The sequence below is a fragment of the Streptomyces sp. NPDC004126 genome (genome assembly GCF_050275515.1).
Lineage (GTDB): Bacteria > Actinomycetota > Actinomycetes > Streptomycetales > Streptomycetaceae > Streptomyces.
Genome location: NZ_JBNNPF010000030.1, coordinates 56,848 through 104,162, shown reverse-complemented (window position 1 = coordinate 104,162; position 47,315 = coordinate 56,848). Strand labels below are relative to the sequence as shown.

Here is a 47,315-nt window from a genome sequence, read left to right as displayed (position 1 = left end):
GCAGGGTGTGGTCGCCGAAGAAGGCCAGGTGGCCGTCGCAGCGCACCGCGTGCCAGCCGAGGGCGTCCAGGTGGCGGCGCACGGCCCGGTCGGTGCCCGCAGGGAGTCGCCGCCCAGGTCGAAGAAGTTGTCGTGGACGCCGACCCGCTCCAGGCCCAGCACCTCGGACCACACCCGCGCCACGGCCCGTTCGTCCTCGTCGCGCGGGGCGACGTGCTCGCCGACCGCCGTCGCGGCGCGCTCGGGCGCGGGCAGGGCGGTACGGTCCAGCTTGCCGTTGGCGGTCAGCGGCAGGGCGTCCAGCGTGACGAACGCCGACGGCACCATGTACTCGGGCAGGCGCGCGCCCAGCAGCCCGCGCAGCCGGGCCGGAGCGAGCGCGGCGGCGTCCGCGCCGGGCGCGGGCACCAGGTAGGCCACCAGGCGCCGGTCGCCCGGCGCGTCCTCCCTGACGAGGGCGACGGCCTCGGCCACGGCGGCGTCCGAGGTCAGCGCGGTCTCGATCTCACCCGGCTCTATCCGGTAGCCGCGCAGCTTGACCTGGTGGTCGACGCGCGAGACGAAGTCCAGGTCGCCGTCCGGCATGACCCGCGCCAGGTCGCCGGTCCGGTACAGCCGGGACCCGGGCGGACCGTACGGGTCGGGCAGGAAGCGCTCGGCGGTCAGGCCCGCCCGGTTCGCGTACCCGCGGGCCAGTCCGACGCCGCCGACGCACACCTCGCCGACGCTGCCGATCGGCACCGGCCGCAGGTCCCCGTCCAGGACCCGCATCGTGGTGTTGGGGATGGCCCGGCCGATGGACACCAGCTCGGAGTCCACCCGGCCGTCGACGAAGTACGCGGAGTTGCCGACCGTGATCTCGGTGGGACCGTACTCGGCGGCCAGCCGCCGGCCCCCGGCGCCGTCCGGCCCCAGCCAGCGGTTGGCCAGCCGCCCGGTGAAGGAGTCGCCCGCGGCGATCACCAGCCCGGCCAGGTCCCGGCGCTCCTGTGCCGACAGCTGACGGGAGAGCAGGTCCAGGTGGCCCGGGGTGAGCTTGACGAACGCGTAGGGGGCCCCCTCCAGCAGCAGCCGGCCCAGCTCGGTGATGTCGAGGTCCTGGTCGAGCAGATGGACCGGCTGGCCCGTCATCAGCGGGGTGAACAGGTCGGGCATGCCGAGGTCGAAGGCCACGGAGGAGAACAGCGCGGCTCCGCCCGTCCCGGCGCTCGCGTACGCGTCGACGGTCCAGCCCAGGTAGTTGGCGAGCCCCCGGTGGGTGATCTGCACGCCCTTGGGGCGGCCGGTGGAACCGGAGGTGTAGATCACGTAGGCGAGGTGGTCCACGTCGTAGCCGCCGGCCGGCGGTTCGAGCGGGGCCGCGGGCAGGGCCTCGACGGCCGCGCGCTCGGCGGCCCCGTCGATCACCACGCACCGGGCGGCGGTACCCGCCAGCCGCTCCGCGTACCGCAGTTCGGTGACGGCGAGCCGGGTGCCGGTGTCGGCGAGCATGAACCGCAGCCGCTCGTCCGGGTACCCGGGGTCGAGCGGGACGTACGCCGCGCCGGCGCGCCAGACGGCCAGCAGGGTGGCCACCAGCTCGGGGCCCCGGTCGAGGAGCACGGCGACGGTGCTCTCGGGCCCGGCCCCCAGGTCCCGCAGCCGGCGGCCCATGCGGTGGGCCAGCGCGTCGAGTTCCCCGTACGTCGTGCGCCGCCCGCCGTGGACCACGGCGGTCGCCCCGGGGGTGGCCGCCGCGCGGCGGGAGATCTCCTCGTGCACGGGCCGCAGCGCCCCGGGGTCCAGCGGCGTACGGGTGCCCAGGGGCTCGGACGGGCCGTCCAGCAGCAGGGCCCGCTCGTCCGCGCCGAAGAAGTCCAGCTCCGACACCCGGGCACCGGGGGTGGCGGCGACGGCGCCCAGCAGGCTGCCGTAGTGGCCGGTGATCCGCCGGGCCGTCGACGCGTCGAAGAGCGCGGTGGCGTACTCCAGGGCGCCCCGGAGGGACCCGTCGGCCTGTTCCTCCAGATGGACGGTGAGGTCGAAGCGGGAGATCCGGCCGGGCACCCCGACCGCCTCGGCCGTCACCCCGGGCAGCCCGAGGGGCTCGGCGGCGTCGGCCCGGACCAGGTCGAACATCACCTGGAAGACGGGGGTGGCGGACAGGTCGCGCTCCGGTTCCAGGGCGTCGGCCAGCCGGTCGAAGGGCACCGAACGGTGGTCGAAGGCGGCCAGCACCGTGTCCCGGTTGCGCTCCAGCAGCCGGGTGAAGGACTCGTCGCCGTCCCAGCGGGCGCGCATCACGAGGCTGTCGGAGGCGTACCCGGCCATCGTGGCGAGCTCGGGGCGGATCCGCGCCGACACCGAGGTGCCGACGGCCACGTCACGCGTCCCGACGTACCGGGACAGCAGCACCTGGAAGGCGGTGAGCAGCACCATGAACGGGGTGGCGCCGCCCTCGGCGGCCAGGGCGGACAGCCGCCCGGCGACCGGCGCGGGCACCGTGAAGTGCTCCGTCGCGCCCGCCCAGGACCGTACGGCCGGCCGCGGACGGTCGGTCGGCAGGCCGAGGGAGCCCAGCCCGGCCAGGTGCGAACGCCACCAGTCGAGCGCGCGGGCGGCCTCCGGGCCGTCCTGCTCCGCGTTGAGCCGGCCCGCGTAGTCGGCGTACTGCACCGGCTCCGCGGGCAGGACGGGCGCGCGCCCCTCGGCGCCCGCCCGGTACAGCTCGGACAGCTCGGTCAGCAGCAGGGGCCGGGTGGCGGCGTCGCAGGCGATGTGGTGGAGGACGACGACCAGCAGGTGGTCGTCCTCGGCGAAGCGGACCAGCCGCGCGCGCAGCGGGGCCCGGGCGGCGAGGTCGAAGGGCCGCAGCGACTCCTCCCCGACCGTCTCGCGGACCACCGCCCCGCGTTCGGCGTCCGTACGTCCCGTGCGGTCGACCACGGCGAAGTCGGCCGGCCCCGGCTCCCGGACCACCTGCCGGGGCTCCGACCCGACCGGCACGTAGTGGGTGCGCAGGATCTCGTGGCGCTCGCACAGCAGGTCGAAGGCCCGGCGCAACCCCTCCGCGTCGAGCGGTCCGCGCAGCCGGTACGCCATCGGCAGCAGGTACTCCGGACCGGACGGGTCGAGCTGGTGCAGGAACCACATCTGGCGCTGTCCGGCGGACAGCGCGAGCGGCTCCTCGCGGGACAGGCGCGGGACGTCCCGGCGGACGCGCCGGGCGGAACCGGACAGCCGCCGGCGCAGCAGCTCCTCGCGCAGGGCCGCGGCGGACGGGGTGGCTTCGGTCATGAGTGGTACTCCCTGTGTGCGGCGTCCAGCTCGGCATCGCTCAGTTCCGCGATCTCGCGCCGTACGGCTTCCTCGACGGCCTCGGCGAGCCCGGCGACGGTGGGCCGGTCGAAGAGGGTGCGCAGCGGCAGCACCACGGCGTACTCCTCCTGGATCCGGCCGACGACCCGGGCGGCGCGCACGGAGTCCCCGCCGAGCGCGAAGAAGCCGTGCGCGGTGCCGATCCGCGGCGCGCGCCCGTCGGGTCCGGCGAGCACCGCGCGCCAGATCGCGGCGATGCCCTCCTCCAGCGGCCCCCGCGGTGCGGTGTACGGCACGTCGTCGGCCGCCGTGCTCAGGTCGGGCGCGGGCAGCGCCGCGAGGTCGGTCTTGTGGTGCCGGGTCAGGGGCAGCGCCGCGAGCGGCACCACCAGCGTCGGCAGCATGTAGTCGGGCAGGTGCCGCGCGCAGTGCTCCAGCAGTTCGCCGCGCGCGGGCAGCGGCCCGTCCGCGGGCACGCAGTAGGCCACCAGCCGGGCCGCGTCCCCGGTCCCGTGGGCGACGACCACCGCCTGGGCCACGGCGGGGTGTTCGGCCAGCACCGACGCCACCTCGCCGGGCTCCACCCGGCGGCCGCGGATCCTGGTCTGCCCGTCGGCGCGGCCCGTGAAGACGATCGTGCCGTCCGGCAGCGTCCGGGCCAGGTCCCCGGTCCGGTACAGCCGCGATCCGGGCGGGCCGTACGGGTCGGGGACGAAGCGCTCCGCGGTCAGGGCGGGCCGGCCCGCGTAGCCCCGGGCCACTCCGGCGCCGCCCACGTACAGCTCGCCGGTCGTGCCCGGGGGCACGGGGCGCAGCAGGCCGTCCAGGACGCGGGCGCTGGCGTGGGGGTACGGCCGCCCGACGGCGACGGCCGTCACGTCCCGGGGGACCTCCCAGCGGGTCGCCGCGACGGTCGTCTCGGTCGGGCCGTACTCGTTCACGAACCGCTTGAGGCGGCGCGAGAGTTCCCGGGCGAGGTCCGGCGGGCACGGCTCGCCGCCGGTCTGCCCGACGAGCCGGGCGTGGCCGACCCCGGCGTCCAGGAACATCCGCCACTGCGGGGCCACGGCCTGGAGGTGGGTGACGCCGGTGCGGTCGATCAGCCCGGGCAGTCCCGCGTGGTCGTCGGCCTCGTCCTCCCGGGCCAGTACCACCCGCCCGCCCGACACCAGCGGCATCACCAGTTCGGTGAAGGAGATGTCGAAGGTGGCCGGGGCGAGCGCCAGCCAGGCGTCGTCCGCCCCGCGGCCGAATTCCAGGTGGGCGGCGGACGCGCGCAGCAGCCGCAGCAGCGAACGCTGCTCGACGGCCACGCCCTTGGGGCGGCCGGTGGAACCGGAGGTGTAGACGAGGTAGGCGAGGCGGGTCGGGTCCCCGGCGTTCCCGGCGTCCCCGGGGACCTCCGCGGCCGGCGCGCCGTCGGCACCGTCCACGCCGTCCACGCCGTCGACGGCGTCCACGGTGAGCACGGCGCCCCGGTGGCGGGGGGCCAGCCGTGCGCGGCCGGCCCCGTCCGTCACCAGCACCGCGGCGCCGGAGTCGCCGAGTACGTACGCCAGCCGCTCGTCGGGCCCGGCCGGGTCCAGCGGCACGTACGCCGCCCCGGCCTGCCAGACGCCCAGCAGCGCGGCGATCAGGTCGGGGGTGCGCGGCAGCATCACGGCGACCGCGGTCTCGGGGCCGGCCCCCAGGGCGCGCAGCCGCCGGGCGAACCGGTCGGCGCGGTCCCGCAGCCGGGCGTAGGACCACTGCTCGTTGCCGCACACGACGGCGACGGCGTCCGGGGTGCGGCGGGCCCGCTCGGCGAACGCGGCGTGGACGCAGCCGTCGGGTTCGCCCGCGGCGGCCGGATCGGCCGCGCCGAGGGCGAGCAGGCGGGCGCGCTCGGCGTCGGGCAGCAGCTCGGCCGTCTCCAGGGGGGCCGACGGGGAGTCGGCGAAGGACTCCAGCAGCCGGACCCAGCAGGCCGCCAGCCGGTCCACGGTGGCCGCGTCGAAGAGGGAGGTCGCGTACTCCACCATGCCCAGCAGGCTGCCGTCCGCCTGCCGCTGCACCACGAAGGTGAGGTCGGTGCGGGCGGAGCACCAGGCGCCCGCGAAGGCCGCCAGGTCGTCCGCGGCCAGGGCGGTACCGGTGCGACCCTCCTCGTGGAAGTCGAACATGACCTGGTACAGCGGGGTGCGGGACGGGTCGCGCTCCGGCCGCAGCTCCCGTACGAGCCGCTCGAAGGGCAGGTCCTGGTGTGCGAGGGCGTCCAGTACGGTCTCGCGCACCGAGGCCAGCGCGTCGCGGACCGGCAGGCCGCCGTCCAGGCGGCAGGCGAGCACGAGGGTGTTGAGGAAGTAGCCGACGGTCTCGGCGACCTCGGCCCGGTCGCGGCCGGCGACGGGCATGCCGAGGGTGACGTCCGGGCGGCCGCAGAGCCGCGACAGCAGGGCGGCGAAGCCGGTCAGCAGGGTCTGGTGGAGGGTGGCGCCCGATTCCCGGCCGAGGGCGGCCAGCCGCTCCGTCAGCCCGGCCGGCACGGTGAAGGTCCGCAGGGCCCCCCGCCCGTCGCGCTCGGCGGGGCGCGGGCGGTCCGCCGGCAGCTCCACGGGGGAGGTGCCGTCCAGGACGGCCCTCCAGTGGGCGAGTTCGCGGTCGCCCGGGGCGCCGGCCTCGTCGAGGCGGCGCTGCCGGGCGGCGTGGTCCGCGTACTGCACCGGGACCTCGGGGAGCACGGCCCGGCCGCCGGTGTGCACGGCCTCGCCCAGGGCGCGCAGGTCCCGGTCCAGGAGCACCGAGGACCAGCCGTCGCAGGCGATGTGGTGGATGCCCAGCAGCAGCACCTGGCCGCCGCCGGCGGTCCGCACCAGCAGCGCCCGCCACACGGGTCCGTGCTCCAGGTCGAAGCCGTGTCCCAGTTCCGCCGCCGCGAGCCGCCGCAGGGCCCCGGCGTCGGCCGCCTCGGCGACGCGCAGCTCCACGGCCCGGCCGGGGGCGTCCACGAGCTGGACGGGCCGCTCGCCCCGCAGCGCGTAGCGGGTGCGCAGGATCTCGTGACGGTCCGCCAGCATCCCGAGGGCGGACGACACGGTCCGCTCCGTCCACGCGCCGGGCAGCCGGATCCACACCAGGTCGGCCCACTCGGGGCTGCCGGGCCGCATCCGCTCCAGCAGCCACAGGCCCTGCTGACCGCTCGACAGCGGCAGCGCGTCCCCGCGGGGTACGGGCACCACGGCGTCCTGCCCGTACTCCGCCGCACCGTCCGCGACGGGGGAGTCTGCGGCGCGGCCCAGGAGGGCGGCCTGGTCCGCCACGGTGACGGCGGAGAAGAGGGCGCGCAGCTCGATCCGCCGCCCCGAGGCGGCGGTCAGCAGGCCCGCGAGCCGTCCCAGGAGCAGGGAGGAGCCGCCGGCCGCGAAGAAGTCGTCGTGGGCGCCGACCGTGCCGGCGGGCAGGTCCAGCGTCCGTTCCCAGGCCCGGGCGACGGCCTGCTCGGCGGGCGTGCGCGGCGCCACGCGGGGCAGGGCGCCGGCGTCGGAGCCGGGCGCCGGGAGGGCGGCGCGGTCGGTCTTGCCGCTCGCGGTCCGGGGGAAGGCGGCCACGGTGGTGAACACGTGCGGAACCAACTGTTCCGGCAGGGCCCGGCGGGCGAACTCCCGCAGCTCGCCCGGCTCGGGCGCGGTCCCGTGCGGCTGGATCCAGGCCACCAGCCGCCGCCCGCCGTCGCGGTCCGCGACCGCGTCGACCACGACCGCGTCCACCCGCGGGTGGGCCAGCAGCGCCGCCTCGATCTCCCCGGGCTCGATCCGCACGCCGTTGACCTTGACCTGCCGGTCCAGCCGGCCGAGGTACTCCAGCTCGCCCGAGGCCCGGCGGCGCACGAGGTCGCCGGTGCGGTACAGCCGCGATCCGGGCGGGCCGTACGGGTCGGGTACGAAGCGCTCCGCGGTCAGCGCGGGGCGCCCGAGGTAGCCGGTCGCGACGCCGACGCCGCCGGCGTACAGCTCCCCGGTGCCCTCCGGTCCGACGGGACGTCCGTCCGGGTCCAGCAACAGCGCGCTCAGCCCCCCGATGGGGCGGCCGACGGGTACCGGGCCCGAGTCGCGGTCGGGGTCGAAGCGGTGCTCGGTGATGTCCACCGAGCACTCGGTGGGCCCGTAGGTGTTCCAGATCCCGGCCCCCGGCACGCGCTCCAGCAGCCGGTGGCACAGCTCCGCGTGGAGCGGCTCGCCGGCGCTGAACAGCAGCCTGAGGGCGTGGCAGCCTTCCCAGCCGGGGGAGTTGGCCAGGGCGTTCCACACCGAGGGCACGGCCTGGAGGACGGTGACGCGGCCGGCGGCCACCGCGCCGAGCATCGCGGCCGGGTCGCGCTCGACGCCGTTCGGCGCGAGGACGACGGTGCCGCCGCCGACGAGCGGGGCGAACAGTTCGAGCCCGGCGGCGTCGAAGCCGATCGTGGTCTTCAGCAGCATCCGGTCCGAGGGGCCCAGAGCGTGCCGCGAGACCAGGTGGCGCACCCGGTTGGCGATCCCGCCGTGCGGCACCACGACGCCCTTGGGACGGCCGGTGGAGCCCGAGGTGTGCAGCACGTAGGCCGGGTCACCGGCACCCGGGGAGGCGTAGCGGGCGAACTCCCCTCCCGGCAGGCCGCCGTCCGCCGCGCCGGGCTCGTCGAGCACCAGCAGCCGGGTTCCCTCGCGGCGCGGGAACGCCGCCACGACGGCTCGCTCGGTGAGCACGAGCGGGGTACCCGTGTCGTCCAGGGTCCAGGAGAGGCGCTCGGCCGGGTGGTCCGGGTCCATCGGCACGTAGCCGGCACCCGCCCGCCACACCGCCAGCAGCGCCACGACCAGGCCGGGGCCGCGCCGCAGGGACACCCCCACCAGGCTGCCCGGCCCGATGCCGAGGGAGACCAGGCGCCCCGCCAGCCGGGCGGACCGCCGTGCCAGCTCCCCGTAGGAGAGGGAGCCCGTGCCGGCGGCCGCGCCGTCGACCGCGAGCGCGTCGGGCCTGGCCGCGGCCCGGGCCACCACCAGGTCGCAGAGGAGCGGGAGCGCGTCCGGCGCCCCCGCCGTGTCGGGTCGCACGGGCGACCGGTGCGCGGGGGCCGACAGCGTCCCGTCGTTCACTGATGCTCCTCGGAGAGTCGCCCCGGACCGGGGCGGGCAGGTGGAAGGCCGTCGGCCGGAGGGCCCGCGGTCCGGACCGTCGGCCCGCTCAGCCGGCGGCGGCCCGCTCCATCCGGCGGCGCAGGCTCAGCGGGCGCATGTCGGTCCACACCGTCTCGACGCGGGCGAGGCACGCCTCCCGGCTGCCCTCCGTGCCCTCGGCGTACCAGCCCTGCGGCAGCGGCCGGTCGGCCCACCAGATCGAGAACTGCTGCTCGTCGTTGTGGACCACGAGGTACGTGCGGTCGTCGTCCTGCTCGCCCATCAGTCGGAGTCCGAGTTGACGATGCGCCGCACGTTGGCCTCGAACTCGGGGTAGGTGCCCGCGCGGTGGGCGATCTCGGCGATGTGCTCCGCGATCTCCTGGAAGGTGCGTCCGTTGAACCCCTCCAGCCCCTCCAGCACCTTCAGGCCGAGCTCGTTCTCCAGGTCGAGGAGGACCTGGACCATGGAGAAGGAGTCGAGGTCGCGCAGCTCCTCCGGCTCCGGGACGTCGGGCTGCTCGGCACAGATGACGGCGGCCGTCCGGCGGATCAGTTCCGTGAATTCCTCGATGAAGGTCGGGGCCTCTTCCGCGACGGTCTCATTGTCCAGGATCATGTTCGCTTTCGCTCCTCAATGGTTTACGCGGATGAACTGTCCGAGGGGTCGGTCGGGTATCTGCCGGACGAATTCGAGTCCTGCCGCTGACCGGGTCCGACCGTAGATCGGTGCCTGCCGCAGGGTCAATGCTCCGATACCCGCTTTTCGTTCCGGGCGTCCCGCCGGCGAGACACCGCAGACCGCACCGGGGGCCGGCCCGCCGTGCGCCGGGCCGCCGGGTCCGATATTCGGCAGGGTCTCTCCGGGAAGTCTTGACCCCCATCGGCGCGCGTGCGTACGGTCCGGTGATTCCCTCGCCCCGGCCGATGAGGCGCCAGGGGCCTCTGCATTGCCGACCGTAATCCCGTCGGCACGCAATTTCGAGGGACGCGCGGCCGGACACCGGTCGACGGTGGTGACCACGGCAGAAGAGGCGAGTGCCCCATGTTCTTTCCGCACACCGAGACCCGGCGGGTCGTGCTGCGCCCGGCCGGCGCCGACGACGCCGCGGCGGCGTACGAGGTCCTCCTCCGGCTGGGCGCCGCGGGGCTGCCCGTGCTGGACGTGTTCGCCAAGACCTTCGGGGAGGGATTGTCGGCCTGCTTCCTCGTCCGCGACAAGGACACGGACGAGGTCGTCGGGCTCAGCACCGTCTCCGCCGTCAACCCGGCGGGCCACCTCCGGATCGAGGTCCACCTCACCGCGGAGACGGCCGGCGAAATCAGCGGCGAGGTCCACGCGCTGACCGCGAACTTCGCGTTCTCCATGTGGCGCACCCGCAAGGTGTACATTCACCGGACGTCGCCCGACATCAGTGCCATCGGATTCGGCGGCGAACACGATCCAATGGTGCGGACCGAGGCGGTCCTGCCCGATCACACGTATTTCCACGGAAAGCTGTGGGACGTTCACGTCCTCGCAATTCACCGTGAAGACTGGAATACGCACGGCGTGGCCCTCCTGGAGAAGATCGTCTGAAACTCCAGAGGCCGGGATTTCTCCCACGGCCGACCTTTGCAATCCTGACGACAACCCTGTTGGAGGTGACGTGCCGCGATGACCCAGCATGTATGGGGTTACCTGCCCGAGTACGACGAAGAACGCGCTGACATTCTTGACGCGGTGGACACGGTGTTCAGCTCGGGGCAACTCGTGCTGGGGAAGAGCGTCAGCGCCTTCGAGCGTGAGTTCGCCGACTACCACGGCCTCGGCCACTGCGTCGGCGTCGACAACGGGACCAACGCGATCGTGCTCGGCCTGCGCGCCCTGGGCATCGGCCCCGGCGACGAGGTGATCACGGTCTCGAACACCGCCGCCCCGACCGTCATCGCGATCGACCTCGTGGGCGCCGTACCGGTGTTCGTCGACATCGACCCCGACACGTACCTGATGGACGTGGACCAGGTCGCCGGCGCCATCACCGAGCGTACCCGCTGCCTGCTCCCGGTCCACCTGTACGGACAGTGCGTCGACATGGCCCCCCTGCGGGCGCTGGCCGAGGAGCACGGCCTGCTCGTCCTGGAGGACTGCGCACAGGCGCACGGCGCCCGCCACCACGGGGCGCTCGCCGGCACGATGGGCCACGCCGCGGCGTTCTCCTTCTACCCGACCAAGGTCCTCGGGGCCTACGGGGACGGCGGCGCCACGGTGACCGACGACCCCGAGGTGGACGCCCGGCTGCGCCGGCTGCGCTTCTACGGCATGGAGAACCGCTACTACGTCGTCGAGACCCCCGGCTACAACAGCCGCCTCGACGAGGTCCAGGCCGAGATCCTGCGCCGCAAGCTCACCCGCCTCGACGCCTACACGGCCCGCCGCAAGGCCCTCGCCGACCGGTACGAGGACGCCTTCAAGGGCACCGACCTGATCACCCCGAAGACCGCGCCGGGCAACGAGCACGTCTACTACGTCTACGTGGTGCGCCACCCGCTCCGGGACAAGATCATCGAAGAGCTGAAGGCCCGCCACGACATCGCTCTGAACATCAGCTACCCGTGGCCGGTGCACACCCAGTCCGGCTTCGCCCACCTCGGGTACGGCCCGGACGCGCTGCCGGTCACCACCCGCGTGGCCGACGAGATCTTCTCCCTGCCCATGTACCCCTCCCTCTCCGACGAGGAGCAGGAGCGGGTCATCGACGCGCTGTTCGACGTCATGGGAAGGCTCTGAGCCAGGTGATCCTCAAGTCCACCGCCGAGTTCCACGCCTGGTGGGCCGAACGCCACCAGGCCGGGGAGTTCTCGGTCCGCCGCGTCCCCTTCGACGCCCTCGGATCCTGGGGCTTCGACCCGCTGACCGGCAACCTCGGACACGCCAGCGGCCGCTTCTTCACGGTCGAGGGCCTCCAGGTCCGCGACGGCGGCACGGAGGTCTGGGCGCAGCCGGTCATCCACCAGCCCGAGATCGGCATCCTCGGCATCCTCGTCAAGGAGTTCGACGGCGTCCTGCACTGCCTGATGCAGGCCAAGATGGAGCCGGGGAACTCCAACACCCTCCAGCTCTCCCCGACGGTCCAGGCGACCCGCAGCAACTACATGAAGGTGCACCGCGGGACGTCCACCCGGTACCTGGAGCACTTCACCGGGCCGGACCGCGGCCGGGTGCTCGTGGACGTCCTCCAGTCCGAGCAGGGCGCCTGGTTCTGGCGCAAGCGCAACCGAAACATGGTGGTGCTCGCCACCGGTGACGTGCCGGAGCACGAGGACTTCCGCTGGCTCCCCCTGGACCTGGTCCGGGAACTGATGGCGGTGGACCACCTCGTCAACATGGACGCCCGCACCGTCCTGTCCTGCATGCCCTTCCTGGTCCCCGAGGACTCGGCCGCGCCCACCGCGGACCCCTTCCGCGACGCGCTCGTGCGCTCCTACCGGGACCGGCCCGCGACGGACGGCCGGTTCGGCCCCGACGGCGCGGTGGGCGTCCTCGGCTGGTTCAACGAGGCGAAGACCGGCATCGACTGGACCGCGCGGCTGATGCCGCTGGCCGACGTCGCCGGCTGGAAGCGCGACGACTGGGAGATCACCGACGAGTCGGCCGAGAGCTTCCGCGTCATCGCGGTCGAGGTCACGGCCGGCAACCGCGAGGTCGCGCGGTGGACGCAGCCCCTGCTCGACCCGCGCGGCGAGGGCCGGGCGGTGTTCGTCGCCCGTACCGTCGACGGGACGCTCCGGCTCCTGGTGCGGGCCCGGCCCGAGTACGGGCTGATGGACCAGGTGGAGATGGCGCCGACCGTGCACCTGCACGCGGGCCAGGACGTGGACGCGGTCCGGGAGCCCTTCCTCCGGGACGCCCTGCTGCCGGGCGGCGGCACGACGCGGTACGACCAGGTCCTGTCGGAGGAGGGCGGCCGCTTCCACCACGCCGGCACGCGCTACCAGATCATCGAGGTGGGTGACGACTTCCCGGCCGACGTCCCCCCGCACCTGTGCTGGATGACGGTCCGTCAGCTGACCGATCTGCTCCGTCACGGGCACTACCTCAACATCGAGGCCCGGTCCCTGCTCACCTGCCTGGCCAGCCTGTGCTGAGCCGGCGGACGGCCGGACCGGACGGGCCGGGGGACGTGAACGCGCGCGAGATTCCGAGACGGGTGGGCCATGTTTGATGCGGCACGAGTAACCGAAACGAAGATCAAGGGGGCCTACCGGATCGTCCCCAACAAGTACCCGGACCGACGCGGATCCTTCTACGAGGCGTTCCGCGCCGAGATCCTGACGGAGATCATCGGCTATCCCTTCACCGTCGGGCAGGCGAACTACTCCCTCAGCTGCCGCAACACCATGCGCGGCATCCACAGCACCGCGCTCGCGCCCGGTCAGGCCAAGCTGGTCACCTGCGTGCGCGGCGCCGTCCTGGACGTGGCCGTGGACCTGCGGGTGGGCTCCCCCACCTTCGGGATGTACGAGATCACCCCGCAGGACGAGGAGTCCGGCACCGCCGTCTACCTCGCCGACGGCATCGGCCACGCGTTCCTCACCCTGACCGACGACGCGTGCATGAACTACCTGTGCTCGGAGGCCTACATCCCCGGCACGATGATCGAGGTCAACCCGCTGGACCCGGACATCGGGATTCCGTGGGGTCTTGAGGAACCGCCCGTCATGTCGGAGAAGGACGCCGCCGCGCCCACCCTGGCGGAGGCGGTGTCACTCGGCATGCTCCCCACCTACGAGGAGTGCCTCGCCCACTACGAGGCGCTGAGGCAGCGCTCGACCAGGGGCTGACGCCCCACGGGGCGTCCCGGCCCACCGGGCGCCCGTCTTCTCACCCCATGCTGAGCGGAGTTCTTCCACATGTTCAAAAGCACGAGCGACAGACTGCGCATCGGGATCATGGGGTGCGCGGACATCGCCTGGCGGCGCACGCTCCCGGCCATCGAGTCCCACCCCGCCGTGGAGGTCGCGGCCGTCGCCAGCCGCCGGGCGGAGACCGCCGCCCGGTTCACCGGCCGGTTCGGCGGGACCCCGGTCGTGGGCTACGACGCGCTGCTGGAGCGCGAGGACGTCGACGCCGTCTACATCCCGCTGCCCGGACGGCTGCACGCCGAGTGGGTCTCCCGGTCCCTGGCGGCGGGCAAGCACGTCCTGGTCGAGAAGCCGCTGACGGCGGACGCCCGGGACACCGCCCGGCTGGTCGCCGACGCGCGGGCGCGGGGGCTGGTGCTGCTGGAGAACTACATGTTCCTCTACCACTCCCAGCACACGGCGGTGCGCAAGGCGCTGGCCGAGGGCGCCATCGGCGAGTTGCGCGGGTTCACCAGCGCGTTCACCATCCCGCCGAAGCCCGCCGGCGACATCCGCTACCAGCGCGAGGTCGGGGGCGGGGCCTTCCTCGACTTCGGCGGCTACCCGGTCCGGGCCGCGCAGTACTTCCTCGGCAGCGACCTGAAGGTCGTCGGCGCGGTGTTCCGGCACGACCGCGACCTGGGCGTGGTGCTGTCCGGCAGCGTCCTGCTGTGCACCCCGCAGGGCGTGCCCGCCCGGCTGACCTTCGGGATGGAGCACTCGTACCGCAACACCTACGGCCTCTCCGGCAGCACCGGGCGCATCGTGCTCGACCGGGCCTTCACGCCGCCGGAGACGTACCAGCCCGTGATGCGGATCGAGCGGCAGGACCACCAGGAGCAGTTCGTGCTGCCCGCCGACCACCAGTTCGCGAACGTCGTCGACACCTTCGCGGCCGCCGTCCTCAAGGGCCTCGACGTACGGGACCACCAGGAGGGCTCGCTGCGCCAGGCCGAGCTGGTCCAGCAGATCCGCGCGAACGCGCTGGTCGTCGAGGTCTGAGCCGGAAAGCGGCCGGTGCCCCGCCAGGAAGGGCGGGGCACCGGCCGTTCGCGTGCGCGGGGGAACGGCGCCGGCGCGGGCCCCTACGGCAGGAAGCCGTCCACCCGGGTGCCCGCCCCGCGCCCGCGCGCCTCGTCGCGCACCCAGCGCGCCAGGGCCAGGTCCAGCACGCCCAGTCCGAACGGGGAGAAGACCGCGGTCCGCTCCGGGTCCCGGCGGAAGCCGGACCCTCCGCGCAGCAGCGAACCGATCGTCGTGTCGATGAACTCCCGGCCTCCTGAGGCCAGTTCGGCCAGGTGCAGCGAGGTCCGCTCCCGGCACACGTGGTCGGCGTCGTCGACGACGTTCTGCGCCCCCAGGATCGACTCCACGGTCAGGTCGCGCAGCGAGACGTGCAGCACGGTCGCCCCCGGCCGGCACCCGGAAAGGTCCATGTGGGGTTCGCCCGCGGAGGTCGCGAGGGAGACCAGCCGGTGCGAGCCCAGCGCCTCCTCCACCCGCTCGACCACCTTGAACACGAGGTCCGGCGCGGCCCCGGCCGCCTCGGCGGCGAAGGCCTCGGCGCGGGCGGGGTCCGTGTCGTACAGCACGGCCTCGCGCAGCCCGGGCAGCCGGACCTTCACGAAGCGCAGCACCTCGCGGTTGATGGGGCCGCAGCCGACCAGCGCGATCCCGTGCGGCTCGGGGCCGGTCACCAGATGGCCGGCGGCCAGCGCCGCGGACGCCGCGGTGCGCCGGGCCGAGATGAGGGAGGCCTCGATCAGGGCCTCGGGACGGCCGTCGTCCGTGGAGTTGAGGATCATGGCCGCGCTGGCCCGCTCCTTGCCGGCGGCGATGTTGCCGGGGAAGCTCGCTATCCACTTCATCCCGGCCGCGGGGTCCTCACCCCCCAGATAGGCGGGCAGGCCGATGATGCGGTCGCGCGGGCTGTCGGGGAAGCGCAGGAACACCGACCGGGGCAGGGCCGTGCGGCCCTCGTCGTGCAGCCGGTAGGTGTCGGCGACCAGCGACAGGATCCGTTCCTCCTGTCCCCGCATGGTGTCGCGCACTTCACGATGACCGATGACCAGCAAGGGAGTCTCCTTCGTGCCGAGGGGATCTGAGAACGAGGCCCAGGCCCCTGTCGGGACCCGGGCCTCGTCGGTGACCGGGGGCGGGGGCCGCGGCGTCCGCGCGGCCCCCGCTCAGCCGGAAGCCGTGGCCGCGGGCAGCGCCCCGTACGCGTCGCCGGCGCCGTGGGCGCCCGGCGCGGGGAGCGGGACCTCGCCGAAGTGCCGGCGCACCCAGTGGTCCGAGTAGATGGTGTCCAGGTAGCGGTCCCCGCCGTCCGGCAGGATCAGCACGCAGGTCGACCCGGCCGGGATCTCCGGCGCGAGCCGCTCCAGCGCGGCGACGAGGGCCCCGGAGGACCCCCCGGCGAGGATGGCCTCGCGCCGCACCAGCCGGCGGCAGCCGGCCACCGCGTCCAGGTCGCTGACGTGCACCACGCGGTCGGCGGCGGTGGGGTCGAACAGGGCGGGCACCACGGCGGCGCCGTGCCCCGGTATCAGCCGGGAGCAGGACACCGGAGAGTCGAACAGCCTGCTGCCCACCGCGTCGACCGCGACGACCGTCGTGGACAGGCCGTGCCGGCGGACGTACGCCGCGCAGCCGCCCAGCGTCCCCGTGGTGCCGGTCGCGCAGAACACGTAGTCCACCGGGCCCGGCAGGGCCTGGTGGATCTCCCGCATCGTCTCCAGGTGCGCCCGCGGGTTGAGCGGGTTGGAGTACTGGCCCGGCACGTAGGCGTGCGGCACGCCCGCCGCCAGCTCGGCGACCCGGCGCAGCCGCTGGGGCAGGAACTCCCCGGTGACCGGGTCGGGCACGGCGACGAGCTCCACCTCCGCCCCGTAGGCGCGCAGGATCGCCAGGTTCTGCTCCGTCGTGCGCGGGTCCACCACGCAGATGAACCGCAGCCCGTGGTAGCAGCAGATCTGTGCGAGGCCGATCGCGAGGTTCCCCGAACTGGACTCGATCACCGTGGTCCTGCCCGGCACCGCCTCCCCGGTGCGCAGGCCCTCCAGCAGCATGGCCAGCGCGGACCGGTCCTTGATGCTGCCGCCGGGGTTGAAGCGCTCCATCTTGGCGTGGATCCGCAGGCCGTGGTCGGCCGACAGCCGCTCCAGCTCGACCAGGGGCGTGTTCCCCACCGTGGCCAGGATCCCCCCGAGCGTCCGCGCGGTCACCGGCTCCCCATCAGGTCCTCGGGTCCGAAGAGGTCGGGGCGCGTCCACCCGTCGAGGTCGTACTCCGACATGCACTGGTCCGCGAAGCCCTTCAGGGCGTCGGCCTGCCCGCGCGCCTGGTAGCTCAGCAGGGTCTGCACCCGGACCCCCTCGTGGTCGCCGCCGTAGTTGCGCTCGTACAGCTCGTGCCGGCCGGCGAACTCCGTGCCGACCGCGTCCCACAGCAGCTTGAGCAGCTTCACCCGGTCGACGGCCTCGATCCCGCGCGAGCCCCGCAGGTAGCGGTCCAGGTAGGGCCGGATCTCCGGGTTCTTCCAGTCGCTGGAGTGGGAGTTCAGGTAGATCAGCCCACTGCCGACGACCTGCTGGATGATCTCGCGGATCCGCGGGTAGCCGATGCCCATGAAGGTCCGGTAGGCCAGGCCGTAGTTCAGGTTCGGCTGCACGGCGCCGTTCACCCACTCGGTGGGGGACTTCGCCATCGCGTCCGACATGCCCCAGAACATGTCCCGCCAGTTGAGGACCTCGCCGATCTGCGCCTGCACACCGCGGAACCCGGAGGTCCCGGTCGCCTCGACGGCCTTCAGCAGACAGCCGGCGATGAAGTCGATCTTGACGGCGAGCCGGGTGACCCCGTGGAAGGTGAACCGCTCCAGGAACCCGGACCGGGTCGCGAACGAGTTCGCCGCGGCCGCGTCGTACATGAGCACGTTCTCCCACGGCACCAGCACCCGGTCGAGCACCATGATCGAGTCGTTCTCGTCCAGCCGGCTCGACAGCGGGTAGTCGAAAGGACTGCCGAGCAGCGACGCGTGCATCTCGTAGGAGGTCCGGCAGAACAGCTTCAGACCCGGGGAGTCCATCGGCATGGTGAAGGTGACGGCGAAGCGCTTGTCGCGCAGCGGCAGGCCCATGTGCGCGATCAGGTTCGCGTTGGTGATCGCCGAAGCGGTCGCCACCACCTTGGCACCCGACACGACCAGGCCGGCGTCGGTCTCCTCCTCGACGTGGACGCACACGTCCGCGGTCCGGTCGGCCGGCTGGTCCCGGTCCACCGGCGGGTGGACGATCGCGTGGTTGAAGTACAGCACCCGCTCCTGCGCCTGCCGGTACCAGCGCCGGGCGTTGCCGGCGAACGGCCCGTAGAACTCCGCGTTCGCGTCGAGGGTCCCGAAGAAGGCCGCCTTGTAGTCGGGGGAGCGGCCCATCCACCCGTACACCCGCCGCTGCCACGCCACGATCGCCTCCCGCGCGGCGACCAGGTCCTCGGCGCTCCTCGCGGTCTTGAAGAACGGGTGGGTGAACCCGCCGTTCCCGGTGTCCGTCGGCACCGCCAGGACGCCCTTGGCATCGGGCTCGTGCAGCGCGTCGTACAGCTGCGCCACCGACCGGGCGCTGTTGCGGAACGCCGGGTGCGCCGTGACGTCCCGGACCCGCTCCCCGTGGATGTACACCTCGCGCCCGTCCCGCAGGGAATCCAGGTACTCCGCACCGTTCATCGGGCGGACATCGTTGGGCGCGTCGCTCGTCGGACCTGGTGTGTTCGTCAACTGGGCCTTCTCTCGGGGAAAAAGTGGCCGCCCTGGAGGCGGCGCCGCCGGTGCGGCGCGGGAACCCTCCGGACGGCGGGAGTTCCGCGGCGACCGCGTGGCCGGACCTGCCCGTCCGGGCCCCGCCGGGAACTCCCGGGGCGGCGCGGCGACGGCACCGGCGGGCGGGGGAACGGCCCGGCGCGACGATCGCGCGGACGCGTGCGGCGTCCCGCCGGCGAGACGGGGGAGGGTGCGTGCGAAGCCGTCCTGCGACCTCGTCCGAGACGAACGTCTCCAACAGTCCGACCAAGGTATCGTCCAACGTCCGGACCTCCGGCGGGAAGAGATCACGACGGTAAAGTCCGAACCGTGCCTCACTCCACGAATGCTTCCCAGCCCGTTCGGCGGAGTCCACGGGACTGGATCGTGGACACCACCCTGTTCCTGCTCGCCGTGGCCTACGGCGTGGCCACGGCGAAGAGCCGCACACCGGTGCCCCCGGACCTCGGCTTCAACTGGATGCACGTGGAGCAGCTGGCCGGTGCGTTCGGCTGCGTCCTGCTCTGGTTACGCCGCCGCAGGCCCGTCGAGGTGGCCTGCGTCCTGATGGCCCTCTCGGTACCGTTCGAGATGGTCGCGGGCGCCATGGTCGCGGCACTGTTCTCCGTGGCCGTGCACCGCAAGCCCCGCACCACCGTGATCGTCTACGCGGCCAGCCTGCTGCCGGTCGCCTCCGACGCCCTCCTGCGGCCGGACCCGGCCATGTCGGCGTTCCACTACTTCGTCTTCGGGACCATCGTCCAGGGCGGCGCCGTCGGGTGGGGGCTGTTCGTCCACCACCGGCGCCAGCTGCTCCTCAGAGTGGCCTCCGAGGCGGAACTGCGGGCGGAACAGGCGCAGATGCGCGCCCGCGAGGAAGTCGCCCGGGAGATGCACGACGTGCTCGGGCACCGGCTGTCGCTGCTGACCCTGCACGCCGGAGCGCTGGAGTACCGGCCCGACGCACCGAGCGAGGACATCGCCCGGGCGGCCGGGGTCATCCGGGAGAGCGCGCACCAGGCCCTCCAGGAACTGCGCGAGGTCCTGACCGTGCTGCGCGCGACGGAGACCGGGAAACGTCCCCAGCCGACCCTCGCGGACGTGCACGGACTCGTCGCGGAGTCGTGCACGGCCGGAATGCGGGTAAGACTGCTCAAGGAGATCCCGCAGGCGGTCCCCGACCTCGTCGGCCGCACTGCCTACCGGGTCGTGCAGGAAGCCCTCACCAACGTGCGCAAGCACGCCCCCGGGGCCCCCGCGAACGTCCACGTGACCGGGGGGGAGGGCGACGGACTCACCGTCGAGGTGACCAACCCGGCCCCCGCCCCCGCACCCCGGGGCGCGGCCTCCGAGCACGCCCCCGCAGGAATGGGCCTGGCCGGGCTCGCCGAACGGGTGTCGCTGGCCGGCGGGCGGCTGGAGTACGGCCCCACCGGGGACGGCGGCTGGGGGATCACGGCACGGCTGCCCTGGCCGTAGGACCGGCCTCCCCCGCCCGGACGGGCTCCGCGCGTCGAACGCGCACCGGAACACAACGCCGCGACGCGGCACCACCGATCAATGACAGGAGATCCAGCAGTGGCGAAAGAGTTGAATCCGAAGTCGGGCGAATCCACTGAGGTCTCGGAGCCGCTCTGGGGCCAAGCGCTCGTCTGCCTCGTGTTCGCACTGTTGGGAGCCGGGCTCCTCTGGCTCGTCAAGGTGCTCGCGAAGTGGGTGGTGACCCTGCCCTGGGCGCCCATGCAGGGCCCGGCCAAACTCGTCTCCTCGATCCCCGAACCCGGTCTCACCATCGGGGCGATCGCCCTCGGCGGCCTCATCGGCCTGATCGCGGGGATCCTCGTCAAGTTCAGCGAACTGTCCGTCACCGTCTCCGGCACCGCGGTGCTGCTCACCCGCAAGGGAGAGTCGAAGGAGTACCCGCGCGGCGACGTCGCCATGGCCTTCCGCGACGGCAAGCAGCTCGTCCTCCTCGGCCACGGCACCGAGGAACTCGCCCGCGAGGACTGCGACCAGGATCGCCAGCGCCTCGCCGACGCCTTCACCGGACACGGCTACGCCTGGGCCGAGGAGGACCCCCACAAGGCGGAGTTCCAGCTCTGGGTGGCGGACAGCTCCCAGCTGCCCGCCCAGGCCCACGCCCTGTTCAAGGCCCGCCAGGCCTTCCTGAAGAAGCCCGGCTCGCAGGACGAGCTCCAGGAACTGCGCCGCGACCTCCAGCGCCTCGGCCTCGTCGTGCGCGACCGCAACAAGAGCCAGTACTGGCGCCGGCTGAACGGCTGACCGGCGGGCGGCCGCCCGCGCGGCGGCCGCCCCGGGCCCACCGGGCTCACCCGCCGCCCGCGGCCGCCCGTTCCACCAGCTCCCGCGCCACGTCGTTCGCGTGCGGCACCGAGCGCACCTCCTCGCGGAGCGCGCCCGCCCGCTCCCCGAAGGAGGGGTCCTCCAGGAGCCGCAGCAGGCTCTCCCGGACGACCCGCCCCGTGGCCCGGGTCGCGTGCGTGGTGAGGCCCGCGCCGTGCGCGGCCAGCCGGGACGACAGCAGCGGCTGGTCCACGTCCCACGGCAGGGCGAGCTGGGGCACCCCGTAGAACGCCGCCGTGGTGAGGGTCCCCACCCCGGCGTGGTGGATCACCGCCGAACAGGTCGGCAGCAGCGCCTGCATCGGCACGTAGGACACCAGCCGGGCGTTGCCGGGCACCCGCCGCAGCTCCTTGGCGGCCTTCTCGCTCACCGTCGCCACCAGTTCGACGTCCAGGTCCGCGACGTGGTCGAGGATGTCCTGGACGTCCACCGGATAGGCGAGGCCGTGGTCGCTGACCGTCAGGCCCAGCGTCAGCGCCACCCGGGGGCGGCTCGGCGGCTCCCACAGCCAGCGCGGAACGACCGCGGGCCCGCCGTACGGGGTGAACCGCAGCGAGCGGTACTCAAGACCGGGCGCGTGCACCTGGAGCGACGGCGGCAGCAGGTCGACCGAGAACCGGCCGGTGGCCATGGACTCCGTGAAGCGGCCCCCGTACCTGCGGGCGTACCCGTCCAGCCACTCACCGAGCGGGTCGGACCCCCGCTCGCCCTCCGGCAGGGCGTCGCGCAGCCGCCGGAAGTGCTGCCGGGCGATCCCGTACACGTCCGCCCCGATCAGCATGCGGGCGTGCGCGGCACCGACGGCCTCGGCCGCGATCGCACCCGCGAAGGTCAGCGGCTCCCAGACCACCAGGTCGGGCTTCCACTGCCGGGCGAACTCGACGAGCCCCGGCGCCAGCGGCGCGTTCGTCATCTTGTGCGCGGCCTCGATCCGCACCCGGTACGCCTCGCGCAGCCACGGCAGGGTGATGTCCCCGGCGGCGCGCTCCGCCGCGTCGTACGGCTCGGCCAGGCCCGGGGCCAGCCGCGCCCCGCTCCCCTTGAGCCGGCCCGCGACCTGCCACAGGTCGCGGTCGCTGCCGACGGGCACCGCCGTCAGCCCGGCCCGGGTGACGGCGTCGACCAGCTTCGGCTGGCAGGCCACCCGCACCTCGTGGCCGGCGGTCCGCAGCGCCCACGCGAGCGGCGCCATGAGCAGGAAGTGGGTGCGCTCGGGATAGCACGTGAACAGGATGCGCATGCTTCGTCTCTCGTTCGGCGGCCGCCCGGCGTCAGCGGGCGGGCGTGCGGTGGCGGTCGGTGAGCTCCTCCAGCCGGGGGACGAGCTCGTTGGGGGCGGGCAGGGCCGCCATCTCCTCGCGCAGGTCGGCGGCGCGCGCCGCGAACCGCGGCTCCTCCAGCAGGCGCAGCACGCTCTCGCGGACCGCCGCGCCCGTCGCCCCGTCGTGCGCCAGCGCCAGTCCCGACCCCTGCTCGACGATCTTCCGGGCGAGCAGGGGCTCGTCGAAGTGGTACGGCACCGACAGGTGCGGGACGGCGTGCCCGGCCATGGTGGCGACCGTGCCGGTCCCGGCGTGGTGGATCACGGCCGAGCAGGTCGGCGCCAGCGCGTGCAGCGGGACGAACGACACCAGCCGGGCGTTCGCGGGGACGTGCCGCAGGCCCGCCCGGCCGGCCTCGGACAGCGTGGCCACCAGCTCGATGTCGAGGTCCGCGAGGGAGTCGAGCACGTCCTGCGTGCTGATCGTGTAGCCGTCGTAGTGGTCGGTCGCCGTCAGCCCCATCGTCAGGGCGACCCGGGGCCGGTCCGGCGCGGTCCACAGCCACTTCGGCACCGTCGCCTTGCCGTTGTACGGGACGAAGCGCATGCGCAGGTAGTCGAGGTTCTCGGCCTCCACCTGGAGGCTGCGCGGGAACTGGTCGATGGTGAAGTGCCCGGTCGCCATGGACTCCGTGAACCCGCCGCCGAACCTGCGGGCGTACCCGCCCAGCCAGTCGGCGAGGTGGTCGGTGCGCTCCCCCTCGGGCCGCTCCGCCTTCAGCCGCAGGAACCGCTCGCGGGCCACGCCGAAGACGTCGAGCCCGAACATCAGCCGGGCGTGGGCCGCGCCGACGGCCTCCGCGGCGATCGCGCCGGCCTGGGTCAGCGGGTCCCAGACGACCAGATCGGGCTTCCAGTGCCGGGCGAACTCCACCAGGCCGGAGATCAGGGGGAAGTTGTCGGGCTTGAAGCCCTTGGCGACGGCGTCGTAGTAGCCGTTCAGCATCGGCTCCCACGCGGCCTTCGCCGGGTCCTCGGCCGCGTCCCACGGGGCGTGCAGCCCGGCCCGCGCCGCTTCGAGCTCCTCCGGGTCCATCCGCGCCACCCGGAACAGGTCGCTGTCACGGCCGACGGGCACGGCCGTCAGCCCGGCCTGGGTGACCGCGTCGGCGAACTTGGGCTGGCAGGCCACCCGCACCTCGTGGCCGGCGGTGCGCAGCGCCCAGGCCAGCGGCACCATGCTCAGGAAGATCGTTTTCTCGGGGAGGACGGTGAACAGGACGCGCATCAGGGCTGCCTTCCGGAAGGAGGAGGTGAGGGGGGCGCCGCTCAGGGCCGGTTCGAAACGGCCCGGCGGCGGGCGGGCGAGCGGAACGCGGCCGTGAGTTCCTCCAGCCGGGGCACCAGCTCGTTGGGCGCCGGCTGCGTGAGGCACTCCTCCCGCAACGCCGCCGCCCGCTCGCGGAAACCGGGCTCGCCCAGCAGCCGCACCACTGCCTCGCGCACCACCGCCGGGGTCGCCCGCTCGGCCCCGACGGACAGCGAACCGCCCTGCGCGGCGGCCAGCCGGCCCAGGGTCGGGCCGTCGAAGTCCCACGGCAGCAGCAACTGCGGCACACCGTGCTGCGCCATCGTCAGGAACGTTCCGTACCCGGCGTGGTGCACGGCCAGGTCGCAGCTCGGAGCCAGGGCGTGCAGGGGGACGTAGGACACCAGCCGGGCGTTGTCCGGCACCCGCGACAGCCCCTCGCGCTGCTCACCGCCGACCGTCGCGACGACCTCCACGTCGAGGTCGGCCAGCGAGTCCAGGACGTCCTGCACCTCGAACCCGTGGCCGCCGCCGTGCGCCGTCGAGCTGATCCCCATGGTCAGCGCCACCCGCGGCCGCTCCGGGGCCCGCCACAGCCAGCGCGGCACCACCGCCGGACCGCCGTACGGCACGAACCGCATGGGCAGGCTCGGCAGCCCGCTCTCCAGCCGCAGCGACGCGGGCAGCTGGTCGATCGTGAACTGCCCCGTCGCGAGGTCCTCGGAGTACGCGCCGCCGTACAGCCGGGCATGGCCGCCCAGCCACTCCGCGAGGGGATCGGACCGCTCGGCCTCGGGCCGGGCGTCCCGCAGCCGCAGGAACTCCTCCCGCGTCCTGCCGAACGCGTCGACGCTCCACAGCAGCCGTCCGTGGGCGGCACCGCACGCCTGCGCGGCGATCGGGCCCGCCATGGCCAGCGGCTCCCACAGGACCAGGTCCGGCCGCCAGGCACGGGCGAAACGCACCAGCGCCGCGGTCATCGGGAAGGTCGCCGGCCGGTGCCACTGGTGGATGATCCCGGCGTACCCCTCCGTCAGGTGCCGCCAGTCGGCCCGCTCCGCGTCCTGCGCCACGTCGTACGGCGCGGGCAGCCCGAAGTCCGGCCGGTACGACCAGTCCTCGACGGTGTGCATGCTGCGGCGCAGCAGCTCCCACAGGTCGTAGTCGCGGCCGACGGGCACGGCGGTGAGCCCCGCCTGGGTGATCACGTCCGAGAACCACGGGGAGCTGGCGAAGCGGACCTCGTGCCCCGCGGTGCGCAGCGCCCACGCCAGCGGCATCATGGCCAGCGCGTGCGCGCGTTCGGGATTGGCGACGAACAGGACGCGCACGGCTCACACCCCGGCCGGGACCGGGGCCGCCGGCACACGCCCGCGCCGCTCGGCCGCGAACCGTTCCAACGTCCCGACCAGGTCGTTCGGCGAGGGCATGGCCAGCATCCGCTCCCGCAGCCCGGCGGCGCCCGCACGGAACTCCGGCTCGGACAGCAGCCGCCGCAGCGCGTCGCGCACGTCCGCGCCCGAGGCCCGGCGCGGGTTGAGCACCAGGCCCGCACCGGTCCGGGCGACACCGCCGGCCAGCGCGGGCCCGTCGTTGTCCCACGGCAGGATCAGCTGCGGCAGACCGCGCAGCGCCGTCGTCGCGAGGGTGCCGAAACCGGCGTGGTGGATGACCGCGTCGCAGGTGGCGGTGAGCGCGTCCAGCGGCAGGAAGGAAGCCACCCGCGTGTTGCCGGGTATCCGCGTCAGCTTGCGCTGCTCCGACTCCGCGATCGTGGCGACGAGCTCGATGTCCAGCTCCCCGACCGCGTCCAGGACGTCCTGCACGCCGACGGCGTACTCGCCGCCGTGCCCCGTCGTGCTCAGCCCGAGCGTGAGGGCGACCCGGGGCTTCTCCGGGGCGCGGTGCAGCCAGGAGGGGACCACGGCCGGCCCGCCGTAGGGCACGTACCGCAGGGGCAGGTACTCCAGCCCGGCACGGGTCTGCAGGCACTCCGGGACCAGGTCGACGGTCGCCTGACCGGTGATCAGCTCCTCGCCGAACCCGCCCCCGTACCGGCGGGCGTAGCCGCCCAGCCAGTCGGCGAAGCGGTCGGTGCGCTCGTGCTCCGGCCGCTGCGCCTTCAGCCGCAGGAAGTGCTCGCGGGCCACCCCGTACATGTCGGTGCCGAAGAGCAGGCGGACGTGGGCCGCCCCGACGGCCTGTGCCGCGATCGCGCCGGCGTAGGTCAGCGGCTCCCACACCACCAGGTCGGGCTTCCAGTGCCGGGCGAACTCGACGAGCTCGGACACCATCGGCACGTTGCTGCTCTTGTGCCAGCGCTCGACCTGGGTCTCGTACCCCTGGCTGAGGTACTCCCAGGTGATGTCGTCCGGCTCCCGCGCGGCGACGTCGTAGGGCATGGGCATCCCGCCCCCGTCCGACCGGCCGAGCCAGTCGGGGTCCCGGGACAGGATCTGCCACAGGTCCCGGTCGCGGCCCACCGGCACGGCGGTGAGCCCGGCCCGGGTGATCACGTCGGCGAACTTGGGCTGGCTGGCGAAGCGGACCTCGTGTCCCGCGGTGCGCAGCGCCCACGCCAGCGGGGCCATGCTCAGGAAGTGCGTTCGCTCCGGATACGTGGTGAACAGGACGCGCATGGTGCTGCCCTTCTGGTGTGCGTCAGCCGCGGGACTCGTCGCGGTGGCGGGCGGTGAGCTCCTCGACGCGGGCGACGAGCTGGTTGGGGGTGGGCAGGGCGAGGGTCTCGTCGCGCAGGGCCGCGGCGCGCTCGGTGAACCGGGGCTCGTCCAGCAGGCGCCGGACCGCGGCGCGGACGTTCTCGCCGGTGGCCTCGCTGGTGTGCATGTCGAGCCCGGCACCCTGCCCGGTGATCAGGCGCCCCAGCATCGGCTGGTCCCAGTGGTAGGTGAGCGACAGGTGGGGCACCGCGTGCCGGGCGACGGTGGCCAGCGTGGCCGCACCCCCGTGGTGGATGAACGCGCTGCACGTCGGCGCGAGGTGGTGGATGGGGGCGTACGGCACCAGCCGGACGTTGCCCGGCACGGGGCCCAGGGCCGCCTTCTCGCTGTCGGCGATGGTGGCGACCAGCTCGATGTCCAGGTCGGCCAGCGAGTCGAGGACGTCGCGGGTGTCGATGGTGTAGCCGTCGTACACCTCGGTGGCGCTCAGGCCCATCGTCAGCGCCACCCGCGGCTTCTCCGGCTGCTTCCACAGCCAGCGCGGCACCGTGGCCGGGCCGCCGTACGGGATGAACTGCACCGGCTCGTACCGCAGGCCCGGGGCACGCGTCTGGAGGCTCTCGGGGAACTGGTCGATGGTGAAGTGCCCCACCGCCATGGACTCGGTGTACTCGCCGCCGAACTTGCGCGCGTACCCGCCCAGCCACTCGGCGAGGGGATCGCTCCGCTCGCCCTCCGGCCGCTCCGCCCCCACCCGCAGGAAGTGCTCGCGGGCCACGCCGAAGACGTCGATGCCGAACAGCAGACGGGCGTGGGCCGCGCCGACGGCCTCGGCCGCGATCGCGCCCGCGTACGTGAACGGCTCCCACACGACCAGGTCCGGCTTCCAGTGCCGGGCGAACTCCACCAGCTCGCCGATCATCGGGAAGTTGTCCTCGCGCAGCGACCCCGTCGCCAGGCCGTACCCGTTCGACAGGTACTCCCAGGTCGCCTTGGACGGGTCCTCCGCCACGTCCCAGGGCGTCGGCAGACCCGCCCGGGACTTCGCCAGCAGCGCCGGATCGGCCAGCTCCAGCAGCCGCGCCGGGTTCTGCCGGCGGCCCACGGGCACGGCCGTCAGACCGGCCTGGGTGATCACGTCGGCGAACCTCGGCAGGCTGGCGAACCGCACCTCGTGGCCGGCGGTGCGCAGCGCCCAGGCCATGGGCGCCATGTACTGGAAGATGCTCTTGTGCGGGTTCGCCGCGAACAGGACACGCATGACTTCGCCTTACTCGGAACGACGGACGGGGGATCGGAACTCGGCCGTGAGCTCCTCCAGGACGGGCACCAGCTCGTTGGGCGTCGGCAGGCCGAGGAACTGGTCGCGCAGGTCCTGCGCCGCCCGCTTGAAGGACGGCTCGCCCAGCACCCGCAGCACGCTCTCCCGCACCACCGCCCCCGTGGCCCGGTCGGCCCGGACGGACAGGACGGCCCCCTGCCCGGCGGCCCGGCGGGCCAGCTCCGGCTCGTCGAAGTCCCAGGGCACCGCGATCTGCGGCACCGGGTTCAGCACCGTGGTCAGGAAGGTCCCCGGACCCGCGTGGTTGATCACCGCGCTGCACGTGGGCAGCAGGGCGTGCAACGGCACGTACGACACGACCCGGACGTTGTCCGGGATCCGCTTCAGCTTGCGCTGCTCGGACTCGGCGAGCGTCGTGACGACCTCGACGTCGAGGTCGGACAGCGATTCGAGGATGTCGCCCACGTCCGCGACGTGCCCCGCGAAGCGGCTGGTGGCGGCGATGCCCAGGGTCAGCGCGACCCGGGGCCTCTTCGGCTCCTCCCACAGCCACTTGGGCACGACCGCCGGACCGCCGTACGGCACGTACCGCATCGGCACGTAGCGCACGCCGTCCGCGGTCATCCGCATCGACTCGGGGAACTGGTCGATGCTGAAGTGGCCCGTGGCCAGGTCCTCGGTGTACCCGCCGTCCTCCCCGCCGTACTTCCGGGCGTACCCGCCCAGCCACTCGGCCAGCGGGTCGCTCTGCTCGGAGGCCGGCCGCGACGCCTTCAGGTCCAGGAAGCGGCTGCGCGTCAGGCCGAGGACGTCGATGCTCCACAGCAGACGGGCATGGGCGGCGCCCACCGCCCTGGCGGCGATCGCACCGGCGTAGGCGAGGGGCTCCCACAGCACCAGGTCGGGCTGCCAGTGCCGGGCGAACTCCACCAGGTCGGCGGTCATCGGGAAGTTGTCGGTCTTGTGCCACTGGCCGACGACGTGCGCGTAACCCGCCCTGACCGTCTCCCAGTCGAGGTCCCGCGGATCCTGCTCGGCCGCCCGGTACGGATCCGGCAGACCCTTGCGGTCCGCCTCCATCCGGTCCGGGTCCAGCTGCGGCAGCCGCCAGACCGGCCGGCTGCTGCCGACCGGCACGGCGGTGAGCCCCGCCTGGGTGACCACCTCGGCGAACTTCGGGGGGACCGCCACCCGCACTTCGTGGCCGGCCGTACGCAGCGCCCAGGCCAGCGGCACCATCTGCTGGAAGAGGCTCTTGTCCGGGGTGGAGGTGAACAGTACGCGCATGGGGTCCCCCTAGGAGTCGAGGCCGGCCACGGCGGCGGCCGGCTGTCCCGCCACGGCGGCGGCGAGACGGTCCAGGCCCTCGCGCAGCGGCACGCGGGGCGTCCAGCCGGTCAGTTCCCGGAACCGCGCCGACCGCAGTACGAAGTCCAGCTGGTCCGTCGGCAGCGCGAAATCGGCGGGCACCGTGTCCACCACCGGCACCGGCGGCAGCCCCGTGTGCCGGGCCACCGCCCGCGCGATCGCCTGGAACAGCTCCGCGACACTGGTCTGCTCGCCCGAGCCGACCTCCCACGCCCCGCCGGTGACCGCGTCCAGCGCGTCGAGGGCGGCCGTGAAGGCCCGGGCGGCGTCGTCGATGCCCAGCAGGTCGCGCTTGGCCGTCCCGCCGTGCCACACCGTCAGCGGCTGGCCGGCGACGGCCCGCCGGGTCATGGCGGCCACCACGCCCCGGTCGAGGTCCGGCGCGTCCGTGCCCAGGCTGTACAGGGTCGACAGGCGCAGCGTCGCACCGCGCACCACGCCCTGCGCGGTGGCGTCCGCGATGGCCCGCTCGGCGGCCAGCTTGTGGCGGTCGTACGTGGTCAGCAGCGACTCCGGGTGGACACCGCCGGCCGCGGGCGCGGCCGGCACGCTCGCCGACTGGGAGAGCGAGCCGGAGAACAGCAGGGCCGCCGGCCGCTCCCGGCGCTCGGCACCCAGCGCCTCGATGACGTCGTGGACCAGCCCGACGTTCACCCGCTCGGCGAGGGCGTCGCCGTCGGCGACCCGCCAGGTGCCGGCGCCCGAGATGTGCGCCACGAGGTGGACCACCGCGTCGGAGCCCGCCACGGCCTCCGCCACGGCGCCGGGCCTGGTCAGGTCGACCCGCCGTTCCTCGACCAGCGCGACCGGCCGGGGCGGGACCGCCACGGCGCGGCGGCCGACCAGCCGCAGCCGGACGTTCCTGCGCGCGAGTTCTCTGCTGACGGCCGTACCCAGCAGGCCTGAGGCACCGAGCACGGTGATCAGCGGTGCCGTTGCGTGACCTGGCACTGGTTCTCCTTAAATCCTGTTCCGGTGTGCGGCGGGCGCGGGCGCGCCGGGCGGGGTCAGGCCGCCGGGCGGGGCCGGGAGGGTGCGGGGCCGAGCGGTCCGGGGGCCCGGCGCCAGCTGAGCCCCGGGCCGAGGACGCCGCCGAGCTCGCCGTCGACGTGGCGCTCCCACTCGTCCCGCCCGAGTTCGAAGGTGTGCAGGTCCCAGTGGCGCCCGCGGAAGTAGAGGTGGTCGCGGAGCACCGCGGTGGCCTCGCTGCTGCCGGGGGTCAGGCCCACTGAGCCGAAGGTGGCCTCCGTGGTCTGCGCGACGACCTTGCCGACGTCGAACATCGCGAAGGCGTAGTTGATCGTCAGGTAGATCGCCTCGGACCCGACGCCGAGCCGGGCGCGCAGGGGGTCCAGGTAGACCCCGGACTTGACGTGCCCGGCGGCATCGAGGCCGTGCAGCGTGCTGAACCCCAGGACGTCCCCGCTGCTGCGCGAGGTGACGAGGAAGGCGGCGTCGCACCTGGACAGGTCCCGCTCGCCACCGCGCGCCGAGGGGCTGACGCTCTCGATGCCGGTGCGCAGCATCGTGCGGACGAGGTCCGAGTGGTGGGCGGTGGACGCGGGACGGAACACGAGGCGGCGGGAGGCGGTGTGCGGGAAGAGCACCTGTCGGTCCAATCGGTCGGGGAGGAGGGGCGGTGCGGGGCGGCCGTCAGGAACCGTTCGCCCCGGTGCCGCCGTCCGCGGCGCCGCCCGCCCCCGGGGCCGCCGGCCGGGCGGTGCCGCCGGCCCGGAGGCTGTCCCAGCTCATGTCGCCCACCGCCGTCGGCAGGCGGTCGAGCAGTTCCAGTTCCGCCGCGGTGAGCCGCAGCCCGGCGGCGGCCACGTTCTCCTCCAGCCAGTGCAGGTGCCGGGTGCCGGGGATCGGGACGACGTCCGGGCCCTGCGCCAGGGCCCAGGCGATGGCCACCTGGGAGGCGGTGGCGCCCTCGTGGCGGGCGGCGATCCCCCGCAGGCCGTCGAGGATCGCCCGGTTGGCGCGCATGGCGTCCTCGCCGAACCGGGGGTCCCGGACCCGGGAGTCGTCCGGGTGCAGTTCCTCGTGCGCGACCCGGCCGGAGAGGTATCCCCGGCCGATGGGCGCGAAGGCGAGGAAGCCGACGCCGTTGCGCCGGCACCAGGGCAGGATGTCCCGCTTGTTCTGCGGGGCCCACACGGACAGCTCGTACTGCACCGCCGTGATCGGGAACACCGCGTGTATCCGGTCGAGTTCCTCGCTCGTGGCGTGCGAAATACCGAGACCGCGGACCTTTCCCTCGGTGACGAGTTCGCCGAGCGCCCCCCAGGTCTCTTCGATCGGAACGTCCGGATCCACCCGGTGCAGCTGGTAAAGGCCGATCGTTTCCGTCCGGAGCCGCCGCAGCGACGCCTCACAGGCGCGGCGCAGGTGCTCTGGCCGGCCGTCCCGGACGAACTTGCCGTCGGGCTGCGCGATCATCCCGCACTTCGTCGCCATGACCACGTCGTCCCCGCGGTTCTCCAGCGCGCGGCCGAGGAGTTCCTCATTGGTGAACGGACCGTACACATCGGCCGTGTCGAAGACGTTGATGCCGAGTTCCAGGGCCCGGTGGATGACGCGAGTGGATTCCTCGTCATCCCGCGGACCGGCTCCGTAGCCGTGGGACATCGAACTGCAGCCAAGGCCGAGCGCACTCACGGAAAACCCGTCGGTCAGCTTGGTGCGCCACATTTCTATGTACTCCATAAAATCGGGTGCTGACAACTCTCGTGCTGCTGCGGAAATGCCGGTGCGGTGACCCGCAGGCCCATGGATTCACTTCGGGAGGCGGATCGCCGACCCAGATCATTCCGTATCGGCCAGAGGGCCGGGAGCAGTCACCCGGAATTACTTGCCGGGCTGGGTGAAATTCTCCGCCGCATCGTCCCGGAGAAACTCGGCGAGCAGCTCGGGAACGGCTTCGTCCGCCAGCGCCAGGAACTGCTCGACACTCATGTCGGGGGCTTGGTAGATGCGCAGCCCGGCGGCGGTCGGCGTGGCCACGCTGACCAGCCCCAGCCACCGCTGGAGCAGCGACTGGCGGATCCGCAGGCCGAGCACCGCCTCCCGGGCCAGCGCCGAAGTCTGCCGCCGGGACAGCCCGTGCCGCATGACCACGTACGGCTCCGCGTACGCGTGCCCCAGCGTGCGGAACGCCGCCAGCGCCCCGGCGGCGGCGAGGGGCAGCGCCCACAGCGGCACCGTCCAGATCCAGCCGGGGACCGCGCCCGTGGCACCCAGCCAGGCCGTCATGCCCGAGAGCCCGCCGCACAGGGCCACCGCCCACAGCAGGCGGCGCAGGAGCGCACCGCGGGGATGCCGGCGCAGCTCCGCCTCCAGGGGGCGCGCCGGCCCCGGCAGCACCATGGCCGCGACCCGCCTGGCCTCGCGGACGGGCCCGCGCGGCAGGATGCTGCTGGCGGGCTCGCCCGTGAGCGACCAGCTCGCGAGGCCGGTGGAGATGACCGCCGTCTCCGTGAGGCCGATCCAGCGCCAGAACAGCGGCTCGCTGAGCTGCACCCCGCGCAGCCGGCGGTCGTCGCGGTGCACCTCGCGGGTGGACATCAGCCCCTGCCGGGTGATGAGTTCGCTGCCCTCCTCGTCCTTGAACCTGCGCACGAGCCGGAAGTGCCAGTTGTCCTGGACGAAGCCGGCGGCGAGGGCGAGGAAGCCGAGCAGGAACACCACCGCGCCCCACAGCGCGTACGAACCCCAGCGCCCGGGGGCGAGGCGGTCGACGACCGCGCCGATCGCACCGGTGAGGTCCAGGTTCACGAGCTCCGCCATGCCGTCCAGGCTCCACAGCATCAGCGCGCCGACCAGCATCCCCCAGATGTTGATGACGTTGTAGAAGATCCAGTACCAGCGGACCTCGGCGATGGGGGTCTCCCGGAAGGCCGCGGCCCGCTCCGCCTCCGGGTCGGGGACGCCGCGCATCAGCTCCTGGCGCAGGGCCTCCGCGGTCTCCTTCGAGACCGCGTCGAGCCGCAGCGCCGGCCGGGTCCCGCCGGAGCTGATGACCACCACGCGCAGGCCCGCGAGCCGGTGGCGCAGCCGGGCCTTGTGGTCGACGGCGCGGATGCGGTCGCGCGGCACCTGGCGGTAGACCCGCATGATGCGGCCCGTCCGGATCTCGACGAGTTCCCCGGTGACCCGGTACCGGGTGCGCACCCACCGCACGACGTCGCCGACGCTGACCAGGACGCCGATCCCGGTGGCGACCATCGCGGGCCACAGGTCGGACAGGCGCCGTCCGGTGCCGAAGAAGACGATCGACAGGACGGTCGGGGCCAGCGACAGCAGCAGCCGCACCAGGTTGACCCAGATCAGCCGCCCGTCCAGGCGCTGCCAGGGGGTCGTGTCGGTGTCGGTGTCGGTGTCGGTGTCGGTGTCGGTGTCGGCGCCGGTGTCGGTGTCGGCGTCGGGCTCCGGTGCCGCGTCCTCGGCCCGCGCGGTGTCCACGGCCGTCACGTGGCGTCCCCCGGTGTGGCCTGGGTGATGGCGGTGAGCTCCTCGGCGGTCCTCGCGACCACGTCGGCGTCGAGTCCGACGATCTTGACGTGGCCCTCGTGGGAGGCGGTGACCACCCGCAGGGTGGCCAGACCGAGCCACTGCTGCACGGGCCCGCGGACCACGTCCACGCTCTGGATGCGGGAGATGGGGACGATCCGCCACTCCCGCACGAGCCAGCCCTTCAGGTCGTACACCGCCCGGTCGGTGCTCTCCCAGCGGTGGACGCGGTACCGCCAGCCCGGCATGACCACCGCGGTGACCGCGTGGCAGACCGCCAGCACGACGAACCCCGGCCCCGTCCAGGGCCGGGATCCCTCCCAGAGCCAGTACGTCAGCCCCAGCGCCCCGAGGACGACGACCATGGATATGACGACCCGGATCGTCCACCACCAGACGGCCCGTTTCTCCACGCGGTGGCGTGGGGGGCGGATACTGCCGTGCGGTGTTCCCGTCGGCGGCGCCGTGGCGCGCGCCTCTGCTCCAGTCATGCCGTCATGGTCACTGCCGATATGCCGTCGTACGAAGAGCGGAACACGAATTACGAGAACTCAGCCGCCGGCGGTCGGAATGGTATCCACCGCGTCGTCGAGAGATGTCGTTATCCAGGTCAGAAGATCCTGGCTCGTGTGCTGGGCGGCGGCCTGCCAGCGTTCCCGCTGATCGTCGTTCGGCTTGATCTTCAGCGGAACGGGACGCTCTTCCTCGACCGTCGCCCGGCGGGACCGTACCTGCCTTCTCAGTTCGTTGCGGGACCAGCCGTGTTCCGCCGCCTGCTTCAGCAGCCGGCCTCGCTCTTCCGGTTCCATCCCGGCCACCTCGGCATGGTGCTGGAAACTCAGCTCGGCCAGCCGCTGGTTCGGCTTGAAACTACGGGCGACCCAGGCGTAGTTCCGCAGGGTCTGGTAGTCGAGCGAGGTCTGCGCAATGGCGTGCTTATAGCGGTTGGGGAATTCGCTCTGACCGTATATGAGCCAGTCCCCGAGCCACCAGGACGAAGAGTTGGAGATCGCTTCGATCTGCTGCCCGAGGCTTCTCCAGGCCTCCATGGAGATTCCGCGCGGAATGGTCAGTGTAGTTCTTCTTCGAATTTCCCGAGCGATCGCCGCGGGTGGCCTTGATGTGGCCGGCTTCTCCTTGTCTTGGTCGAACATGCGTTTCTGCTCCTTTCGTTGAATTCAGCTGCCGTGGTGCGGCATTTGAATTCGCGCGGGAGGTGGGGGGTGATGTGCCGAGTTCCTGGTCGAGATCCGCGGCGCTATAAGGATGATCCGACGCCGCTCGCGGCCGCGTCGTGATCCGCTCGCCTACCGCTCGCGCCCGCCTCGCGTCCCGCCGGCGGGACAGTGGAGCGGATGCCCGTTTCCCCATGTGGCGGGCGGCGCGGGCCTCTGCCGCGGGGTGCGGCGCGGCGTCCGGAAGGCGTGTCCCATGTGGTGACGGGCGGGGAAGGGCGCCGGCCCGGCCGTCAGCGGCCGCGCGGCACCTGCGGTCCGTACCCGTCCGCCGGCCGCACGGCCGAGGAGGAAGGGCAGGCCGGACGGTGGCAGCAGACGGAGCAGCGCGGCAGCCGGCGTGCCGGGCCGGGCCCCCCGCGTGCCGCCGGGAGCACCGGGGCGGACCCTTCGAACCTGACGCGGGCGGCATCCCGCAGCAGGAGGGTCAGGGCCGGCAGCCCGGCACCGTCGGCTTCACGGGTGGCCACCGCCTCGTGCAGGCGGCCCCACAGCCCGGAGACCGACCAGACCAGGAACCGCCGGTGCACCGTCGACTTCGACATGCCGAAGCAGGGCGGCAACGCCCGCCAGGCACAGTCGCTGACCAGCACGTACACGATCGCCGCGAAGACGGTCTCATCGGGGGCGTCCCGGGTGCCGCCCCCCTGGGGGCGCACCTTGGACGGGGGGACCAGCGGCTCCGCCGCCTCCCACAGACCGTCCGGAACGATCCAGCTCCACGTGCCCCGGCCGTTGGCCGCCACGGAGATCACCTCACCACACGGGACACGGCCCTGCCGTCGTCCGATCAAAGAATTGGATTCCGGCGGATTCATGGCACAGGGGCGTCGAGGATCAGCCGGCGGTCCTTTTGGCACCGTCGGCGACGATGACCAGGATGACTCCCAGGACCGAAAGGGAGAGATTGCAGATGACTTCGTATCCCTGGAGTGCGGAGATGTGGGGGGTGACGTACAGGTTGACGAAATTGAGCACCGGACTCAGGAAGGGCTGTACGGCCAGCTGGTCGACGGTGCCGCTGATTCCGGCGATGAAGAGGAAGACCCCAGCGAGCTGAAGGAATTTTGGCATGACGTCAGGTTAGGAACCCGGCACGCGCCGCGGATCCCTCGGCGGTACACCCCGGTACGACCGAAGCGCCGCCCTCCGGCCGACGGCCGGCACCAAAGTGCCCTCCGCCCCCCGACTTCCGTGCCGAGCGCCCCCGTTCGCCGGTCACGCGGGCCCCGCGAGGTCCCGTTCCGCACCTCGGAAGGGGGGTCGTGCTGCGGCTATGCTCGCAGCATGACCTCAGCCGAGCACCCCGCGGTCGACGTGTTGATCGCTGATGACGACCCGCTGGTGCGCATGGGGCTCTCGGTGATGCTGGGCGGAGCCGGGGACCTGCGCATCGTGGCCGAGGCGGGTGACGGCGCGGAGGCGGTCGAACTGGTCCGCAGACATCGGCCCGACGTCGTGCTGATGGACATCCGCATGCCGGTCATGGACGGGCTGGCGGCCACGGAGGCGCTGCGCGCGATGAGCGACGCCCCCGAGGTCCTGGTGCTCACCACCTTCGACGCCGACGAGTACGTGCTGCGCGCCCTGCGCGCGGGCGCGGCCGGCTTCGCGCTGAAGGACACCCCGCCGGCGGAGATCGTGTCGGCCATCCGACGGGTGGCGCAGGGCCAGCCGGTGCTGTCGCCGGCGGTCATGCGGCGGCTCATCGACCGGGTCGTCGCCCTGCCGGACGGCGGTCGCAGGCGGGACGCCGAGGCGCGGCTGTCGGTCCTCAACGAGCGGGAGCGGGCGGTGGCCCTCGGCATCGGCCAGGGCAAGTCGAATGCGGAGATCGGGGAGGCGCTCTATCTCGGTGTCTCCACGGTCAAGACCCACGTTTCCAGCATCCTGACCAAACTCGGTCTCAACAACCGGGTCCAGGTCGCGCTGTTCGTACACGACGCAGGAAATCCGGACGACCGGTTCTGACACGAAGTCCGAGGCGGACCGGTCGGGATCCGCTTGAGGCTGAGTACAGTGGTAGGGACTGCCTCAAGCGGATCGAAAGCTGTGAAGGATCGTCATGGGGGATTTAAAAACAATGGGCGACGTGAAAACGAGGGAACGGTTCGGATTATTTCACCAGGCTGCTGCGCGTCCGCTCGCCGAGCAGCGCGGGGCCGCGGCCGGCCAGGTTGCCGCCCGTAGAACGGCACTGGAAATGCCCACCGGAATTTCCATGGCCGATTGGCGGAAGATCGGAGACCGCCTGTTCGCCGCTGCCGATTCTTCGGCCTGGTGGCTCGGGGACTGGCTCATCTACGGCCAGTCGGCCTATCCGGACCGTTACCGGCGTGCGGTCGAGGAGACCGATCTCGATTACCAGACCCTGCGGAACTACGCCTGGGTGGCCCGCCGTTTCGCGCCGGCGCGACGGAGACCGGCACTGAGCTTCCAGCACCACGCCGAACTGGCGAGCCTGCCGGAGCAGGAGCAGAACTACTGGATGGACCGGGCCGAGCGGCTCAACTGGTCGAGGAACTTCCTGCGCGCCCGGGTGAAGGCGGCCCGCGAGGCGGACGAGCAGGACGACCGGAACGCCATCAGCATGCGGATCCAGGTGAACGTCTCGCGGGACCGGCGCCAGCGCTGGGCCACCGCGGCGGCCGGCATGGAACAGGACCTGCCGGGCTGGGCCATGGCGATCCTCGACCGCGCGGCCGCGGCGGTACTGGAGGAAGAGGAATCCGATCACGCCGTGGCCCGGCGTGAGCCGGGCGTGCTGGCGGCGCGGGCCGGCTGAGCGGAATCCCGGCAGACCGGGCGGAATTGGTTACTCCGGCCATGGCGCCGCCGCCTGGTCCCGCGCGGAACCCGCCCGGCCGGCAGCGCCCGTCCGGGCGGCTCGTCCGGACTCCTCCCCGGAGTTCCGGACGGGCCTGTTCCGTTTGGTGGCCGGCATCCGGTAAACGGGGTCGCCGCACGACCTGCCCGGATGCCACAATCGCGGTATGACCGATACGCCGGAAAACCAGGCGGCCGAGGCCGAAGCCGAGGGCAAGGCCAAGTTCCGCGAGGCCCTGGAACGCAAGGCCCGCAACGCCCGCTCCCAGCAGGCGCACAACGAGGGCGGCCTCAAGCTCAAGGGCTACAGCGGCCCCAACGGCCAGAGCCGCACGTTCCGCCGCAAGGCCGGCTGAACCGCCCCGCGACCACCCGACTGCCGCGTTCCGAAGCACCCTTCGGACCGCGGCAGTCCTTTCGTGTGCGCTGCTCCTCAGGTCCCGTCCTCGCGGGGCCGCATGACGTCCCGCAGCACCCCGCGCGGCAGGCCCCGCCCCCTGCGCTCGCGCGGGTAGCCGATGGACACCTCGTCGAAGCGAACCCCGTCGTGGTACGTCGTGCGCGGGATGTGCAGGTGTCCGTACACCACGGCTCGCGCCCGGTAGCGCAGGTGCCAGTCCGCCGTGAGCGTCGTCCCGCACCACTGCGCGAACTGCGGGTAGCGCAGGATGTCGGTGGGCTCCCGCACCAGCGGGTAGTGGTTGACGAGCACGGTCCCCAGCGCCGGGTCCACGGCGTCCAGGCGGGCCGCCGTCTCCGCCACCCTGGCCCGGCACCAACCGTCCATGCCCGGGTACGGATCCGGGTGCAGCAGGAACTCGTCCGTGCACACCACCCCCGACTCGCGGGCGGCGGCGAGGGACTGTTCCTTCGTCAGCGCCGGGTCGCGGAACGAGTAGTCGTAGTGCGTGAACAGCGGAGCCACCACCACCGGCCCGCCGGGCCCCTGCCACACCGGGTACGGGTCCTCCGGCGTGAGCACCCCCAGCCTCCGGCACATGTCCACCAGGTACCGGTACCGGGGCTCCCCGCGCAGCTGCACCGGATCGTCGGCCGGCGTCCACAGGTCGTGGTTGCCGGGGGTCCACACCACCCGCGCGAACCGGTCGCGCAGCAGCCCGAGCGCCCACTCGACCTCGGACGCGGTCTCGCTGACGTCCCCCGCCACCAGCAGCCAGTCCCCGGGCGACCCGGGCACGATCTCCTCCTCCAGCAGCCGGCGGTTCTCCGCGTGCACCACGTGCAGGTCGGACACGGCCAGCAGCCGCCCGGCCGGCGCCGCCATCAGCCGGCCACCTTGCGCAGCCAGCCGTCCACCGCGGCCGCGACGGCGCCCGCGTCCGCGCCCAGCAGCGACAGGTGGTCGCCCGCCACCTCCGCCAGATGGTCCGCGTACTCCCACCCGGCGGTGGCCGAGGCCGCCGACGCCGAGGCCCGCACCAGCAGCGTGGGAGCCGAAGCCGGCTCCGGCGTCCAGTCGGTGAACAGCCTCAGGTGGCCGCCCATCGCCAGCAGCCGCGTGTCGTCGGTCATCCCCGGCGGGCCCGCCGGGTCGAGCAGACGCTCCGTCAGCGTCGCGGGCCCGCGCCGGCTCCCGCCCCGCGCGTACGTGTCGAGCAGCACCACCGCCGCCGCCTCACGGCCGATCTCCAGCAGCTCCCGGGCCACGGCGTGCGCGATCCACCCACCGGACGAGTGCCCCAGCAGCACGGGCCGCGCCGCGCCCGCCGCCTCGGCCACCGCCTCCGCCTGGGCCCGCACCAGCGCCTGCCGGCTGCGCGGCAGCACCGCGTCACCGGCGAAGCCGGGGTGCGCCAGCACCGTCAGGCCCCGACGGCCCTCCAGGGCCGCCGCCAGCGCGAGGAACTCCTCCGGGCCGGACGACGCCCCCAGCGAGGGGAACGCGAACAGCCCCGCCGCCCCCTCCGGCCCGCCCGCCAGCCGCACGGGGGCCGGCCAGCGCGCCACCCCGGACCGGGAGTCGTAGCCGGGCAGCAGCTCGGCCGCCGCCATCAGCAGCGCCGCGCCCTCGGCGGTACGGCCCTGCGCGTGCGCCCCGCGCAGCAGCCCCGCGAAGGTGCCCCCGGCCGCGGACGGAGCCCGGGGCGGGAGCGCCTCCGCGCCCGGCTCCGCGAGCGGCCCGGCCGGCGAAGTCTCCTCGTCGGCCCGCCGGTTGGCCGCCCGGCGCGGCCGCTGCACCACCAGGCTCCGCAGCAGCGCCGGCACGGGCCCCCCGGAGGCGCGCAGCCCGGCCGCGTCGGCGCGGGCGGCCACCAGGGTCAGGTTCCGCGCGAGCGCGTGCCCCAGCAGGGCCGCCCCGTCCCCGCCGGCCGGGACCGCCAGTCCCGCCGGGAGGCCTTCGGCGTCGGCGCCCCAGCCCAGCACGGCCGCCGGCAGTCCGGCCGCGCGGCGGCGGGCGGCCAGGGCGGTGAGGAAGGCGCCCACGACCGCGTCGCACTCCGGTCCGCCCGAGCCGACGGCGGCCCCGACGGTGGTGACGAACGCCAGCGGCGTCGGGTGCCCGTCCAGCGCGAGAGCGGCGTCGACCGAGGCCTCCAGCGAGGGCCCGTCCGGACCGCTCAGGTGCACCACCGCGGCCGCCTCCTCGCCGGGCCCGACCAGCCGCACGCCGTACGCCTCCACCAGGTGCCGGGCGCTCTCCCGGGCCCGCGGCCCCTCCACGGCGCCGCTGAGCCGCACCGTGCCCGGCCCGCCCGCGCCCGTCGCCCCGGGCACCACGGACTCCGCCCGCACCAGCCGCCGCGCGTACGCGACCCCGTCGCGCAGCGCCAGGTCCGGTTCGCCGCCGCCCAGCGCCCGCACCAGGGCCTTTCGGCTCGCGTCGCTGTCGTCCACGTCCACCAGCATGATGCGGCCCCCGCCCGAACCGGCGAGCCACGCCTGCACCGAGCGCACGAAGCCGCGTACGGCAGCCCCCACGAGATCGGCGACGCCCTCCCCGGGCAGCACCTCCTCGGCGCCGCCCGTGACGACGGCCAGCACGGAGCCGGCCAGCCGTTCCTCGGCGAGCCAGGCACCCACCAGCTCCCGCACCTCGTCCACCGCCGCCGCCACGCCCCGCCCGTACAGCTCCGCGTCGGCGGCGGGCTCCGCGAGGCGGGCCAGGACCAGCTCCGGCACCGGCCGCCCGTCCGCCGAGGCCTCCAGCAGCTCGGCCGGTCCCGCGTACGCGGGCGCCCCGTCGCACTCCGGCAGCGGCGACGGGCCGCGCCCGCCGCCCGGCACCCCGAGCAGCGCCCGGCGCGGCCCCCGCACCGGCCCGGCGGCCTCCGCCACCCGCTCCCACACCAGCGCCAGCGGGGTGACGGGCCGCCGGCCCGGCCCGCCAGGCAGCTCGGACAGGGTCACGGTCGCCGAGGCCACCGGACCGCCCTCCGCGTCCGCCAGCTCCAGCGCTACCACCCCGAACGCACCGCGCACGGCCCGCACCCGCAGCGAGGTCGCCCCGGTCGCGTACAGGGCCGTACCCCGCCACTCCCCGGCCGCCAGCGGCTCCGGCACCGCCGCCAGCACGGGGTGCAGCGCCGCCTCCAGCAGCGCGGGGTGCAGGGCGTACGGCTGCCCGTGCAGCCCGGCCGGCAGCAGGAGCTCGGCGAGGAACTCCTCGCCCCGCCGCCAGGCCCGCTCCACCGCCGGGTGCTCCTCGGCCCCCTCCAGCGGCTCCGCGCCGGCCGGCGGCCACTCGGCCAGGGCGAAGGACGGCGCCCGGCCCGGGGCCAGAACGGCCGTCAGGTGCCGCACCCACGGCTCCTCCGGGTCGGCGCCCTCGGCCCGCGAGACCACCGTCAGCCGCCGCCGGCCCGCCTCGTCGGGGGCCTGCGCCAGCAGCTGGAGCAGCACCCCGCCCCGCGCGGGCAGCGTCAGGGCCACCTCCGCGGCGGCCTCCTCGACCTCCGGCGCGCCGATCGCGCCGCCCACCGCGAGCGCCGCCTCCACCAGCGCCTGCGCCGGCACCCGGCCGGCCCCGGCGAACTCCGGGTGGCTGCGCGCCGAGACCGTCCCCGTGAACAGGACGGCCCCCGCCTCCGGGAGGTCCAGCCGCCACGCGGCCAGCGGATGCCCCGTCGCGGCCATGCCCGTCGCGGCCGTTGCCGTTGCCGTTGCGTCCGTGCCGGATCCGGGTGCGCCCGGCCGGCGCGCCCGCACCGGCCCGCCGACGGGGTACCGCGCCGCCCGGCCGGCGGGACCCCGGCCCGGCCGGCGGTCCTCGCGCCGGAAGGGGTACGTGGGCAGGCCGTGCAGCGGCGCCCCGGCGGGGATGCCGAGCGGCAGCCGGCCGAGGACGCCGTGGGCGTACAGGGTCGCGGTCGCGGTCAGCAGTGCCCGGACCTCGTCGCCCCGGCGGCACAGGGCGGGCACGACGACGGCGCCCTCGTCGGCGAGGCAGGGGCGGGCCATGGCCGCGAGCGCCCCGCCGGGACCCAACTCCAGTACGGCCGTGGCGCCTTCGGACTCCAGGGTGCGGACGGCGTCCTGGAAGCGGACGGTCTCGCGGACGTGCCCGACCCAGTAGTCCGGCCGCGCGACCTCGTCGGTGACGATGCCGCCGGTGAGCGCGGAGACGAACGCGATCCGGGGCCGCCGGAAGTCCAGGCCCGCGATGGCCCGCCGGAACTCCTCCAGCATCGGGTCCATCAGCGGCGAGTGGAAGGCGTGGCCCGCGCGCAGGGTCTTGGACTTGACGTCCTGCTCGGCCAGCCGTCCCACGACGGCCCGGACGGCCTCGTGGGCGCCCGACACGACGACGTCCCGGGGCCCGTTGACCGCGGCCAGCGCCGTCCCCGGCACCAGCAGCGGGGCGACCTCCTCGGCGCCCGTCCGGACGGCGACCATGAGCCCGGCCCCGGGCAGGGCCTCCATCAGCCGCCCCCGCGCGGTGACGAGCACGGCCGCGTCCTCCAGGGACAGCACCCCGGCCACGTGCGCGGCGGCGATCTCGCCCGCGGAGTGCCCGCCGACGAACTGCGGCACGACCCCCCACGACTCGACGAGCCGGTAGAGCGCGACCTCGACGGCGAACAGGGCTGCCTGCGCGGTCCCCGTGCGGCCCAGGGCCTCAGCGGCGGCGTCGGCGTCGTCGCCGAAGACGGCCTCCCGGACCCCGCCGCCGAGTGCGGCGCACACCTCGTCGAAGGCGGCGGCGAACACCGGGAAGGCCGTATACAGCCCGCGGCCCGTCCCCGGCCGCTGCCCGCCCTCGCCCGTGAACAGGACCGCCAGGTCCCGCCGCCGGGCCGCGGTCCCGCGCACCAGGCCCGCGGCCCGCCGGTCCCGGGCGACGGCCTCCAGCCCCCGGGCCAGCTCCTCCCGGTCCGCGGCGACGACCACCGCCCGGTGCGCGAAGGCCGTACGCGTGGTGGCCAGCGCCCGGCTCAGGGCCCCCGGCCGCGCACCGGGATGCTCGCCCAGCCAGTCCAGCAGCCGCCGGGCCTGGGCGCGCAGCGCCTCCGCAGTGGTGCCGGAGACGGTGTACGGCAGCGGGTGCGCGGCCCCGTCCGGCCGGTCGGTCCCGGCGCCGGCGGCCGGGGCCGTACGCGGCGCCTCCTCCAGGACGACGTGGCAGTCCGGGCCGCCCGCACCCCCGGAGCCGAGGCCCACGACGAGCCGCCGCCCGGACTCCCCGGGGCGCGGGGCCCGCGCCGGCTCGCGGCGGTCCGGGCCCAGGCCCGGCAGCGCCCCGATCAGGTCCGTGATGCCCACGGCCCCGTGCGGTTCGACGTACCGGACCCCGCGCGGGCCGAGGCCGGCGCGCTCGCGGACCCGGCGCAGCGCCTCCTCCCGGCCCTCGCCGCCGGGCGCGCCCGGACCCGTACCGCCGTCCTCGCCGACGCCGCTGCCCGCGATGACGCCGAGCACCCGGTCGCCGTCGGCCAGGGCCCGGGCGAGGGGCTTGAGGACGACGACCCCGCCGCCCTCGCAGCGCACGGCGCCGCGCTCCCGGGCCCCGGCGGCCGGGCCGGCCGGGCCCGGCGGGCCCGGGACCGGCTCGGGACCGAGCCCGCCGACCAGGGCGGTGTCGCACTCGCCGCCGCGCAGGCTCTCGCAGGCCAGGTGCACGGCCACGAGCGAGGAGGAGCGCCCGGCGTACACGGTCGTGCTCGGGCCGCGCAGGCCCAGCAGCCCGCCGGTGCGGTGGCCGATGGTCTCCGGGCCCTGCTGGTAGGAGGGAGCGGCGTGCCCGTCCCGCACGGCGCCCACGAACACGCCGACGCGCGCGCCGCGCAGCGAGCCCGGCACGATCCCCGCGTGTTCGAGGGCCTCCCAGCACAGCTCCAGCACCAGCCGCCGGCGCGGGCCCATCGACGCGGCCTCGCGCGGGGAGATCCCGAAGAAGGCCGGGTCGAAGGCGTCGGCCGCGTCGTCCGGCAGCCGCCACGGGCCGTCCGGGTCCGGGGCCTTCGGGAGGCGGCAGGACAGGCCGACGACCGCGATCCGGTGGTCGGCGGGCACGGTGACGTCCGGGAGCGGACGTCGAGCGTCTTCAGGCATCTCTTCTCACCCATCCGTCCTGACGCGAGGTGATGCGGGGGAGATGGTGCGCACCTTGGCTGGAGGCGGACTCAAGAACGGCTGAATCCAGCCGCCCCGCAGGTGGGAAGCGTCCCGGAAGCCCCCAAGACCGCCCGCCCGGAAGGGAGATGAGAGCATGCCGGGAGGGCTGGTTCAACGCCACGGAAGACGAAAGGTCATCTGCAATGGAGAATTCCGCCGACGGTGTGTACGACGTGGTCATCCTCGGTGGCGGCAGCGGGGGCTACTCCTGTGCCCTGCGCGCGACCCAGCTCGGCCTGAGCGCCGTCCTGATCGAGAAGGGCAAGCTGGGCGGCACCTGCCTGCACAACGGCTGCATCCCGACCAAGGCGCTGCTGCACGCCGGCGAGGTCGCCGACGAACTGCGCCGCAGCGAGTCCTACGGAGTGAAGTCCACCTTCGAGGGCGTGGACATAGCCGGGGTGCACGAGTACAAGGACGGCGTGATCGCCGGGCTCTACAAGGGCCTCCAGGGCATGCTGAAGACGCGCAAGAACCTCACCCTGGTGGAGGGCGAGGGCCGTCTCGTCTCCCCGACCGAGGTCGAGGCCGGCGGCGTCCGCTACAAGGGCCGCCACGTCGTCCTCGCCACCGGGTCCCAGCCGCGCTCGCTGCCGGGCCTCGCCATCGACGGCAACCGGGTCGTCTCCTCCGACCACGCGCTCTTCCTCGACCGGATCCCCGAGTCGGCGGTCGTGCTCGGCGGCGGCGTCATCGGCGTCGAGTTCGCCTCGGCCTGGAAGTCCTTCGGCGTGGACGTCACCGTCGTCGAGGGCCTGCCGCACCTGGTGCCCGCCGAGGACGTAGACATCTCCAAGTCCCTGGAGCGCGCCTTCCGCAAGCGGAAGATCAAGTTCGAGCTGGGCTCCCGCTTCTCCGGAGTCGAGTACACCGAGAACGGCGTACGGGTCTCCCTGGAGAACGGCAAGCAGATCGAGGCCGAGCTGCTGCTCGTCGCCGTGGGCCGCGGCCCGGTCTCGGCCGGCCTCGGCTACGAGGAGGCGGGCGTCGCCCTCGACCGCGGGCACGTCGTCGTCGACGAGCTGCTGCGCACCAGCCTGCCGACCGTCTCGGCCGTCGGCGACCTGATCCCGACCCTCCAGCTGGCCCACGTCGGCTTCGCCGAGGGCATCCTCGTCGCCGAGCGCCTCGCGGGCCTGCCCGTGAGCCCGATCGACTACGACGGCGTCGCGCGGGTCACCTACTGCGAGCCCGAGATCGCCTCCGTCGGCCTCAGCGAGGCGAAGGCCAAGGAGGTCTACGGCGAGGACAAGGTCGTCGTCAGCAAGTTCAACGCGGGCAGCACCGGCAAGAGCAAGATCCTGAAGTCGGCGGGCGACGTGAAGCTCGTCCAGGTCGCCGACGGCCCCGTCATCGGCATCCACATGATCGGCTCGCGGGTCAGCGAGCAGATCGGCGAGGCCCAGCTCATCTTCAACTGGCAGGCCCTGCCGACGGAGGTGGCGAGCCTCATCCACGCCCACCCGACCCAGACCGAGGCCCTGGGCGAGGCCCACCTCGCCCTCGCCGGGAAGCCGCTGCACGTCCACGGCTGACCTCACGGTCGGTATTCCGCCATTCGGAAGGGCCGGGGCAACTCCCCGGCCCTTCCCCTGTTTTCGGTGAAATCGCTGGTACGCGACCGGCCCGGATGCCACGATCACTGCGCCGCGGGCGTGGGGCCCGCCGGTAACCGGCCATCAGGCGAGGACGTATCCATGAACCCGGAACACGGCACCAACCCGGCGTACGGCACCAACCCGGCACACGGCACCGACCTTGGACACCACGCACACGGCACCAACGGCACGGCACGCACGGGCACCGACAGGGTGGCCGGCCTCCTCCTCGGCCTCTCCACCGTCCTCATCGGTCTGATGGCGGGCCTGTTCTTCGCCTTCGACGTCTCGGTGATGCCGGGACTGGCCGCCGGCGACGAGCGCACCTACGTCACCGCCATGCAGAACTTCAACGCCGCCATCGACGGCAACGGCCTCTTCGGCAGCGCCTTCGTCCTCGCCCTGCTCGCCACCGCCGCCGCGGCCGTCGTCGAGTACCGCAAGGGCCGGCGCGGGACCGCCGTGTGGGTGGCCGCGGCGGCCGTCGCCTACCTCGTCGTACTGGTGATCACCTTCGCGGTGAACATCCCGCTGAACAACGAGCTCGCGGCCGCGGGCGACGCGGCGAAGCTGACCGACTTCGCGGTGGTGGACAAGTTCAAGGGCACCTGGGTCACCACGAACATCCTGCGCACCCTGCTCTGCACCGCCGCCCTCGCCGCCCTCGCCCGTGCTCTCCTCCTGCACGGCCGGGCCACCGCCCGCTGAGCGTTTTCGGGCTTTCCGGGAGCTCCGGAAGCTTGATGCCACTTCGCGACGAAGCGGGGCGAAAATCAGTCATAGTCGCGCGATGTGCTGCCGTCATGTGCACGGACTACGTAGGTTCTGGGCTCGGTCCGGGACGTTCTGTGACCGATCGGTCACAGAGTCCGCCCACTGCAACGGGAGGGGAATCGCATGGCTGACATCGACCTCGGCGTGGCGTCCGACTGGGACGAGGGCGACACTCACGGCCGCGTCAAGCTGCGGCCGAACCAGGTCTACCCGAACTCGCCCAAGAAGGACGTGCTCATCAGCTCCCCGGTGAGCATCGAGCTGTCCGTGAACACGAACTACTCCTCGTCGCAGGAGGCGGACAAGATCTACTTCACGACCCACCACGGCTCCACGAAGAAGATCATCGCGGTGCTCGACTCCGACGGCAACCTGCACATCGCCGGCCGCCTGATCACCGAGCAGAAGGACCTCCGCTACTAGGAGGGGACGCCTAGGCGTTCTGTCCGTGCAGGACCAGCGCCCAGGCCAGCAGTCCGAAGGCCACCGTGCACAGCAGTGTGCGCCACGCGTTCGCGCGGACCCAGGTCCCCTCGAACGCGCGGCGCACGGCCGCCGGATCGGCGATCCGGTCCACCGGGCCCGCCTTCTCCAGGGCGTTGTTGAGCGGGATGTTCACCCGTGCGGTGACGATCATCGCCAGGACGTACGCGACGAGCGCGCCCGCCAGCGGCACCAGCGCGTGGCGCCCGTCGCCCGGCAGGTGCAGGCCCAGGGCCAGGGCGGTGAACAGCAGCGAACCCATGTAGCCGAGCAGGAACCAGCCGTTGAGGATCGCCACGTTGATCCGCTGCATCGTCTCGATCACCGTCCGGTCGGACGAGGCGCGCAGCCCGGGCATCACCGCCACCGAGAACCCGTAGAAGAGGCCGCTCACCAGGCCCATGGTGATCGTCGCAGCGATCAGTGACGCGAACCTTGCCGTTTCCACGTGGTTCCCCCCGCCTTGGTGGGTGCCGCAGGACTGCCGCACCGCGATGGCCGGATTCTCGCCCATCCCGGGCCGTTCCGAGCCTGATCCAAGCAGTCCCCAGCTGATACTACGGTCGTACACAGGCCATCTCCCGTGTCATTGCACAGGCCCAACACCCCTGCTGCGCAGGCCGGATGACCAATTCCGGGAGCACCCCCCCTGCGCGGTACCCTCCCGCTGGGCCCGCACGCCCCCACCAGGACGCCGGAGAGGAATCAGAACGTGACCGACCCGAAGCAGAGGCTGGACGCACTGCGGACCGACATCGAGCGCCGCAACCCCGCCCAGCCGGAGTTCCACCAGGCCGTACGGGAGGTCCTGGACACCCTGGCCCCCGTCTTCGCGGCGCGCCCCGAGTACGCCGAGGCCGGGCTCGTGGAGCGGCTCGTGGAACCGGAGCGGCAGATCATCTTCCGGGTTCCGTGGACGGACGACCACGGACACGTCCA

38 protein-coding genes (1 of these 38 running past the window's edge) are annotated in these 47,315 nt (G+C 73.8%); 14 read left to right on the top strand and 24 right to left on the bottom strand.

Features of this window, described 5'->3' with window-relative positions; translation table 11 throughout:
• The 4 genes from ACQKM2_RS26115 to ACQKM2_RS26100 form a co-directional block, all read right to left on the bottom strand.
• Nucleotides 1–3,276 (bottom strand): amino acid adenylation domain-containing protein (locus ACQKM2_RS26115; protein ID WP_427713874.1); only part of this gene is annotated, 3,276 nt, incomplete at its 3' end.
• On the bottom strand, nt 3,273–8,411 hold the full coding sequence (locus ACQKM2_RS26110) for an amino acid adenylation domain-containing protein (RefSeq protein ID WP_427713871.1): 5,139 nt from the start codon (nt 8,409–8,411) through the stop codon (nt 3,273–3,275). The genes ACQKM2_RS26110 and ACQKM2_RS26115, both read right to left, overlap by 4 nt.
• An 88-nt stretch (nt 8,412–8,499) precedes the next feature.
• Entirely contained in the window at nt 8,500–8,715 is a 216-nt protein-coding gene (locus tag ACQKM2_RS26105) for an MbtH family protein (protein ID WP_427713870.1), read from the bottom strand.
• Nucleotides 8,715–9,050 (bottom strand): hypothetical protein, encoded by a 336-nt coding sequence (locus ACQKM2_RS26100; protein ID WP_427713868.1) that lies wholly within the window; start codon nt 9,048–9,050, stop codon nt 8,715–8,717. The genes ACQKM2_RS26105 and ACQKM2_RS26100 overlap by 1 nt, the downstream gene beginning before the upstream one ends.
• 426 nt (nt 9,051–9,476) lie before the next feature.
• Here ACQKM2_RS26100 and ACQKM2_RS26095 point away from each other — a divergent pair, with 426 nt between their 5' ends.
• The 5 genes from ACQKM2_RS26095 (at nt 9,477) to ACQKM2_RS26075 (ending at nt 14,317) form a co-directional block, all read left to right on the top strand.
• The gene (locus ACQKM2_RS26095) at nt 9,477–10,010 is read left to right on the top strand and encodes a hypothetical protein (protein WP_427713866.1); all 534 of its coding nucleotides are present in this window, start codon (nt 9,477–9,479) and stop codon (nt 10,008–10,010) included.
• A gap of 78 nt (nt 10,011–10,088) precedes the next feature.
• On the top strand, nt 10,089–11,201 hold the full coding sequence (locus tag ACQKM2_RS26090; protein WP_427713864.1) for a DegT/DnrJ/EryC1/StrS family aminotransferase: 1,113 nt from the start codon (nt 10,089–10,091) through the stop codon (nt 11,199–11,201).
• 5 nt (nt 11,202–11,206) lie between these two features.
• Nucleotides 11,207–12,559: an NDP-hexose 2,3-dehydratase family protein gene (locus tag ACQKM2_RS26085; protein WP_427713861.1), complete on the top strand. Its 1,353-nt coding sequence runs from the start codon at nt 11,207–11,209 to the stop codon at nt 12,557–12,559.
• A gap of 69 nt (nt 12,560–12,628) precedes the next feature.
• Nucleotides 12,629–13,255 carry a dTDP-4-dehydrorhamnose 3,5-epimerase family protein gene (locus ACQKM2_RS26080; RefSeq protein ID WP_427713860.1) on the top strand — a complete coding sequence of 209 codons (627 nt, stop codon included), beginning with the start codon at nt 12,629–12,631 and terminating at the stop codon, nt 13,253–13,255.
• 69 nt (nt 13,256–13,324) lie between these two features.
• Entirely contained in the window at nt 13,325–14,317 is a 993-nt protein-coding gene (locus tag ACQKM2_RS26075) for a Gfo/Idh/MocA family protein (protein ID WP_427713858.1), read from the top strand.
• Nucleotides 14,318–14,400: 83 nt separating this feature from the next.
• On the opposite strand, the gene sbnB is transcribed toward ACQKM2_RS26075, so the two are convergent.
• From sbnB to ACQKM2_RS26060, 3 genes are all read right to left on the bottom strand, one after another.
• Nucleotides 14,401–15,390 carry a 2,3-diaminopropionate biosynthesis protein SbnB gene (gene sbnB, locus ACQKM2_RS26070; RefSeq protein WP_427713855.1) on the bottom strand — a complete coding sequence of 330 codons (990 nt, stop codon included), beginning with the start codon at nt 15,388–15,390 and terminating at the stop codon, nt 14,401–14,403.
• Between the two features lie 111 nt (nt 15,391–15,501).
• Nucleotides 15,502–16,506: a 2,3-diaminopropionate biosynthesis protein SbnA gene (gene sbnA / locus ACQKM2_RS26065; protein WP_427713853.1), complete on the bottom strand. Its 1,005-nt coding sequence runs from the start codon at nt 16,504–16,506 to the stop codon at nt 15,502–15,504.
• Between the two features lie 32 nt (nt 16,507–16,538).
• Nucleotides 16,539–18,041: a 4-hydroxyphenylacetate 3-hydroxylase family protein gene (locus tag ACQKM2_RS26060; protein WP_427713852.1), complete on the bottom strand. Its 1,503-nt coding sequence runs from the start codon at nt 18,039–18,041 to the stop codon at nt 16,539–16,541.
• Nucleotides 18,042–18,500: 459 nt separating this feature from the next.
• Here ACQKM2_RS26060 and ACQKM2_RS26055 point away from each other — a divergent pair, with 459 nt between their 5' ends.
• Both ACQKM2_RS26055 and ACQKM2_RS26050 read left to right on the top strand, forming a co-directional pair.
• Nucleotides 18,501–19,592, top strand: a complete 1,092-nt coding sequence (locus tag ACQKM2_RS26055; RefSeq protein WP_427713850.1) for a sensor histidine kinase — start codon at nt 18,501–18,503, stop codon at nt 19,590–19,592.
• A gap of 81 nt (nt 19,593–19,673) precedes the next feature.
• Entirely contained in the window at nt 19,674–20,396 is a 723-nt protein-coding gene (locus ACQKM2_RS26050; protein WP_427713848.1) for a YqeB family protein, read from the top strand.
• 46 nt (nt 20,397–20,442) lie between these two features.
• On the opposite strand, the gene ACQKM2_RS26045 is transcribed toward ACQKM2_RS26050, so the two are convergent.
• From ACQKM2_RS26045 to ACQKM2_RS25980, 14 genes are all read right to left on the bottom strand, one after another.
• Complete coding sequence (locus tag ACQKM2_RS26045) at nt 20,443–21,717, bottom strand: activator-dependent family glycosyltransferase (protein WP_427713847.1); 1,275 nt, start codon at nt 21,715–21,717, stop codon at nt 20,443–20,445.
• 31 nt (nt 21,718–21,748) lie between these two features.
• Nucleotides 21,749–23,026: an activator-dependent family glycosyltransferase gene (locus ACQKM2_RS26040; RefSeq protein ID WP_427713845.1), complete on the bottom strand. Its 1,278-nt coding sequence runs from the start codon at nt 23,024–23,026 to the stop codon at nt 21,749–21,751.
• Between the two features lie 41 nt (nt 23,027–23,067).
• On the bottom strand, nt 23,068–24,378 hold the full coding sequence (locus ACQKM2_RS26035; RefSeq protein WP_427713842.1) for an activator-dependent family glycosyltransferase: 1,311 nt from the start codon (nt 24,376–24,378) through the stop codon (nt 23,068–23,070).
• 3 nt (nt 24,379–24,381) lie between these two features.
• Nucleotides 24,382–25,686 (bottom strand): activator-dependent family glycosyltransferase, encoded by a 1,305-nt coding sequence (locus ACQKM2_RS26030; RefSeq protein WP_427713840.1) that lies wholly within the window; start codon nt 25,684–25,686, stop codon nt 24,382–24,384.
• 22 nt (nt 25,687–25,708) lie between these two features.
• Complete coding sequence (locus ACQKM2_RS26025; RefSeq protein ID WP_427713838.1) at nt 25,709–26,989, bottom strand: activator-dependent family glycosyltransferase; 1,281 nt, start codon at nt 26,987–26,989, stop codon at nt 25,709–25,711.
• Between the two features lie 9 nt (nt 26,990–26,998).
• Complete coding sequence (locus tag ACQKM2_RS26020; RefSeq protein ID WP_427713836.1) at nt 26,999–28,297, bottom strand: activator-dependent family glycosyltransferase; 1,299 nt, start codon at nt 28,295–28,297, stop codon at nt 26,999–27,001.
• A gap of 9 nt (nt 28,298–28,306) precedes the next feature.
• On the bottom strand, nt 28,307–29,329 hold the full coding sequence (locus ACQKM2_RS26015; RefSeq protein WP_427713834.1) for an NAD-dependent epimerase/dehydratase family protein: 1,023 nt from the start codon (nt 29,327–29,329) through the stop codon (nt 28,307–28,309).
• A 56-nt stretch (nt 29,330–29,385) separates the two neighbouring features.
• Nucleotides 29,386–29,985 carry a GNAT family N-acetyltransferase gene (locus ACQKM2_RS26010; RefSeq protein WP_427713831.1) on the bottom strand — a complete coding sequence of 200 codons (600 nt, stop codon included), beginning with the start codon at nt 29,983–29,985 and terminating at the stop codon, nt 29,386–29,388.
• Nucleotides 29,986–30,031: 46 nt separating this feature from the next.
• On the bottom strand, nt 30,032–31,069 hold the full coding sequence (locus ACQKM2_RS26005; protein ID WP_427713829.1) for an aldo/keto reductase: 1,038 nt from the start codon (nt 31,067–31,069) through the stop codon (nt 30,032–30,034).
• Nucleotides 31,070–31,225: 156 nt separating this feature from the next.
• The gene (locus ACQKM2_RS26000) at nt 31,226–32,848 is read right to left on the bottom strand and encodes a PH domain-containing protein (RefSeq protein WP_427713827.1); all 1,623 of its coding nucleotides are present in this window, start codon (nt 32,846–32,848) and stop codon (nt 31,226–31,228) included.
• Nucleotides 32,845–33,378, bottom strand: a complete 534-nt coding sequence (locus tag ACQKM2_RS25995; RefSeq protein WP_427713825.1) for a PH domain-containing protein — start codon at nt 33,376–33,378, stop codon at nt 32,845–32,847. Before ACQKM2_RS25995 ends, ACQKM2_RS26000 begins: the two co-directional genes overlap by 4 nt.
• A 60-nt stretch (nt 33,379–33,438) precedes the next feature.
• On the bottom strand, nt 33,439–34,041 hold the full coding sequence (locus ACQKM2_RS25990; protein WP_427713822.1) for an LmbU family transcriptional regulator: 603 nt from the start codon (nt 34,039–34,041) through the stop codon (nt 33,439–33,441).
• A 314-nt stretch (nt 34,042–34,355) separates the two neighbouring features.
• Nucleotides 34,356–34,868: a transposase gene (locus ACQKM2_RS25985; RefSeq protein WP_427713821.1), complete on the bottom strand. Its 513-nt coding sequence runs from the start codon at nt 34,866–34,868 to the stop codon at nt 34,356–34,358.
• A 91-nt stretch (nt 34,869–34,959) separates the two neighbouring features.
• Nucleotides 34,960–35,196 carry a hypothetical protein gene (locus ACQKM2_RS25980; protein ID WP_427713819.1) on the bottom strand — a complete coding sequence of 79 codons (237 nt, stop codon included), beginning with the start codon at nt 35,194–35,196 and terminating at the stop codon, nt 34,960–34,962.
• A 213-nt stretch (nt 35,197–35,409) separates the two neighbouring features.
• On the opposite strand from ACQKM2_RS25980, the gene ACQKM2_RS25975 reads away from it, so the two are divergent.
• From ACQKM2_RS25975 to ACQKM2_RS25965, 3 genes are all read left to right on the top strand, one after another.
• Nucleotides 35,410–36,093 (top strand): response regulator transcription factor, encoded by a 684-nt coding sequence (locus ACQKM2_RS25975; protein ID WP_427713816.1) that lies wholly within the window; start codon nt 35,410–35,412, stop codon nt 36,091–36,093.
• 112 nt (nt 36,094–36,205) lie between these two features.
• Nucleotides 36,206–36,907: an LmbU family transcriptional regulator gene (locus tag ACQKM2_RS25970; protein WP_427713815.1), complete on the top strand. Its 702-nt coding sequence runs from the start codon at nt 36,206–36,208 to the stop codon at nt 36,905–36,907.
• A 208-nt stretch (nt 36,908–37,115) separates the two neighbouring features.
• The gene (locus ACQKM2_RS25965; protein WP_427713813.1) at nt 37,116–37,304 is read left to right on the top strand and encodes a DUF5302 domain-containing protein; all 189 of its coding nucleotides are present in this window, start codon (nt 37,116–37,118) and stop codon (nt 37,302–37,304) included.
• Nucleotides 37,305–37,381: 77 nt separating this feature from the next.
• Here the strand turns inward: ACQKM2_RS25965 and ACQKM2_RS25960 are convergent, their stop codons facing one another.
• Together ACQKM2_RS25960 and ACQKM2_RS25955 are read right to left on the bottom strand one after the other, a co-directional pair.
• Nucleotides 37,382–38,233 carry a metallophosphoesterase family protein gene (locus ACQKM2_RS25960; RefSeq protein WP_427713810.1) on the bottom strand — a complete coding sequence of 284 codons (852 nt, stop codon included), beginning with the start codon at nt 38,231–38,233 and terminating at the stop codon, nt 37,382–37,384.
• Nucleotides 38,233–43,458 (bottom strand): acyltransferase domain-containing protein, encoded by a 5,226-nt coding sequence (locus ACQKM2_RS25955; RefSeq protein WP_427713808.1) that lies wholly within the window; start codon nt 43,456–43,458, stop codon nt 38,233–38,235. The genes ACQKM2_RS25960 and ACQKM2_RS25955 overlap by 1 nt, the downstream gene beginning before the upstream one ends.
• A 206-nt stretch (nt 43,459–43,664) precedes the next feature.
• Here ACQKM2_RS25955 and lpdA point away from each other — a divergent pair, with 206 nt between their 5' ends.
• From lpdA to ACQKM2_RS25940, 3 genes are all read left to right on the top strand, one after another.
• Nucleotides 43,665–45,056 (top strand): dihydrolipoyl dehydrogenase, encoded by a 1,392-nt coding sequence (lpdA, locus tag ACQKM2_RS25950; RefSeq protein WP_427713806.1) that lies wholly within the window; start codon nt 43,665–43,667, stop codon nt 45,054–45,056.
• A 162-nt stretch (nt 45,057–45,218) separates the two neighbouring features.
• A complete protein-coding gene (locus ACQKM2_RS25945) occupies nt 45,219–45,827 on the top strand; it encodes an anthrone oxygenase family protein (protein WP_427713804.1) in 609 nt (202 codons plus the stop codon).
• 189 nt (nt 45,828–46,016) lie between these two features.
• Nucleotides 46,017–46,316, top strand: a complete 300-nt coding sequence (locus tag ACQKM2_RS25940) for a DUF6342 family protein (RefSeq protein WP_125594939.1) — start codon at nt 46,017–46,019, stop codon at nt 46,314–46,316.
• Between the two features lie 10 nt (nt 46,317–46,326).
• On the opposite strand, the gene ACQKM2_RS25935 is transcribed toward ACQKM2_RS25940, so the two are convergent.
• Nucleotides 46,327–46,824 (bottom strand): DUF1772 domain-containing protein, encoded by a 498-nt coding sequence (locus ACQKM2_RS25935; RefSeq protein ID WP_427713802.1) that lies wholly within the window; start codon nt 46,822–46,824, stop codon nt 46,327–46,329.
• Between the two features lie 264 nt (nt 46,825–47,088).
• Between ACQKM2_RS25935 and gdhA the strand changes: the two genes are divergently transcribed.
• Nucleotides 47,089–47,315: the 5' end (the start) of an NADP-specific glutamate dehydrogenase gene (gdhA, locus tag ACQKM2_RS25930; protein WP_427713800.1), read on the top strand. Its footprint extends 1,123 nt past the window's final position; 227 of the gene's 1,350 nt are visible here — the first part of the coding sequence; its start codon is at nt 47,089–47,091; its stop codon lies off the right edge, out of view.

Coding starts and splice junctions, on each gene's coding strand:
- ACQKM2_RS26025 (WP_427713838.1), bottom strand. CDS start 26,989: ATGCGTGTCCTGTTCGCGGCGAACCCGCACAAGAGCATCTTCCAGTAC.
- ACQKM2_RS25955 (WP_427713808.1), bottom strand. CDS start 43,458: ATGCCTGAAGACGCTCGACGTCCGCTCCCGGACGTCACCGTGCCCGCC.
- ACQKM2_RS26095 (WP_427713866.1), top strand. CDS start 9,477: ATGTTCTTTCCGCACACCGAGACCCGGCGGGTCGTGCTGCGCCCGGCC.
- ACQKM2_RS26090 (WP_427713864.1), top strand. CDS start 10,089: ATGACCCAGCATGTATGGGGTTACCTGCCCGAGTACGACGAAGAACGC.
- ACQKM2_RS26040 (WP_427713845.1), bottom strand. CDS start 23,026: ATGCGCGTCCTGTTCACCGTCCTCCCCGAGAAAACGATCTTCCTGAGC.
- ACQKM2_RS26030 (WP_427713840.1), bottom strand. CDS start 25,686: ATGCGCGTCCTGTTCACCACGTATCCGGAGCGAACGCACTTCCTGAGC.
- ACQKM2_RS25970 (WP_427713815.1), top strand. CDS start 36,206: ATGGGCGACGTGAAAACGAGGGAACGGTTCGGATTATTTCACCAGGCT.
- ACQKM2_RS26045 (WP_427713847.1), bottom strand. CDS start 21,717: ATGCGCATCCTGTTCACGTGCTATCCCGAGCGCACCCACTTCCTGCTC.
- lpdA (WP_427713806.1), top strand. CDS start 43,665: ATGGAGAATTCCGCCGACGGTGTGTACGACGTGGTCATCCTCGGTGGC.
- ACQKM2_RS25975 (WP_427713816.1), top strand. CDS start 35,410: ATGACCTCAGCCGAGCACCCCGCGGTCGACGTGTTGATCGCTGATGAC.
- ACQKM2_RS26005 (WP_427713829.1), bottom strand. CDS start 31,069: ATGTGGCGCACCAAGCTGACCGACGGGTTTTCCGTGAGTGCGCTCGGC.
- ACQKM2_RS25990 (WP_427713822.1), bottom strand. CDS start 34,041: ATGTTCGACCAAGACAAGGAGAAGCCGGCCACATCAAGGCCACCCGCG.
- ACQKM2_RS26080 (WP_427713860.1), top strand. CDS start 12,629: ATGTTTGATGCGGCACGAGTAACCGAAACGAAGATCAAGGGGGCCTAC.
- ACQKM2_RS25945 (WP_427713804.1), top strand. CDS start 45,219: ATGAACCCGGAACACGGCACCAACCCGGCGTACGGCACCAACCCGGCA.
- ACQKM2_RS25980 (WP_427713819.1), bottom strand. CDS start 35,196: ATGCCAAAATTCCTTCAGCTCGCTGGGGTCTTCCTCTTCATCGCCGGA.
- ACQKM2_RS26105 (WP_427713870.1), bottom strand. CDS start 8,715: ATGGGCGAGCAGGACGACGACCGCACGTACCTCGTGGTCCACAACGAC.
- ACQKM2_RS26060 (WP_427713852.1), bottom strand. CDS start 18,041: ATGAACGGTGCGGAGTACCTGGATTCCCTGCGGGACGGGCGCGAGGTG.
- ACQKM2_RS25995 (WP_427713825.1), bottom strand. CDS start 33,378: ATGACTGGAGCAGAGGCGCGCGCCACGGCGCCGCCGACGGGAACACCG.
- ACQKM2_RS26050 (WP_427713848.1), top strand. CDS start 19,674: ATGACAGGAGATCCAGCAGTGGCGAAAGAGTTGAATCCGAAGTCGGGC.
- ACQKM2_RS26100 (WP_427713868.1), bottom strand. CDS start 9,050: ATGATCCTGGACAATGAGACCGTCGCGGAAGAGGCCCCGACCTTCATC.
- ACQKM2_RS25940 (WP_125594939.1), top strand. CDS start 46,017: ATGGCTGACATCGACCTCGGCGTGGCGTCCGACTGGGACGAGGGCGAC.
- ACQKM2_RS25960 (WP_427713810.1), bottom strand. CDS start 38,233: ATGGCGGCGCCGGCCGGGCGGCTGCTGGCCGTGTCCGACCTGCACGTG.
- ACQKM2_RS26075 (WP_427713858.1), top strand. CDS start 13,325: ATGTTCAAAAGCACGAGCGACAGACTGCGCATCGGGATCATGGGGTGC.
- ACQKM2_RS26020 (WP_427713836.1), bottom strand. CDS start 28,297: ATGCGCGTACTGTTCACCTCCACCCCGGACAAGAGCCTCTTCCAGCAG.
- ACQKM2_RS25965 (WP_427713813.1), top strand. CDS start 37,116: ATGACCGATACGCCGGAAAACCAGGCGGCCGAGGCCGAAGCCGAGGGC.